We start from the raw sequence: 56,988 nt of genomic DNA, 5'->3' as shown, positions 1-56,988 counted from the left end.
TCGGATTTTCATACTTCTTCATGGGTACGAAAAAGACGACTTTTTTATCCATTTTGATGGGTTATACGCCAATAAAGCGGCTGTTCGCGGTAACAGCACGGCTGGATAAGCGTTTACGGTTTCCGGATTCACGTAAAAGCAGTACAGTGCACTGTAATAAAATTACAACCAGTGTCTGGCAAAAGCACCAGGCACTTAATTGAGGAGAATGACATGGCGGTAACGCAAACAGCCCAGGCATGTGATCTGGTCATTTTCGGCGCGAAGGGCGACCTGGCGCGACGGAAATTGCTGCCTTCCCTGTATCAACTGGAAAAGGCCGGCCAGATTAACCCGGATACCCGCATTATTGGGGTTGGGCGTGCCGACTGGGACAAAGCAGCCTATACCAAGGTTGTGCGCGAAGCGCTCGAAACCTTCATGAAAGAAAAAATTGATGAAAGTTTGTGGGAAACCCTCAGCGGTCGTCTTGAGTTTTGTAACCTGGACGTCAACGACACCGCCGCGTTTAAGCGTCTGGGCAAAATGCTGGATCAAAAATCGCGTACCACCATCAACTATTTCGCAATGCCGCCGAGCACCTTTGGCGCGATCTGCAAAGGTCTGGGTGAAGCAAAGCTGAATGCTAAGCCTGCCCGCGTGGTGATGGAAAAACCGCTGGGTACATCACTGGCAACATCCCGTGAAATCAACGATCAGGTTGGCGAGTATTTCGAAGAGTGCCAGGTTTACCGCATCGACCACTATCTCGGCAAAGAGACGGTACTGAACCTGTTGGCACTGCGTTTTGCCAACTCCCTGTTTGTGAATAACTGGGATAACCGCACTATCGACCACGTAGAAATTACCGTGGCGGAAGAAGTGGGCATTGAAGGGCGCTGGGGCTACTTTGACCAGGCCGGTCAAATGCGCGACATGATCCAGAACCACCTGCTGCAGATCCTGTGCATGATCGCGATGTCTCCGCCGTCCGATCTGAGCGCCGACAGCATCCGTGATGAAAAAGTGAAAGTACTGAAATCACTGCGTCGCATCGATCGTTCGAACGTACGTGAAAAGACAGTTCGTGGTCAGTACACCGCCGGTTTTGCCCAGGGCAAAAAAGTTCCGGGATACCTGGAAGAAGAAGGCGCGAACAAGAGCAGCAACACGGAAACGTTTGTGGCGATCCGTGTGGATATCGATAACTGGCGCTGGGCGGGCGTACCGTTCTACCTGCGTACCGGTAAGCGTTTACCGACCAAGTGCTCTGAAGTGGTGGTTTACTTCAAAACGCCTGAGCTGAACCTGTTCAGAGAATCCTGGCAGGACCTGCCGCAGAACAAGCTGACTATCCGTTTGCAGCCTGATGAAGGTGTCGATATCCAGGTACTGAACAAAGTGCCGGGACTGGATCACAAGCATAACCTGCAAATTACCAAACTTGACCTGAGCTACTCCGAAACCTTCAACCAAACGCATCTGGCCGACGCTTATGAGCGCCTGCTGCTTGAAACTATGCGCGGCATTCAGGCGCTGTTTGTGCGTCGAGATGAAGTTGAAGAAGCATGGAAGTGGGTCGATTCTATTACCGAAGCCTGGGCAATGGACAACGACGCACCGAAGCCGTATCAGGCCGGCACCTGGGGACCGGTTGCCTCTGTGGCCATGATTACCCGTGATGGTCGTTCATGGAACGAATTCGAGTAAAATATCATCTAGCCCATAGGTGTTATTTTACCGGTAACATGATCTAACACAGATTGTAGAATAATTTTTGCACTTTTAAGCTCCGCGTGGATTCACCCGCGGGGCTTTTTTTATTACACTGCCTGAAACGATTTTGCCCCTGAGCTACGGCTAACAAGCGATTCAGCTGCTTTTAACCCAACTGAAACACATTGTTGATCCAACGCTCTGACAGATAAATTTTAGGAGCCTCTATGAATCCGAATTTGTTACGCGTAACAAAACGAATTGTCGAACGTTCTCGCGACACGCGTTCCGCCTACCTTGCCCGTATTGAACAAGCGAAATCGACTACCGTTCATCGTTCACAACTGGCGTGCGGTAACCTGGCGCATGGTTTTGCTGCCTGCCAGCCGGATGACAAGGCCTCGCTGAAAAGCATGCTGCGTAACAATATCGCGATCATTACCTCCTATAACGACATGCTTTCCGCGCATCAGCCGTACGAACATTATCCGGACATCATTCGTAAAGCGCTGCATGAAGCCAATGCGGTAGGCCAAGTCGCTGGCGGTGTTCCTGCGATGTGCGACGGTGTGACCCAGGGACAGGATGGGATGGAGCTTTCGTTGCTGAGTCGCGAAGTGATTGCGATGTCGGCTGCTGTCGGCCTCTCACACAATATGTTCGACGGCGCATTATTCCTTGGCGTGTGCGACAAAATTGTCCCGGGTCTGGTGATGGCGGCACTGTCATTTGGTCATCTGCCTTCGATCTTTATTCCCTCCGGCCCGATGGCGAGTGGTCTGGCGAACAAAGAAAAAGTGCGTATCCGTCAGCTGTATGCTGAAGGCAAAGTCGATCGCATGGCGCTGCTTGAATCCGAAGCGGCGTCTTATCACGCACCGGGGACCTGTACGTTCTATGGCACGGCAAACACCAACCAAATGGTGGTGGAGTTTATGGGGATGCAACTGCCAGGGTCCTCATTCGTACACCCGGATGCCCCGCTGCGCGAAGCGTTGACCGCCGCGGCTGCTCGTCAGGTAACGCGTCTGACCGGCAACGGCAATGAATGGATGCCGATCGGTAAAATGATCGATGAAAAAGTAGTGGTGAACGGTATTGTCGCGCTGCTGGCGACCGGGGGGTCAACCAACCATACAATGCACCTGGTTGCGATGGCGCGCGCAGCCGGGATTATGATTAACTGGGACGACTTCTCCGATCTGTCCGATATCGTGCCGTTGATGGCGCGTCTGTATCCGAATGGTCCGGCAGATATTAACCACTTCCAGGCAGCGGGTGGCGTGCCGGTGTTAATGCGCGAACTGCTGAACGCGGGTCTGCTGCATGAAGATGTGAACACCGTTGCCGGGTTTGGTTTGTCGCGTTACACCATGGAACCCTGGCTCAACGATGGTGAGCTGGACTGGCGCGAAGGGGCAGCGAAGTCTCTGGACAGCAATGTGATTGCTACCATCGATAAGCCATTCTCCCACCACGGCGGTACCAAAGTGCTGAGCGGTAACCTCGGGCGTGCTGTGATGAAAACGTCGGCGGTTCCGGTAGAAAATCAGGTAATTGAAGCGCCCGCGGTTGTTTTTGAAAGTCAGCATGATGTATTGCCGGCCTTCGATGCGGGACTGCTCGACCGTGATTGCGTAGTCGTTGTGCGCCATCAGGGACCAAAAGCAAACGGAATGCCAGAATTACATAAACTCATGCCGCCACTTGGTGTATTATTGGACCGTTGTTTCAAAATTGCGTTAGTTACCGATGGACGACTTTCAGGTGCTTCAGGTAAAGTGCCTTCAGCAATCCATGTAACCCCAGAAGCCTACGATGGCGGGCTGCTGGCAAAAGTACGCGATGGCGACATCATTCGTGTGAATGGACAGACAGGTGAATTGACGCTGCTGGTTGATGAAGAGGAACTTGCTTCTCGTCAGCCTCACATTCCTGACCTCAGCGCATCGCGCGTGGGCACAGGCCGTGAAATGTTCAGCGCGTTGCGTGAAAAGCTGTCCGGTGCGGAACAGGGCGCAACCTGTATCACTTTTTAAGACTTATTTTGTAATCAGGCGAGAGAAAACTCTGATGAAAAACTGGAAGACAAGTGCAGAAGCAATCCTGACCACTGGCCCGGTTGTACCGGTTATCGTGGTTAATAAACTGGAACACGCAGTGCCGATGGCAAAAGCGCTGGTTGCAGGCGGCGTGCGCGTTCTGGAAGTGACCTTACGTACCGCATGTGCGATGGATGCCATTCGCGCGATCGCAAAAGAAGTTCCGGACGCTATCGTTGGCGCAGGTACTGTACTGAATCCGCAACAGCTGGCTGAAGTGACCGAAGCCGGTGCGCAGTTTGCTATCAGCCCGGGCCTGACCGAGCCGCTGCTGAAAGCCGCAACGGAAGGCACTATTCCGCTGATCCCTGGTATCAGCACCGTGTCTGAACTGATGCTGGGTATGGACTACGGTTTGAAAGAGTTCAAATTCTTCCCTGCTGAAGCAAATGGTGGTACCAAAGCGCTGCAGGCAATTGCGGGTCCGTTCTCTCAAGTGCGTTTCTGCCCAACCGGCGGTATCTCTCCGGCGAACTACCGTGACTACCTGGCACTGAAAAGCGTGCTGTGCATCGGTGGTTCCTGGCTGGTTCCGGCGGATGCGCTGGAAGCGGGTGATTACGATCGTATTACCAAGCTGGCTCGTGAAGCAGTAGAAGGCGCGAAGCAGTAAGCCGTTAATGCGTAAACCGTAGGTCGGATACGGCATCAATGCTTTATCCGGCCTACGGGTCTGGTTTTTATCCTGCGACTTTCACCTGTGCGGCTGCGTCTTTCGCGCGTATCACCGCATCTTCAATGCTCTGTGCTGTGGCCAGCACAACGCCCAGACGACGGCTCCCGTCGATTTCCGGCTTACCAAAGAAACGCACTTGCATACCCGCACCTACAGCGGCTTGCACGTTATCAAACGTGATATTCTGGCTGGTAAGTTGCGGCAGAATAACGGCGGAAGCAGAAGGTCCATACTGGCGGATTTCGCCAACGGGCAGACCGAGAAATGCACGTACGTGCAGGGCAAACTCAGACAGATCCTGCGAAATTAAGGTCACCATACCCGTGTCGTGAGGGCGAGGGGAGACTTCGCTGAAAATCACCTCATCACCGCAGACAAACAGCTCCACGCCAAACAGTCCGTGACCGCCCAGCGCCAGTACCACCTTGCGGGCAATCTCCTGCGCGCGCGCCAGCGCCAGGTCACTCATCTGCTGCGGCTGCCAGGACTCGCGATAATCGCCATCTTCCTGGCGATGACCTACCGGCGCGCAGAAATGCACACCATCAACGGCGCTGACGGTTAGCAGGGTGATTTCAAAATCAAAATTCACTACGCCTTCGACGATAACGCGTCCGGCGCCTGCCCGGCCTCCCTGTTGAGCATAGTTCCACGCCTCGGTGAGCTGATCGGCTGAACGGATAAAGCTCTGCCCCTTCCCGGAGGAACTCATTACCGGCTTCACAATGCAGGGGTAGCCGATTTCGGCGACGGCCTCACGAAAGCGGGCTTCGCTGTCAGCAAAGCGGTAAGAAGAGGTCGGCAAAGACAATTCTTCGGCGGCGAGGCGACGGATTCCTTCCCTGTTCATGGTCAGTTGCGTCGCCCTAGCACACGGCACGACGCGTTGGCCTTCCTGTTCCAGTGTTACCAGCATATCTGTGGCAATCGCCTCTATTTCGGGCACGATATAATCTGGTTTTTCACGCTCCACGAGCTGGCGTAATGCATCGCCATCCAGCATGTTGATTACGTATGAACGATGGGCAACATGCATAGCTGGCGCGTCGGGGTAACGATCCACGGCAATGACTTCCACACCCAGGCGTTGGCATTCAATCGCCACTTCTTTACCCAGTTCACCTGAACCTAATAACATCACTCGCGTTGCTGCGGGACGCAGCGCTGTGCCTAATAACGTCATAAATTAATCCCCTGTTTTATCTGGGCGCAGTATATACGAAAACGTTTGCGTCTGTCTTTATTACCAGGTTGATTTCAGGGCTTAAAAAGAATATACTGTACATAAATACAGGTAATTTAAGAGGCTGCAAAAATGGCGGTTGAAGTTAAATACGTAGTCATTCGGGAAGGTGAGGAAAAAATGTCGTTTACCAGCAAAAAGGAAGCCGATGCGTATGACAAAATGCTGGATACAGCAGATCTGCTCGACACATGGCTGGAGCAATCGCCGGTAGCGCTCGAAGATGAGCAGCGTGAAGCGCTTTCCCTGTGGCTGGCTGAGCAAAAAGATGTGCTGAGCGCCATTCTGAAAAACGGCAAGCTGCCTTCGCCACAGGCTGTCGAAAACGATGCACATACTGAGGATGATACTCAGGCTGCCTGAAACGACTTGCGCTCCTGACGTTTTGTACCATGCTTTTCCCTGAATCATTGTGCAATCCCTGACGTAATTTCACGTTGCCGCAGGCAACCTGAAGGATGAAGGGGAGATTAAGGAGAAAAGAATGTATAAAAAAAGAGCGTTATTGAGCCTGCTGTTATTGTCTGCCAGCGTATCGGTATTTGCGGCAAATATGGAAAGTAAGAATGTTCAGTTCCCCAAGTGCGAAGGACTGGATGCTGACGGTATTGCGGCAAGCGTGAAACGTGACTATCAGCAAAATCGCATCGCGCGCTGGGCTGACGATCAAAAACTCGTCGGGCAAGCCGACCCTGTCGCCTGGGTCAACACGCCCGATATTACGGGCAAAGACGGGAAATGGTCAGTTCCCCTGACGGTTCGCGGTAAAAGCGCGGATATTCACTATCAGGTAAAAGTCGACTGCAAAGCCGGAACGGCGGAATATCAGCCGCAGTAACTCAGGTATTTGCACATCTTTTGATGACCTGAACACTTCCTGACATCCCCTCGGGTACGCTTTGATGATTATTCGTCTGTACTTGAGGGGCAAAATGGCTAATTGGCTGAATCAACTACAATCTCTTCTTGGGCAAAAAGGATCCTCCACGTCATCTTCTGGCGAGCAAGGGCTGAGTAAACTTCTGGTTCCAGGCGCGTTAGGCGGTCTGGCAGGATTACTGGTTGCCAACAAATCTTCACGTAAATTACTGAGTAAATACGGCACCAGCGCGCTTCTGGTGGGCGGCGGCGCGGTTGCCGGTACCGTATTATGGAACAAATACAAAGATAAAGTTCGCGCTGCGCATCAGGATGAGCCGCAGTTCGGCGTACAAAGCTCACCGCAGGATGAGCGAACCGAGCGTCTGATCCTGGCGCTGGTTTTTGCGGCGAAAAGCGACGGTCATATTGATGCTAAAGAACGAGCGGCCATTGAGCAGCAGCTTCGTGAAGCGGGCGTGGAAGAGCAGGGCCGCGTTCTGATTGAAAGAGCCATTGAACAACCGTTAGATCCCCAGCGCCTGGCGCAAGGGATCCGCAACGAAGAAGAAGCGCTAGAAATTTACTTCCTGAGCTGTGCGGCGATTGATATCGACCACTTTATGGAGCGTAGCTATCTCAATGCGCTGGGCGATGCGTTGAAGATCCCGCAGGATGTTCGTGAAGGCATTGAACAGGATCTCAAAGAACAAAAACAGGCTTTACCGGGTTAATTACTTACCGCTAAGGCGCATGTTTCGCTTGCATCATTGCTGTCTTTTGCCACCCTTATAGGATGTTTAAGCAAAAGAACAATGACATGCTACCAAAAGCTTCTCGTATTCCCCACGCCATGACGCAGCATGGCGATACTCGTGTTGATAATTATTACTGGCTGCGAGATGACAGCCGCTCGCAGCCAGAAGTGCTGGATTATCTGCAACAAGAAAATGCGTATGGCCGCCAGGTTATGGCCTCGCAGCAGGCTTTGCAGGATCGCGTCCTGAAAGAAATTATCGACCGTATCCCGCCTCAGGATGCTTCCGCCCCCTATGTGAAGAATGGTTATCGCTACCGGCATATTTATGAACCGGGGTGCGAATATGCTATTTATCAGCGTCAGTCTGCTTTCAATGAAGAATGGGATGATTGGGATACTCTGTTGGATGGGAACCAGCGCGCGGCACACAGCGAGTTTTATACGCTGGGAGGACTGGCGATATCTCCGGATAACACCATCATGGCGCTGGCGGAAGATTATCTCTCTCGCCGGCAATATGGCGTGCGTTTTCGCAACCTGCAAAGCGGCAACTGGTATCCGGAAGTGCTGGAAAACGTCGAAGCGGATCTGGTCTGGGCGAATGATTCTCAGACTTTCTATTACGTGCGCAAGCACGAAACAACGTTATTGCCGTATCAGGTGTGGCGACATACGATCGGCTCGCCATCGTCACTGGATGAGCTGGTGTATGAAGAAGCCGATGATATGTTTTATGTCAGCCTGCATAAAACCACCTCGCTACACTATGTGGTTATTCATATCGCCAGCGCGACCACCAGTGAGGTTTTACTGCTTGACGCAGAACTGGCGGATGCCGAACCGTTGGTCTTTTTAGCGCGACGCAAAGACCATGAATACAGTCTCGATCACTATCAACACAATTTTTATCTGCGCTCCAACCGTCAGGGGAAAAATTTCGGCCTGTATCGTACCCGCGTTCGTGATGAGCAAGCCTGGGAGACGCTGATCCCTGCGCGCGACAACGTGATGCTGGAGGGCTTTACGCTATTCACTGACTGGCTGGTGGTAGAAGAGCGTCAGCGGGGCTTAACCAGCCTACGACAGATTAATCGTAAAACGCGCGAAGTGGTCGGGATCGCCTTTGACGATCCGGCTTATGTGACCTGGCTTGCCTATAATCCAGAGCCGGAGACATCGCGCCTGTGCTATGGCTATTCCTCCATGACTACCCCGGACACGTTGTTTGAACTGGATATGGACACCGGGGAACGTCGTGTGCTTAAGCAGACGGAGGTCCCCGGATTTGATGCAGCGAATTACCGTAGCGAACACCTATGGATAACCGCGCGTGATGGCACCGAGGTTCCGGTTTCGCTGGTTTATCATCAAAAGTATTTCCTGAAAGGAAAAAATCCGTTACTCGTTTATGGCTATGGCTCATATGGCGCCAGCATGGACGCCGATTTCAGCAGCAGCCGTTTGAGCTTACTGGATCGCGGCTTTGTTTATGCTATTGCGCATGTGCGTGGTGGTGGTGAATTAGGACAACAGTGGTACGAGGACGGTAAGTTTCTGCACAAGAAAAATACTTTTAATGATTACCTCGACGTCTGTGATGCGTTGCTAAAAAGGGGCTATGGCGCGCCTGAGTTATGTTATGGCATGGGCGGAAGCGCCGGAGGCATGTTAATGGGCGTCGCCATTAATGAGCGCCCGGAACGCTTCCATGGTGTTATTGCTCAGGTGCCATTTGTCGATGTGGTAACCACAATGCTCGATGAATCAATTCCCCTGACGACCGGTGAGTTTGAAGAGTGGGGGAATCCGCAGGACGAAGAGTATTACACCTATATGAAAAGCTACAGCCCGTATGACAATGTAACCGCGCAGGCATACCCACATCTGCTGGTCACGACGGGATTACACGATTCCCAGGTGCAATACTGGGAGCCAGCAAAATGGGTGGCAAAACTGCGTGAGCTGAAAACGGACGATCGTTTGCTGCTACTTTGCACGGATATGGATTCCGGACACGGCGGTAAATCCGGGCGTTTTAAATCTTACGAAGGCGTGGCCCTTGAGTACGCTTTTTTGATTGGACTGGCGCAGGGAACGCTGCCTGCTCAGGCGTGATCCAAATAGTGTTTTAGCGTTAATCGCAGTTCCGGGCTCATATTGTCAAGGTTATTAAATAACCAGCGCAGATAGCCCGGATCCCGTTCAGCTACTTCTGATACAGGTTTTCCGCGGTACTTACCAAAAGTGAAAGTAGTGAGTAACGCGGGACGGCCGGTAATATCGACCATTTGATCGGCTGTCCAGCCTGACGTCTGCATGATGTCGATCAGCAGTGCCGCAGTGATGTAGCAATCGTACAGGGCGCGGTGATGGTGGAGACCCGCTGGCGTCTGGACGCTCAGCTTGCGCGATTTATACAGCGCCATGTTGCTGTATTTGATCCCCGGCCACAACCGACGGGAGAGCTTCATGGTGCAAATCCATTCCCCGGGCATATCGGGCAATACGCGGCGGTCAAAGCTGGCATTGTGCGCAACGTACCACTCGCTGCCGTAATACTGCGGGATGACGTCTTCAATCCATGGCTTATCGGCCACCATTGCTTCAGTAATGCGATGGATAGCCATCGCCTGTGGGCTGATGGGGCGGTCAGGGCGTACCAGGTGGCTCATGGGGTTGACTATTTTTCCGTCAACCACGTCGACAGAAGCAATTTCAACAATGCCTCCCTGTAGACCACAGGTTTCTGTATCTATTATGCGCAACATGCCATGCTCCTGACCCAAAACGACTAGCGTAATGGAATGATATCACCTTGCCAACCCCGTGGCGTGCGTTGGCCGGTTAACAGCAACGAACCGCTGTCTGCGCGAACAATCAATCGACCTCGTTCATCCCATAACGCACTGCTACCCCGCGCATTGGCCATTAATACCGCGATGGCGAATTTATGTGAGAAACTTTGTAGACGAGATGTAGAGGAGAGCAGTTCCGGTTCACTGACTGACTGGCAGCTGGTGAACAGCGAATAAGCCGGGTCGATATCAATGCCTTCCGGTTGGCTATCTACAACGCTGATGGCATTTCGCTGTCTGGCAATACAAGCCCCGTGGCTCTGATGGAAGGTTAATGGCGAAGTCATCCAGGGAGAGAAAAGCGCAATGCCTTTCACGAACCGGTTGTTATGTTCTACCGGTAGTCCCGCAATTATCGTCATGCGATAAGTCGCGGCGGCATGTGCGAGAGGTTCTAACAGCGCTTCATCGGGTGGGGCTGGAAGCGCGTCATTCTCATCAACACAACCCAGCAATGAGAGGGAAGGGAAGACCAGCAATTCACATTGGCATTGAGCTGCCGCATGAATGAATTGCAGGTGATGCGCGACATGTTCGGTAACTGAGGTGTGAAGAGGTTCGTATTGTGCTGCTGCGATTTTCCAGTATGACATAATGATTTCCTTTTCATAGTGTCTACAACCATCCTTAATGTGTGGATTAAGAATATGCTTATACTGTAGCAGGCGTCATGTAAGGAATCGTAACGTAATATAAGTTTTATTTAACTTTAGGCTCGTATGGTAAACGTGAAAGCGAAACGGATGCCAGGCGGTGCGCAATGAGTCTTTCGCGGAACCAGTCGCGTAAATGCTCTGGCTGTTCGCGTTCAACAACTTCTGCAACAACGGGCATATTGTATCGCTCCTTAAATGCCACTCCAGCCGCAGCCAGATCGACATTGACCTTATCCATTTCCGCTTGCTCAAGTTTGGCCAGATTGATGTTCATGGGCTTCTCCTTTTCTCTGTCTTTCGGCGCGCAAAGTTACTAAGAGTGTGCGTTAATGGCAAGACAGAAATGATGATTCTCGACTCGACCATTGTAGAAGGTTATTCTCTACAGGTTAGACATAACAAAAAGGAATAGTTGAAATGGCTTCATCTGCATCTATGCTTCGCAACGCGCTCATCGTACTCGCCAGCGTTCTGGCAACACCTGCGGCATTGGCGCATGCCCACCTCACAAAACAAAGTCCGGCGGCTAACGCTGAAGTGGCGGCATCTCCTCAGGCGTTGACGCTGAATTTTTCTGAAGGCGTAGAGCCGGGATTCAGCGGTGCAACGCTGACCGGTCCTAACAAAGAACAGATCAAAACGGGCAAGGCATCGCGCAGTGAGCAGGACAAAACGCAGCTGATTGTTCCGCTTGATCAAACGCTTGAAGCAGGAAAATATACGGTCGACTGGCACGTTGTCTCCGTGGATGGTCACAAGACGAAGGGGCAATATACCTTTAGCGTGAAATAACCAATGCTGGCATTTACCTGGGTTGCGCTACGGTTTATCCATTTTACCGCTTTGATGCTGGTGTTTGGCTGTGCGCTTTACGGCGCATGGCTGGCCCCCGTTTCGGTTCGTCGTTTAATGATGCGTCGTTTTTTACGTCTGCAAAGGCATGCTGCAACGTGGAGCTTTATCAGCGCGACGCTGATGCTGGCGATTCAGGGTGGGTTAATGGGCTCAGGCTGGCGGGATGTTGTCTCTACTGATGTTTGGCTCGCCGTGTTGCAAACGCAATTTGGCGGCGTCTGGTTATGGCAGATTATCCTCGCGTTGGTCACGCTGGTGGTGACCATCATGGTGCCGCGTAGCATGCCGCGACTGCTGTTAATGCTGACAATTGCGCAGTTTATTTTGCTGGCTGGCGTCGGACATGCGACGCTGCACAGCGGTATCCCTGGCGCAATCCAGCAGGTTAACCACGCCTTACATTTGGTATGCGCTGCCGCCTGGTTCGGCGGTTTGCTGCCCGTACTTTACTGTATGCGAATGGCGCAAGGTCGCTGGCGGAAACAGGCCATCAGTACCATGATGCGCTTCTCACGCTATGGGCATCTTTTCGTTATCGGTGTTTTATTAACCGGTATTATGAATGCGCTGTTTATTGTCGGTTTTTCTGTTCCCTGGCACATGGCTTACGGGCGACTGCTTTTGTTAAAAGGTGCCCTGGTCATGTTAATGGTGGCGATTGCGCTGGTGAATCGGTATGTTCTGGTACCACGCATGCGGCAGGATAACCGTGGCATGACTCTCTATTTTATTTGGATGACCAAGCTGGAATGGGGTATAGGAGCCGTTGTGCTGGCGATTGTCAGCTTGTTTGCAACCCTTGAACCTTTCTGATTGATGGACTGGCGAAACGCATGAAAAAAATCATTATCTCTTTATTACTCCTGGCAAGCTCCGGAGCCGCGCTGGCTGCGCCGCAGGTCATTACCGTCAGCCGTTTTGAGGTTGGCAAAGATAAGTGGGCGTTTAATCGGGAAGAGGTGATGCTGACCTGCCGTCCAGGTAACGCGCTGTATGTCATCAATCCCAGTACGCTGGTGCAATACCCGTTGAATGATGTCGCCAGACAGCAGGTGGAGAGCGGAAAAGTCACGGCAAAGCCGATCGAGATTATCCAGATCGATGATCCGGCGAAACCGGGCGAAAAAATGAGCCTGGCACCGTTTGTAGAGCGTGCAGAAAAGCTCTGCTAATTGTCAGATGTAGCGCTCTGATTTCCAATAAAAAACCGCAAGCATCTCGCAGGAGAACTTGCGGTTTTTGCGTTTGGATGCGTAACAAACGTCCTTTTTTTCCGGCCACTTTAGTCGCGGACTGGAAAACCTGGCGCTGTCATCTATTCTTAAATGGCAGGGTAACTTAGCCTGCATTAATGCCAACTTTTAGCGCACGGCTCTCTCCCAAGAGCCATTTCCCTGGACCGAATACAGGAATCGTATTCGGTCTCTTTTTATGTGGCGAATGCGATGCCATCCAGGGCAAAACACGGCGTATCGCATGCTGCATTCTCCATAAACCATACCATACTCCTGCCCACGATCGTCCAGGCTTTTTTGCCATCATTGCTAAAATTATAACCAGGTACCCTTGTATTCTGGAGGCGACATGGGACGACCTGGCAATATCTATCAACGAATCGACGGTACGCAGTGGCGTCACGTCTGGGTGGTTGGGGATATCCACGGATGCTTCTCGATGCTGATGGCTAAACTTCGCCAGTACCGTTTTGATCCCTGGCAGGATTTGCTGGTTTCAGTGGGGGATGTTATCGACCGTGGACCAGACAGTTTGCGTTGTCTGAAACTACTGCGTAAACGCTGGATTGTCGCGGTCAGGGGGAACCATGAACAGATGGCGCTGGACGCGCTGGCGACGGGGGATCAATTCATGTGGTTTATGAATGGAGGCTCGTGGTTCGAGCAGGCGGAGCAACCGGCAGCGAAATTTGCTCTTGAAGCGTGTTGGCAGTTACCCTGGATTCTGGAGCTGCATTGTCAGAACGGTATACACGTTATTGCTCATGCCGATTACCCGGATGATGATTATCAGTGGCTAAAAGAGATCGATTTACAGCGCGTGCTGTGGGACCGCTCGAGGCTGATGCGCAACGGTTGTGGGATTCACGGCGCGGATCACTTCTGGTTTGGTCACACGCCGTTGCGCCATCGGCTGGATCGCGAGAATCTACACTATATTGATACCGGTGCTGTATTCGGCGGCGAGTTAACGCTGGTACAACTGCAATAATCAAAAATCGCTGTATTCCTGGGCCGGATGCCAGAAACTGTCGATGTAGTCGTCCGCAGGTAAACATCCGCCGTTACGAATACGTTGATCGTCCATCGATATCAGGCACTGCTGCTCAGTTTTGTAGACATCAACCACGATATCTTCACAACCGCCATCCAGATAGCACACAAAAAGAACCAGCGTGAACATTCCATCCTCAAATGGTAAAGCCATACCTGTAGTGTAGAAGATGTTGATAGATGAGGGAAATTAACCAAGAAATAACCCGTCTGGCGACGGGTTCTTTTTGAATCAGGCAAGGCGCATGATCCAGGCATCTGACTTACGATCGTAGTGTTCGCGAAATAGTACTGAATGTTCTCCGTTCAACAGGGCCGGGACGCTGGTTTCGGCATCCCAGGCATCCAGTTGCATACATAAATCCGGATCGGATTTACACGGAATGGTTAACGTTCGGTCCCCCGGCGATTCGCCATGTAACTCGGCGTCGTCGATTTCAAAAGCGCCAATGCGCACACTGGTTTTCATCATCGTGCTCTCCGTTAATTTGCTGGTTGTGGTACGACCAGTTAGGGCGTCCATTTTTCAGCGTAGTCAACGTTAGCAAAAGCGCCAGTAAAAACGTGCGTTATCCCGTAAAGAGTTTGCCATCCCGGACAAGATCGCGCGGGTAGCTATTCTTCAGTCGCGATCCAATGCGTTTTGCCAGACCGATCGGCTGATGCTGGAACGTAACCAGTACGTCATCAGTCGTCGGTGCGGTTTGCGGGTAAACATCTCTACCGCGATACCACTCTTCCGCTTCGGCAAGGGTCAGTTCGAATGCATGGCTGTGGTTCGGGTCGGCGAGGGCGATAACGGCCTCATGCTGCCAGCGATACCCTTTATTGTGGGTTTCGGCCAGTTTGATCCCAAGTCGAGAAAAGCGAACCTTGCCAATCAGAGGTTCAATTTCAGTTGGGAACAGCCAGATCTCTTTATCGCGCTGCCACAGGCGCAAATTATCTTCCCACTGCAGTCCACAAGCGCTCGCGGCTTGCGTGACAAGCGCAGACTCGCGCCCTTTAAGCGGGCTAAACGGGAAGTTACCGACTTTGTACTTCGGCGCAGGTAGTGCAGGGATTGCAGCTATTTTGCGCAAACGCGCAACGAAGAAACCTTCGCAATCGTAAATCTGCGGGAATACATGCAGGAATCCTTCCGGCGTCAGGGCGCGTTCGGCCTGCGGAAATAAATCGCCCAGAGGTAAAAACTCGACGGCATCAGGGTAGGTCTCAATCAACCACTGCATGATATTTTCATTTTCGTCACGATTAAGCGTACAGGTCGAGTAAACCAATGTGCCACCGGGACGCAGGGCGTGGAAGGCGCTGTCGAGCAGTTCGCGCTGGGTTGCGGCAATTTCCAGATTACTTTCTACGGACCAGTTTTTTAGCGCATCGGGGTCTTTACGCACCACGCCTTCACCGGAACACGGTGCGTCGAGCAATATGGCATCAAATGATTCCGGCAACGCAGCGCCAAATACGCGTCCGTCAAAATGGGTCAGGGCGACGTTGGCTATCCCGCAACGGCTGATATTGGCATGCAGGACTTTGACGCGACTGGCAGAAAACTCATTCGCCAGAATGGCGCCTCGATTATTCATTTTTGCGGCAATTTGCGTGGTTTTGGAGCCGGGGGCTGCCGCAACATCCATTACGCGTTCCGGGGTATTGCCTTCGGCGAACAGTGCTGCGACTGGCAGCATTGAACTGGCTTCCTGAATATAAAACAGGCCGCTTAAATGTTCTGCGGTGCTGCCGAGCGGCACTGACTCTTCATCATCACGCTCAATCCAAAAGCCTTCAGCACACCAGGGAACCGGAGTGAGAGACCAGTTGTAAGGTGCTGTCAGCGCGAGGAAATCGGCAACGGAGATTTTCAGCGTATTGACGCGAATGCTGCGGCGCAACGGGCGCTGACAGGCAGCGAGAAATTCATCGAATGAGAGCGTGGAAGGCATTGCTTCACGCATTTGAGTCAGAAAGGCGTCGGGAAAATAAGCCACTTGGTACCACCGGCAAAAAAACAGGTGCGCAGTGTAGCATAACTGCTCCGGCGTACGTACTCGCGCCGGAGCAGTGGATACATTAACGTGGCAGGGCGGTTCCCCATTCACGCCACTCTTTCGGTTCGCTTTCCAGCAACAGGAAGTGTTTACCTGCCTGTGCTTTCGGAGCCAGCGGTGTACCCGGTGGAGTCGCGAAGGCGATGCCGCCGCGGATGAACTGATTGAAGGTACCGGTCTTCACGACACCGCCGGTCAGGCCGAAGTCGAGATTGTAGCCGGATGCCAGCCAGAACACGGAGTTGTTGCGTACCAGATGCTGATAGCGTTGGCTAATGCGCATGGCAACCATCACACGATCGGAAAGCGAGCCCAGCGTCAGCCCGGTGACAGTCCCAACTTCGATACCTCTGAACAAAACCGGGGTTCCGATATTCAGCGAACCTGCTTCTGGTGCTTCAACCACAATACTCAGACCATCGAGGTAACGAGAGTCGGTAATGGTGGCTTCCTGCAGTTCAAAATCACGGCGCGGATTACCGCGTCCTGGTTCAACGTTGATATACGGCTGCAGGATTGTATCCAGATGCTCCACGCCCGCCGCCGAAATTTGCGGGGTGATTACGGAGAAACGGGTACCGCTTCGCGCAAAGGTTTGTACGTATTCCGGGTACAGAACCGCTTTTGCCTGAACTTCGTTACGGGCGGTGATCAGCTCAAGCGTCTGGATCTGTCCGATATCGATTCCCAGGTAGCGAATTGGCATGCCAGCAGCGAGTTTACCGGCATCGAACGCATGCAGCGTTATCTGGCCGCCGACCGCACGCGCGGCGGTTTCCGAAGCATACAGAATACGCTTGTCGCCTTTACGTTGACTGGCGCTGGCACCGCTTAAATTATCGAAGCTAATCGCCCCTTTAAGCGCGCGTGAAAGGGGAGATGCCTGTACGGTTAATCCGCTGCCGTTAAGCTGAACTTTTGCTCCGCCTTCGGCCCAGAACACGCTGTTGCTGGTCAACAGGTTGCGATATTCCGGTTTGATATGCAGATCGATATCAAATGCATCGGCGCGAGGACGAACGCTAATCACTTCACCGACCTCGAATTTGCGGTAAAGCACCACCGAGCCGGCCTGCACATCAGGCAGCGTTTCGGCGCTCAGGCTGACCGTGGTGGTTGGCAGATCGCTCAGACTGTTTTCAATGGCTTTCTCCAGGTTAGCGTAAAGCGGGTAGCTTTTTTTCATTTCACCCTTAGTACCGGGCAAAATACGAATGCCGCCGCTGAGCCACTCACTGGCGCTTGCGCCAAGGAACTCCACGCCATCAAGTCCGACTTTGACATCCACGCGGCTGTTCACCACGAACTTACTGTCACCCTGCACCAGGTCACGATGCTGTGGTTCAACAGCAACGGTAAATGAGACGCCTTTGCTGGAAAGCGTACGCTCAATCACCTGACCGACCTGTACGCCGTGAAGAATTAGCGGCTGGCCAGCATCAATACCGTAACTCTCCGGCGCGGTCAGCGTAAACGTCATGACGCCTGGGTCGTGTAACAACGACTTCTCAGCGGGGATAACGACAAACTGGTTACGCGGCTCGCCTTCGCCAGGTACCAGCTCGAAAGTTTTACCTGTCAGCAGCGAACTGAGATTCACATCGCTTAACGATAATTTAGGGCTGTGTAACTCAATGCGTGTGTTGTCACGCAGCAGCGTTACGACGCTGGGATCGACCGTCATTTCGCCGGTGACTTTACCGCCTGGGTTTAAATCCAGTTTTGTGAGCTGACCGACTTCTAATCCTTGATACATCAGCGATGTTGAGCCTGCTTTGAGTCCATCTCCGCTGGGTAAATCAAGCTTGACGATTACTCCACGCTGGCTGTGCGCGAGATCCTGATATAGACCAAACGTGTCGTCTGCCGCAGCAGGTTTTGAGTCTTCGGGTGAATCAAAAGCAATGGCACCGTTGACCAGCGCCGCCAGACTCTCCAGTTTTACCTTCGCACCGCTAAGGCTGACATCCGCATTTACACCGGAGACGTTCCAGAAGCGGCTGCCTTTTTTCACCAGATTGGTGAAGCGACGTTCAATCAATACATCGATGGTTACGCCCTGATTGTTCGGGTTGATGGTGTAGTCATAGACCCTGCCCACCGGAATCTTACGGAAATAAACCAGTGAACCGCTATTAAGCGATCCGAGATCAGGGGCGCGCAGATGCAGCATTAAATCGCCATTATCCAGACGATACTTGGGCTGGGTGTCGAGGGCGACGAAATGATCCTCGGCCTCGCCAGTACCGGGCATCATGCCGATATAGTTGCCGCCAACCAACGCATCCAGACCAGAAACCCCAGCCAGCGACGCCTTCGGCGTGACCAGCCAGAACTGGGTATCTTTGCGCAGAGCATCTTTCATGCTCGATTTGATGCTGACGCGGACTTCAATTTTGCGCAGATCTTTGCTGAGGTTGATATCCTGCACCGTGCCCACTTCAACGCCCTGATAACGAACGGGAGTACGGCCTGGCACAATGCCGTCCGCAGACATAAAGTCAATGGTCACGGTATTGCCGCGATCTTCATAGCTTCCCCAGATAAGCCATCCTGCGATCATCAGCGCGATGAACGGCAGCAGCCAGAACGGGGAGATACGGCGTTTTGTTTTAATCTGCGCTTCAGTCTGCGAAGCGGGCGTTTCCTGACTCATGTGCATCCCAAAGTAAGCGGCTGTCCAGCCATTCCACAGCAAGAATAGTCAATATTACCGCTGCGCCGAAATAAAACGCAGCCGGTCCCATAGTAAAAGCAAGTATCTGATCGCGATTTATCAGCGACATGGTTAACGCGATAACAAAGAGATCCAGCATCGACCAGCGGCCAATCCAGGTCACCATACGCAGTAGTTTTATACGGGTGCGCAACCCTTGTTCACAATTAAAGTGGATGCTGAATAGCAACGTAAACATCACAATCACTTTGGTGAATGGCACTAATATACTGGCGATAAACACGATCGCCGCTACGCCGACATTACTGTTTGCCAAAGACATTATGCCTGACAGGATTGTGTCTTCCTGTCGGCCGCCGTTGACATAAATTATCGAGATGGGCAGCAGGTTAGCGGGCAAAAGCAGGACAATCGAGGCCAGCAGTGCCGCCCAACACTTTTGGATACTTTGATTTCTGCGCCAGCGCAACGGGATATGGCAGCGAGGGCAGCGACCGCGGGCGTCCGGATAACCTGTAAAATGGCAGCCGAGGCAGACGCGGAGCTTATCATCGGGCCGACGAGCCGGTCTTTGCGGGTAGAAACGGTCCCAAAGCTGCTCAACGTTAAGGTGCGACAGCGTCAAAATACTCAGGATCACCAGCGCAATAAAAGCAAACAGCCCCACGCCAGGCTGCAAAAAAGCATAGTCCTGAACCTTGATTGATGCGACGCCGATACCCACCAGGTAAATATCGAGCATCACCCACTCTTTGAGCCTTTCCAGCATCAGCAGCACCGGGCGCAGGTTCATCCCGAGAATATTACCAAACCACAGATAAGCGATTGAGGTCACGAGAATTAGTGGCGCACCAGCGACGCAAAAAAGCACGAAGGAGGCGGTGAGGGGATCACCTTGTCGGGTCATTTGCCAGATGCCTTGCATCACATTGGCATCAATGCGCACACCTAATAAATAGATGTGCAGGAGTGGCTCTCCCCAGGCAAAGGGCATCAGCAGCAACATGGTGAAAGCCATTGCCGCCAGTCGCGTTAACGACCAGTCGCGTCCGTCACGAATTTTTGCCTGGCAGCGTGGGCAAAAGGCACTTTGGTGCGAACACATTTTAGGCAAGCTAAATATCAGGTCACATTCAGGGCAGCGATGATAATGTGCACGAGGTAGTGCCTCACCGATGGACCTGATGGCTATTTTTTTAGTTGGCGTGATGCGTGGTGTCGTTAAGGCCATGTATCGCGAATCAAATTGTTGAAGTAATGTTATCTTAACTCATGACGGGAATGATCTTGAGCATTAACGCATTTAATGTTTATTTTAGTAGGCTGCAGTTTTAAGTAAGACAACTAAGTGATTATATAATGAACAAAATAGAGCTATACACGGATCTGAACCGTGATTTTCAGGCATTGATGGCAGGTGAAACCAGTTTTCTGGCAACGCTGGCGAATACCAGCGCATTGTTGTACGAGCGTCTTGCAGAAGTGAATTGGGCCGGTTTTTACCTGCTTGAGGACGATACGCTGGTGCTTGGTCCCTTCCAGGGCAAAATTGCCTGCGTGCGGATCCCGGTAGGGCGCGGTGTGTGCGGTACCGCAGTGGCGCAGAACCAGGTTCAGCGTATTGAGGACGTACATGCTTTTGATGGGCACATCGCCTGTGATGCCGCTAGCAACGCTGAAATCGTCCTGCCGATTGCTGTCGACAATCAGATAATCGGCGTGCTGGATATTGATAGCACGGCATTTGGCCGCTTTACTGAAGAAGATGAACAAGGTCTGCGTACGCTTGTGGCACAGCTTGAAACCGTGCTTGCAACGACGGATTACAAAAAATTCTTTGCGCGCGTCGCAGGATAATCAACGGATAACGTAGCAATTACTGATGACGTCATTATAATGTCGCCTGTTCATGCCTGCGCTTGTTGGCTACGTCCGTTGTAATCAGGAAATTTCATGGAAAATCAACCTAAGTTGAATAGCAGTAAAGAAGTCATCGCGTTTCTGGCCGAACGCTTCCCGCAGTGTTTTAGTGCGGAAGGCGAAGCGCGCCCACTGAAAATTGGCATTTTTCAGGATCTGGTAGAGCGTGTTGAGGGTGAAATGAACCTCAGCAAGACGCAGCTCCGTTCTGCCTTACGTCTCTATACTTCAAGCTGGCGCTATCTGTATGGCGTTAAATTGGGCGCAACGCGTGTTGATCTCGACGGCAACCCTTGTGGTGAGCTGGATGAACAACATGTTGAACATGCTCGCAAACAGCTGGAAGAAGCTAAAGCCCGTGTTCAGGCGCAACGCGCAGAGCAACAGGCGAAAAAACGCGAAGCGGCCGCTGCTGCCGGTGAAAAAGAAGACGCCCCGCGTCGCGAGCGTAAGCCGCGTCCTGCACCGCGTCGTAAAGAAGGTGCTGAGCGTAAACCTCGCGCTGAAAAACCAGCAGCAAAAGCACCGCGTGCTCCTCGCGAAGAACAGCATACCCCGGTATCTGATATTTCAGTACTGACGGTAGGGCAGTCTCTGAAGGTGAAAGCAGGAAATAATGCGATGGATGCCACCGTATTAGAAATCACCAAAGATGGCGTCCGTGTACAGCTGAATTCGGGTATGTCTTTGATTGTACGCGCAGAACACCTGGTGTTCTGAAACGGAGGCCAGGCCTGGCATGAACACTTTTTTTAGGCTTACTGCGTTAGCTGGTCTGCTTGCATTAGCAGGCCAGGCACTTGCTGTGGAAGACATCACGCGTGCCGATCAAATCCCCGTTTTAAAGGAAGAAACCCAGCATGCGACGGTAAGCGAACGTGTGACGTCGCGTTTTACGCGATCACACTATCGCCAGTTCGATCTGGATCAGGCGTTTTCGGCAAAAATTTTTGACCGCTATTTGAATTTGCTCGACTACAGCCACAACGTGCTGCTGGCTAGCGATATCGAACAGTATGCAAAAAAGAAAACGGTCCTCGGCGATGAACTGCGCACCGGCAAGCTGGATGTCTTTTACGATCTCTATAATCTGGCGCAAAAACGCCGATTTGAACGTTATCAGTACGCATTAAGCGTACTGGCACGTCCAATGGATTTCACCGGTAACGACACCTTTAACCTCGACCGAAGTAAAGCGCCGTGGCCGAAGAGCGAAGCAGAGCTTAATGCGCTGTGGGACGGCAAGGTTAAATTTGACGAACTCAGCCTGAAGCTGACCGGTAAAACCGATGCGGAAATCCGCGAAACGCTGACGCGCCGTTACAAATTTGCGATTCGCCGTCTGGCGCAGACCAACAGCGAAGATGTGTTCTCACTGGCGATGACAGCGTTCGCCCGTGAAATCGACCCGCATACTAACTATCTCTCTCCGCGCAATACCGAGCAGTTCAATACTGAAATGAGCTTGTCTTTGGAAGGTATTGGCGCGGTTCTGCAGATGGATGATGACTACACCGTCATTAACTCCATGGTGGCAGGTGGTCCGGCAGCCAAGAGCAAAGCGATCAGCGTTGGCGATCGTATTGTCGGCGTCGGGCAGACGGGCAAGGGCATGGTCGATGTGATTGGCTGGCGTCTGGATGATGTCGTAGCACTGATCAAAGGACCTAAAGGCAGCAAGGTGCGCCTTGAAATTCTGCCTGCCGGTAAAGGTACCAAGACGCGCACCGTGACGCTAACGCGTGAACGTATCCGTCTCGAAGACCGTGCCGTTAAAATGTCCGTGAAAACCGTTGGCAAAGAAAAAGTCGGCGTACTGGATATTCCTGGTTTCTATGTTGGCCTGACTGATGATGTCAAAGTCCAGCTGCAGAAACTGGAAAAACAGAACGTCAGCAGCATCATCATCGATCTGCGTACCAACGGCGGTGGAGCGCTGACCGAAGCGGTTTCGCTTTCCGGTCTGTTCATTCCTTCCGGCCCGGTGGTTCAGGTTCGTGACAATAACGGTAAAGTGCGTGAAGACAGCGATACCGACGGCGTTGTGTACTACAAAGGCCCGCTGGTGGTATTGGTCGATCGCTTCAGCGCCTCAGCATCAGAGATTTTCGCTGCGGCAATGCAGGATTATGGCCGAGCGCTGATCGTTGGTGAACCAACCTTCGGCAAAGGCACCGTCCAGCAGTATCGCTCTCTGAACCGTATTTACGATCAGATGCTGCGTCCGGAATGGCCAGCGCTGGGTTCTGTTCAGTACACGATCCAGAAATTCTACCGCGTAAACGGTGGCAGCACGCAGCGTAAGGGTGTTACGCCGGATATCATCATGCCGACAGGTAATGAAGAAACTGAAACCGGCGAGAAGTTTGAAGATAACGCGCTGCCGTGGGACAGCATTGATGCTGCGACCTACACCAAGTCAGATAATCTGACGCCGTTCGGACCTGAATTGCTGAAAGAGCACAATGCACGTATTGCGAACGATCCTGAGTTCCAGTACATCATGAAGGACATTGCGCGTTTCAATGCGATGAAGGATAAGCGCAACATCGCTTCTCTGAATTACGCTCAGCGTGAAAAAGAGAACAACGAAGATGACGCAATGCGTCTGGCGCGTATTAACGATCGGTTCAAGCGTGAAGGCAAACCGCTGCTGAAGAAACTGGACGATCTACCGAAGGATTACCAGGAACCGGATCCGTACCTGGATGAAACGGTAAAAATCGCGCTCGACCTGGCGCATCTTGAAAAAGAAAAGCCAGCGGAACAACCTGCAACCAGTCAATAACCTCGAACAGGCACAAGAAATTGTGCCTGTTTTTTTAACAAGTGCATGAGGACGTCAGTCTGATACGATAAAATGTAAAGTTGTGTCTTTCTGGTGACTTAGCACCTATGGATGCTTGAAAATAGTCATAAGACCCATACGATATGGGTAATCGCATAGTGCGTTTTGTTAAATTGAGGTTAAAAGAAAATTATGATGCGAATCGCGCTCTTCCTGCTGACGAACCTGGCTGTGATGGTCGTTTTCGGGCTGGTATTGAGCCTGACAGGGATTCAGTCAAGCAGCGTTCAAGGCTTGTTGATCATGGCACTGCTGTTTGGTTTTGGTGGTTCCTTCATTTCGCTGCTGATGTCCAAATGGATGGCGTTAAAGTCCGTTGGCGGGGAAGTGATCGAACAGCCTCGCAATGAAAGAGAACGCTGGCTGATGAATACAGTCGCGAACCAGGCCCGCCAGGCCGGGATCGCTATGCCGCAGGTTGCAATCTACCATGCGCCAGATATTAACGCGTTTGCTACCGGTGCGCGCCGGGATGCCTCGCTGGTGGCTGTAAGTACTGGCCTGTTGCAAAACATGAGTCCGGATGAAGCCGAAGCGGTTATCGCGCATGAGATCAGCCACATTGCTAATGGCGATATGGTTACCATGACGTTAATTCAGGGTGTGGTGAACACTTTCGTTATCTTTATCTCACGTATTCTGGCGCAGATTGCCGCTGGGTTTATGGGCGGCAACCGCGATGAGGGAGAGGGTAGCAACGGTAACCCGTTAATCTACTTTGCGGTAGCAACGGTACTGGAGCTGGTATTTGGTATTCTGGCGAGCATTATTACGATGTGGTTCTCACGTCATCGTGAATTCCATGCGGATGCAGGCTCAGCGAAACTGGTGGGTCGTGAAAAAATGATCGCCGCGCTACAGCGCCTGAAAACCAGCTATGAGCCGCAGGAAGCGACCAGCATGATGGCGTTCTGCATCAACGGTAAATCCAAATCGTTGAGTGAGCTGTTTATGACTCACCCGCCGTTGGACAAACGTATTGAAGCGCTGCGCAGCGGTGAATACCTGAAATAATTGGCAGCAGACTTAAAATAAAAAGCGCGTCGACAGACGCGCTTTTTTTATGCCTGAACTCGCGGTTGTGTGATACGTAAGCCACTCACGATTGCGGCTAGCGAAGCCAGAATACCCGCTGTTATCAGCGAAACGTGTGTTCCGCTGTCGCCAAACTGATTTAGCATCAGCGCAACCAGTGCGGCCCCGGTACTCTGGCCCAGTAAACGCGCCGTTCCAAGCATACCGCTCGCGCCTCCGCTACGATCACGCGGTGCGGAGGTGATGATGGTGTGATTATTCGGTGACTGGAACAAGCCAAAACCCGCACCGCACAAAATCATTGGCCAGATGATATTAAAATCAGAAGGTGATGCGGGCAGCAACACCAGAGAAAACAGCCCACACGCCATTACTGCCATGCCCAGCGCGCCCAGCAGACCCGCATGAACACGTTCAATCAAATATCCCGCCAGTGGGGCCATCACCATGGTTGCCAGCGGCCACGGCGTCAGCAGCAGGCCCGTTTCAACCTCGCTGCGCCCGAGAACCGTTTGCATGAAAAAGGGCAGGGAAACCATTGCCAGCATTTGCGCGCTGAATGAACAGATTGAGGTACAAATAGAGAGTGAAAACAGCGGAATGCGTAGCAGATCAACCGGTAATAACGGCACTGGCAATGCGAGTTGGCGGCGGATAAAGAAAAACCCTACCACAAGAAGACCCACAAGTTCAGCACCAATCAGTTTTAGCGACTGTCCCTGTGCAAATCCGCTGAGTGCCGTGATTAACAAACCGAATGTTAAGGCGTTCATCACTGCGCTGGGCAGATCGAAGCGCGGTTTATTGCCACGTGATGAATTGGGTGGCAAAAAACGCATAGCCAGTAGCAGGGCGATGATCCCCAGTGGAACGTTAATCAGGAATAGCCATTTCCACGAGGCAATAGAAAGAATAGCCGCCGCAATAGTCGGACCCGCTGCCGAGGATACAGCCACGATAAAGGAGTTAATACCCATTCCGCGGCCAAGCTGGCGCTGAGGATAAATGAGTCGGATCAATGCCGTATTAACGCTCATCAGCGCCGCGCCGCCAAGCCCCTGAGCCACGCGCGCTAACGTCAGCATATGCAGCGAGTCTGATAATGCACAAAACAGCGACGCCAACAGAAACACGACCAGACCACATTTATAAATGCGTCGGTAGCCAAACATATCACCTAAAAAAGAGAGCGATAACAGCGAAACAACGATCGCAATTTGGTAGGCGTTCACAATCCAGATTGAGCTGGCGGGTGAGGCCTGAAGATCGGTGGCGATAGTGGGGAGGGCAACGTTCGCTATTGCGCCGTCGAGTACTGCCATAGAGATGCCAATAACAATGGTTAAAATTGCGCCGTATCGCTGAGGCAATGGCAGACCATCGGTCTGAGTTTTTTCCATAGGAAGTCAATATTGTCGGAATTTATGATGAGAATAATAATTTTAGCATTGATATTCAGGCGTTAGGTCGCAGATTTGTAACTAAGTAAGCAAAGAGCGATTGCGAGGGCTGATACGTGAAATTATAATAAAAACCGGTTCTGATTTTTATAAAACACTCGAAAGGGGTGATAAATGGCAATCGCAGATCTGGATAAACAACCCGATTCTGTATCTTCCGTGCTGAAGGTTTTTGGCATCCTGCAGGCGCTGGGTGAAGAGCGCGAAATTGGTATTACCGAGTTGTCGCAACGCGTCATGATGTCGAAAAGCACCGTTTATCGCTTTTTGCAGACCATGAAAACGCTGGGCTATGTGGCACAAGAAGGGGAGTCTGAGAAATACTCACTGACCCTGAAACTATTCGAGCTGGGTGCTCGCGCGTTACAAAACGTCGATCTTATCCGTAGCGCTGATATTCAGATGCGCGAACTTTCGCGCCTGACCAAAGAAACAGTACACCTTGGCGCACTGGATGAAGACAGCATCGTCTACATTCATAAAATCGATTCCATGTACAATCTGCGCATGTATTCTCGCGTAGGTCGCCGTAATCCACTGTACAGCACGGCTATCGGTAAAGTTCTGCTGGCATGGCGTGACCGCGATGAAGTGAAGCAAATTCTGGACGGTATTGAGTACAAACGCAGCACCGACCGTACTATTACCAATACTGATGAGCTGCTGGTACTGCTGGATAAAGTCCGTGAGCAGGGCTACGGTGAAGATAACGAAGAACAGGAAGAAGGTCTGCGCTGCATCGGTGTGCCGGTGTTTGACCGTTTCGGTGTGGTGATTGCAGGCTTGAGTATTTCATTCCCGACGCTGCGTTTCTCAGAGGAACGTTTGCACGAGTATGTGGCGATGCTGCATACGGCTGCGCGTAAAATTTCAGAACAAATGGGTTATAACGATTATCCGTTCTAATCTGGCGTAATAGCGTCAACTTAAAAACCCCAGATATTTTTGTATCTGGGGTTTTTTATGAACAGTCATAACGTTAGTTGGTGCAAATAACGTAGCGTATGTATTGTTGCTATATTAACCGTTATCAATAATGACCGTACTTTTTCTTAACAAAGGGCAATCCGACAGGCCAATGATACCGCTGTTTGTGTGGACGTATTGTGCGGTGCTGGTTCCGCGGGCGGTCAGATATTGGCATTGCAAGCCCAGACCCGCTGCATTCTCCTTACTTCCAATCAAAATTCCGTAGCCGCTCAGTAATAAACCGATCCAAACCAGAGCTAACAACACAATAGCGCGGATTATCAGACGCATTACAACCTCTTATCTTTTCTCGTTATTATTAGATTAGCCTGTACATGGGATGAAACAAGTGAATCATTCCTAAAAAGATTGAATGCCGATACAGTTAACGCTGGGTTTAGGTAACGCATGATAATTTATAGGCATAAGATGTAGATTCGAAGAGTGGAGCTGGAGTGAAAAAAATTCGCTGGGTAGTGCTGATAGTTGTCGTGCTGGTATGCATACTGATGTGGGCGCAAGTGTTCAACATCATGTGCGATCAGGATGTACAATTTTTCAGCGGTATTTGTGCCATCAATAAATTTATTCCCTGGTAAGCGCATTTTTGCCACAGTTGATTACCTTCTTGTGCGGCAGTGGTAAACTACGCTGTCTACATTGAGGTGGTGAAATGAACGAAGTTTTGAATTCTGGCGCGTTGAGTTTGGCGTCTTTGGCTGTATCGGTGGTGATTCTGGTTGTCGGGCTTGTACTGTGGTTTTTCGTCAATCGGGCAAGTTCGCGTACTAATGAGCAGATTGAGCTGCTTGAAGCATTGTTAGATCAGCAAAAAAGACAGAACGCATTGCTCCGTCGCCTTTGCGAAGCTAACGAACCTGAAAAAGCAGCAGAGCCTGCTGCGGTCACAGCGAAGGATGAAGATGATGACATCATCCGCCTGGTAGCTGAGCGGTAAAAACGGTATGACAGGGTGAGGATCTGTTGCTTTTGTTCTCAGATGTTTCATCCTGTCACCAACGTGCCAGATTATTTTCTTCTGTATATGTCGTGTAATTAGCACTCTGATACGCGTGTAAACTCAGTATTTTCAGATGCTCCAACCAATTAATATCTTATCCCCGGTCTGATATAAATATAATTTCCCATACGATAAAAATATGATTATGTCATTTTTGTGATAGCGATCGTTTTATTAACAGCGAAACGTTTCTCTTACTTTTTTTGTGCATTGTCATCATTCTTTCATTATTTTGGTGCAAAAGCAGAAGGCGGATCTCATTTTTACGCTTGTGACATTTTATGCATTACTAAGCATAAAAAATGATATCCGGCACACCCTGTAACAGCTAATCTGGAACAACCGAAGCTATTGAGCTATGGTAGAAATGTCCCGGCTATGGTGCAAGCCAGGCGGGGGATGGGGCGAGCGGCGGGAATATAACACTACTCGGTGTGGCGCATAACTGTGCAGTTGCTGTTTGATGAACGACGGGATTTGTGCGACCGATCGAGACACGTTTAAAAATGGCTTGCCATTATTAACGTTGTATGTGATAACACGTTTTGGGTTAAACGAGGTACAGTTCTGTTTATGTGTGGCATTTTCAGTAAAGAAGTCCTGAGTAAACACGTTGACGTTGAATACCGCTTCTCTGCCGAACCTTATATTAGTGCCTCAAGCAGTAATGTCTCAGTTTTATCTATGTTATGCCTGCGGGCGAAGAAAATACTCTAAGGAATTTTGCAAATGGCAAAGATTAAAGGTCAAGTTAAGTGGTTCAACGAGTCTAAAGGTTTTGGTTTCATTACTCCGGCTGATGGCAGCAAAGACGTGTTCGTACACTTCTCCGCTATCCAGGGTAACGGCTTCAAAACTCTGGCTGAAGGCCAGAACGTTGAGTTCGAAATTCAGGACGGCCAGAAAGGTCCGGCTGCTGTTAACGTAACAGCTATCTGATCGACACCACTGATTTGAAGCGCATATGCGCAACCATCTCAGATATAAAGCCTCGCCTATGCGGGGCTTTTTAATTCAAAATACGTCTAAATATTTCTAAATGCCCTTCCATTAGCGCTTTGTTGCAAAGGCGTGATGTTCGTAGCATAGTTTTCCCCGCTTTCTTACGACATTTCTCGTTAAATCAGACACCTGAAAAACTATCTTGCTGGAGACCAGGTGAAAAAGAAAAACGACGGCGACGCGCGCAATTTTACTCCCGTACGTTTTGCCCTGCTTTGTGTGGCAATATTATTGAGTCTGGGATTGCTGCTGGGTCGGGTTGCGTGGCTGCAAATTGTCACGCCGACGAGTCTGGTGAAACAGGAAGACATGCGTTCGTTACGTGAGGTAACTATTGCCTCGCCGCGCGGGATGATTACCGACAGAGAAGGGCGACCGCTGGCGGTAAGTGTTCCGGTTAACGCCGTATGGGCCGATCCTAAGACCATCATCAGCAAGGGAGGCGTGGGTTACAACGAACGCTGGCAGGCTCTGGCAAGGACTCTGCATTTGTCACTGAGTACGCTGGCGGAACGCGTTAACAGTAATCCTGGCGGACGTTTTATTTATCTGGCACGACAAATTTCCCCTCAGCAGGCTGAGTGGGTAGATGATCTTAATCTCCCGGGCATCAACCTGCGCGAGGAATCCCGCCGGTTCTATCCCGCAGGCCACGTAGCGGCGAATCTCATTGGTTTTACCAACATTGATGGACAAGGCATTGAAGGGCTGGAAAAGAGCTTTAATAACCAGCTGATGGGTAAACCTGGCTCCCGTCTGGTACGTAAAGACAAATTTGGCCATGTCATCGAAAATATCACCGAAGTTACGCCTGTACCTGCACACGAATTACAGCTCAGCATCGACGAGCGTCTGCAGACGGTCACCGAAGATGCGTTGGACAATGCCGTTACGTGGAATAAAGCAGAATCAGGAGCCGCAGTGCTGGTCAACATTGCTACCGGTGAAATACTGTCCATGGCGAGCTTTCCTGACTTCAACCCCAATAATCGTGATGGCGCGGTACTGGATGATTTTCGTAACCGTGCAATTAGCGATACGTTTGAACCCGGTTCAACCGTTAAACCGCTGGTGATCATGACTGCACTCCAGCAGGGGATAGTACAACCCGACAGCGTGATTGATACCCATCCTTTTTTCCTTGATGGACATCGCATTCGCGACGTCGGATTTTACCCGGAACTGTCGCTGACCGGGATTTTACAGAAATCGAGCGATACCGGCGTGTCGCACCTTTCATTGGCTATGCCTGTCCAAAAATTGCTGGATACCTATAAAAGCTTTGGTTTTGGCGATCCAACCGGACTGGGATTAACCGGTGAAAGCAGCGGTTTGATGCCTCAGCGCCGCTACTGGAGCGATTTGGATCGCGCGACCTTTGCATTTGGTTATGGGTTAATGGTAACGCCGCTGCAGTTGGCGCACGTATATGCAACCATTGGTAGTTTTGGTATCTATCGGCCCCTTTCGATTACCCGTATTGACCCGCCGGTAATCGGTACCCGAGTGATGCCGGAGGCGCTGGTTCACCAGGTTGAACATATGATGGAAAGCGTTGCGTTACCTGGTGGTGGGGGAACTAAAGCCGCGGTCAGGGATTATCGCGTGGCGGTTAAAACAGGAACGGCAAAGAAAATTGGTGATGACGGTAAGTATGTCGATAAATACGTGGCCTACACGGCAGGCGTTGCGCCAGCGAGCGACCCGAAATTTGCACTGGTGGTCGTCATCAATAATCCGCAAAACGGTGCTTATTATGGTGGGGCTGTCTCTGCGCCTGTCTTCAGCCAGATAATGGGTGATGTCCTGCGTCTGGAGAACGTTAAACCGGATGGCATGCCTGCTGACTCCGATCATCTGCTGGTGATGCACGGCAGCAACGTATCCTCGCCGTCGTTGTAAGTTATTTTCCCAGGGCGCAATTCGCGTTACACTTGCGCCCTTAAGTCACCTGCCGGAGTTGTCATGTCGTTTTCCTGTCCTCTTTGCCACCAGCCTCTTACTCAAGCGAATAACAGTTTTGTCTGCCCCGGGCGGCACCAGTTTGACGTGGCGAAAGAAGGGTATGTCAACTTACTGCCGGTTCAGCATAAACGATCGCGCGATCCGGGTGACAGCGCTGAGATGATGCAGGCGCGACGGGCATTTCTTGATGCCGGGCACTATCAACCGTTGCGTGATGCGATTGTGAATGTGCTGAAAGAGAAGTCGACTTCAGAAGATGCAGCAATCCTGGATATTGGCTGTGGGGAAGGGTATTACACCCATGCGTTTGCCGACGCGCTGACGGGTTGTACAACCTTTGGTCTTGACGTCTCCAAAGTGGCAATTAAAGCTGCAGCCAGACGCTATCCGCAGGTGACCTTTTGCGTTGCCTCCAGCCATCGTCTGCCGTTCGCAGATGAGTCAATGGATGCCATCATCAGGATATACGCGCCCTGTAAAGCGCAAGAGCTGGCACGCGTGGTTAAACCGGGGGGATGGGTTATCACCGCCACGCCGGGACCGCGTCATTTAATGGAACTGAAAGGGCTTATTTATGATGAGGTGCGTTTGCATGCGCCGCACACAGAGCAACTGGACGGTTTTGTTCTGCAACAGAGTATTGCGCTGGGGTATCAGATGCAGCTTCAGGGCAGCGAGGCCGTTGCGTTACTGCAAATGACGCCGTTCGCCTGGCGGGCAAAGCCGGAGGTGTGGGAAACGTTAGCGGAGAAAACGACGTTTGACTGCCAGACCGACTTTAGTATTCATGTCTGGCAGCGTCTGAATTAACCGTGGAAGTGTGCCCAGAGGATCTGGGCACCGATACCAATCAGCACCACCCCACCCAAAATTTCTGCTCGTTTGCCCAGCATCGGGCCAATGAAACGACCAATCATCATGCCGAGCGTGGACATAATCAATGTGGCGCAGCCGATGGCCAGCGCAGTGGCAATAATATTGACCTGCAGGAAAGCCAGACCCACCCCGACGGCCATTGCGTCGAGACTGGTGGCAATGGCGGTGGTAACCAGCAGCCAGAAACCATGACGGCGCTGCGGTTCTTCATCCTCATCACCGTTATCGCGAAAACCTTCGATTATCATTCGCCCGCCTAAAAAGATCAGCAGAATGAAGGCGATCCAATGATTCCACTCCAGCACGAATTTGCTGGCCAACATACCCATGCCCCAGCCAATCAGCGGCGTAAGTGTTTCAACTGCGCCGAATATCAGACCTGTGCGCAATGCTTCAGAAAATTTGGGTTTATGCAGTGTGGCGCCTTTGCCAATTGATGCAGCGAAAGCATCCATCGACATGCCGAAAGCGAGAAGAACGGTAGCGGTGAGATTCATAACAGCGTCCTGACCGGGGTATCCATAAAACACATCACTGCCCCCAGTAACCATGCATACAGGCCGGAATCACTGTAAATACAGCGCCATTCAGATATGCATTGCAGTTGATGTGCCTATGGTCTCGCCTGACTGAACCTGTAAATTCAGTCCGTACGCGCCACGTTTTTCAACGAGTATGTTGACACGTACATTTCCGGAGTCTGGAAATCGGCTACTCCCCAACGACGGGCGCAACCTTAACATATTCTGAGAATATAAAACAAGAAACGCAGAAATAATATTTGACTTCTAATTGAAAGCGATTTTCATTTAGATTTATTTATAAATAAAACGTTAAAATAAATAACATTGTGGACAGTTAAATATAGCCTTGGCTATGTTTGTTTTTATACTGATATATAAAAAACATAGTTCAGGCTATGTTTGTAACCTATTGATTTGAAATTAAAAGTTTATATATCTTCTCAAGATCGTCTATATTTCGTACGCGGATCAACAATCTTCGATGTTCTAATTGCATCACTAATACACCGTCTTCAGATAAATTCATCTCTTTAATGCGGTTATATTCAATCCAGACGTTGGCGAAGAAAAAACCTTTCTGCTTGAAGATGATTTTTGGCGTACGGATCCAGAACAGATACAACCCCATCAATACCAGTGCACATAATAACCATGTGGTAAATTGCGCGCCGTGGCTGGTGATGTTGTTGTAGATAAGAATAGCTACCAAGCCAAGGAAGATAACGCTGTCGACTCTGCTGCGGGGAAGCAGGGCGACAGTAAGCAGAGTAGGGCCATTACGGCGGGGCATGATGAACTGATCGTAAATGGCATACGCCAGCAGCGAAAAGATAAATAGAACCAGCACCAGGTCCGTGATAGTCATGAATCCTCAACCCTCTAAATAGAAAAACCGGGGGCAAGCCCCCGGTGATGTACAACAGTCTTACAGGCCGAGCAGTCCGACAGCGTAGCCCGCGATACCGATGACGAAGAAGCCAACGATGATCCACAGCGGGTTCACTTTCTTACGCAGCAGCCACATACAGGCGAATGTCAGCAGCAGAGGAACCAGACCCGGCATCAGCTGGTCAAGGATAGTCTGCACGGTGGTAACACGAGTCTGACCATCCTGACCGGTGATAGTGGAAACCACCAGCGGGATGTTTACGTGCGTCCACTTGTTAACCAATGCCCCCATGACAAACAGGCCGAGGATTGACGCCCCCTCGGTCAGCTTCTGCAGGAAGCCGCCGCCCATATCTTTAACGATATCGACACCTTTACGGTAGCCATATGCCACACCGTAATAACGGGTTGCCAGACGAACCAGGTTAAACAGGATGAAGAACAGCAGTGGCCCCAGCAGGCTGCCGCTCATCGCGATACCTGCGCCGAGTGCGGCGAAGACCGGACGTACGGTACCCCAGAAGATCGGGTCACCGACGCCTGCCAGCGGACCCATCAGACCAACTTTGATACCGTTGATGGCACCATCGTCAATCTCTGCGCCGTTTGCACGCTGTTCTTCCATTGCCAGCGTAACGCCCAGTACTGGAGCCGCTACGTACGGATGGGTGTTAAAGAATTCCAGGTGACGCTTAATCGCTTGCTTACGTGCATCGTTGTTTTCCGGGTACAAGCGGCGGATAGCCGGTACCATGGAGAAACAGAAACCCAGCGCCTGCATACGTTCGAAGTTCCATGAACCCTGAAACAGGTTAGAACGAATGAACACGCCACGAATGTCACTCGGAGTGAGTTTTTTCTCGGTGGTAGTTTTAGTCATATCAACCATTTCGCTCACCTGCTAGTCCAGTTCGTTATCGAGATCGTTATTGCCAGCCGCCGCAGCAGGTGCACCGGCTACGCGGTTATATTTCGGGCTCAGCTGAATGTAGAGGATGGCCATGACTGCGCCAATCACACCCAGAGCAACCAGGTTGAAGTTAGTAAATGCCGCGGTGACGAAGCCGAGGTAGAAGAATGGCATCAGATAGCCTGCGCGCATCATGTTGATGACCATCGCATAACCAACCACTACGATCATACCGCCTGCGATGTTCAGACCGCCGGTTACGACTTCCGGAATGGCGTTAAGCATGCTCTGAACTTCACTGGTACCAACAGAAATCGCAACGATTACCGCCGGGATAGCGATACGCATAGCCTGCAGGAACAGCGAGGATACGTGCAGCCAGGAGAGCGCAGTCAGGTTACCGTTTTCGGCTGCCTTATCCGCTGCGTGCTGGAATGCTACGGTGATTGTACGAACGATAATGGTCAGTACCTGGCCTGCTGCTGCCAGTGGGATAGCCAGCGCGATACCGGCACCAATGCTTTGGTGACCCGCGATAACCAGAACGGTAGAGATAATTGAGGCCAGTGCAGCATCTGGTGCAACCGCAGCACCGATGTTCATCCAACCCAGGGCGATCATTTCCAGGGTACCACCGATGATGATACCGGTTTTCATATCCCCGAGAACGGCACCAATCAGCGTACAGGCCACCAACGGACGGTGGAACTGAAATTCATCGAGTACCGACTCCATACCCGCGATACATGCGACGATGAACACCAGCACAATCTGAAGAGTGGTAATCTCCATTGTACTTCTCCTATTGCTATACAGACTTAAGTGTGAAAACTAAGTAAATGCCAGGGAATTATTTCACCTTGGCAATCAAATCCATCATTTTCAGTTTCTGATCGGTAGAAACCTTACGGGCCTCAAGCTCAATACCGCGTTCGTTGAGTTTCTTGAAGGCTTCGATGTCTTTGTCATCGACAGAAATTGCGTTGTTTACCTGCGTTTTACCCTGACGGAAAGCCATACCGCCAATGTTCACGGAGGTAATCTTCACACCACCTTCAACGATACGTTCTACGTCGGTTGGGTTGGTGAACAACAGCATCACACGCTCACCTGCATATTTCGGGTTGTTGTAGACGCGGATCATTTTCGCGACATCAACCACATGCGCCGTCACACCCGGAGGTGCTACCTGAGTCAGCAGCGTTTTACGCACGGTATCGGCGGCAACTTCATCACTGACGACGATAATGCGCGTTACGTTGGTTTCTTTGGTCCAGCGAGTTGCCACCTGACCATGGATTAAGCGGTCATCAATACGCGCCAGGCCGATCTGCATATAATCGTTCGGCCCCATCGGTTTCGCGGGTGTTGCTGCTTTAGGTGCCGCGACGGGGGCAGGAGCGGCTTTTTCCACCGGTTTTGCTTTCAGCGCTTTCACGCCTTCGCTGCCGGTTTCAACGGCCAGTGCCACTAATTCATCAAAGCTTGGGTTGTCATCACGCGCCATGAAGGTCTCAACCAGCATGGGAATGTTCACACCGGCGATTACTTCGTAATGCTCTTTATCGACGACAATGCGGCTCGCAGCGTTAAACGGGCTGCCTCCCCATGTGTCAACGAGAAACAGCACGCCTTTACTGGTATCGAGTTTTGCCAACTGAGCGTTGTACTTTTCGATCAGCGTTTCAGCATTTTCGCCTGGAACGAAATCGATCCAGCCGACGTTTTCCTGCTCGCCTAACAGCATCTCTGCCGTCTTAAGTAACTGCTCTGCAGCCCAACCATGTGTGCCTATTACAATAGCAATGGTCACTTGCTACCTCCTTTATTATCGTTAACACATCAACGTGAAGATGTATTTGAATCGTCGTCCGCAATCGAATCGATTCAGATAAGGGTTACAAAGAAAAACCTATGATTTTCGTGAATTATTTTAGATATCGAAAAAAATATTTTATGTGATGAAGATCCGTAATTTAACTTCCGATTAAAAGAAATTTCGAAGGGTAAAATATCTCCGAAACAACTTATTGCAAAGGAAGGTAAATCTTTGCTAAAAACAGCTTCTCTCTGTTATGTTTAGCATCTGTTTAATTACTCAGGAGTATAGGGCAGTAGCCCACCATATGGATCGTCACCGACGTCATTTCACCTTCAGGCCGTATCAAGCCTGTCAGATTGGCACTTTTTGCCACAAATTTTCTCTGCATATCGCTTTAACGCCTGAGATCCTCAGCGCGCAGTTTGGTCATTCCTTAAGCAGGAGCTTGTCATGGAATTATTAATGGACCCGCAGATTTGGGTGGGTTTGCTCACGCTTGTCGTTCTCGAAATTGTTCTGGGTATTGATAACCTGGTCTTCATTGCGATCCTGGCTGATAAGCTGCCGCCGAAACAGCGTGATAAAGCGCGTTTAATCGGTTTGTCACTGGCACTGATTATGCGTCTGGGCTTGTTGTCCGTGATTTCGTGGATGGTGACGCTGACAAAGCCGCTGTTCACGGTAATGGACTATGCGTTCTCGGGGCGCGATCTGATTATGCTGCTGGGGGGTATTTTCCTCTTGTTCAAGGCTACGACAGAGCTGCATGAGCGGCTGGAAAACCGTGAACATGATACCGGCCAGACGAAAGGGTATGCGAGCTTTTGGGTTGTCGTAACGCAGATTGTCATCCTCGATGCGGTGTTCTCGCTGGATGCCGTGATTACGGCGGTCGGCATGGTCAACCATCTGCCAGTGATGATGGCGGCAGTAGTGATTGCCATGGCCGTGATGCTGCTGGCCTCTAAGCCGCTGACACGATTTGTGAACCAACACCCGACGGTGGTGGTGCTATGTCTGAGCTTCCTGTTGATGATTGGTCTGAGCCTGGTTGCCGAAGGGTTTGGCTTCCATATTCCGAAAGGTTATCTGTATGCGGCGATTGGTTTCTCGATCATCATCGAGTTGTTTAACCAGATTGCCCGTCGTAACTTTATTCGCCACCAGTCGACGCTGCCGCTGCGTGCACGTACTGCCGATGCAATCCTGCGTCTGATGGGCGGTAAACGTCAGGCCAGCGTGCAGATGGAATCCGATAACCCGGTGCCTGTTCCTGTCCCGGAAGGCGCGTTTGTGGAAGAAGAACGCTATATGATCAACGGCGTCCTCTCCCTGGCGTCGCGTTCGTTACGCGGGATTATGACGCCTCGTGGTGAAATCAGCTGGGTTGATGCCGACCTGAGCGTGGCAGAAATTCGCGAGCAGTTGCTCTCTTCACCTCACAGCCTGTTCCCGGTGTGTCGTGGCGAACTGGATGAAATCATCGGTATCGTGCGTGCTAAAGAGCTGCTGGTGGCGCTGGAAGACGGTGTGGATGTGGCGGCGATTGCCTCTGCTTCTCCGGCTATTGTTGTTCCGGAGACGCTGGATCCGATCAATCTGTTAGGCGTACTGCGTCGTGCCCGCGGTAGCTTCGTTATCGTCACTAACGAGTTTGGCGTAGTACAGGGTCTGGTCACGCCGCTGGACGTATTAGAAGCCATTGCCGGTGAATTCCCGGATGCCGATGAAACACCTGAAATTATTGCTGATGCAGGTGGTTGGTTGGTCAAAGGCGGTACCGATCTGCATGCGTTGCAACAGGCGCTGGACGTGGATACGTTAGTGAATGAAGACGAAGACATCGCCACGGTAGCAGGTTTAGTCATTGCGGCTAACGGCCATATTCCACGTGTCGGTGATGTTATCGAAGTTGCACCGCTGAGCATTACGATTGTCGAAGCGAATGACTATCGTGTGGATTTAGTTCGCATTGTTAAAGAACAACCCGCTCACGACGAAGACGAGTAATCGGGTTTAGCGAAACGGCATGACGGGCATACTGTGTCGCCCGTTATGTCGGGTGGGCGGCGGCGTGCTGCCCGCCAGCCATTTTGGGAAATCACGCAGCGGCATTGGCTTTGCGTACAAAAAACCTTGCAACAAATGTACGCCGTGTCGGCGCAAATGCTGAGCCTGCGCCTGGGTCTCAACGCCTTCCGCCACCAGTTCTATATTCAATTTTTTCCCCAAAGCGATAATGATGTCTGTGACGGTTGAGTTCACGGCGTCTGTTCCTATTGCCGAAGTAAATGATTTATCGATCTTCAGCACATCCGGGCGGAGTTTTTCCAGCCAGGAGAGCGAGCTGTTACCGGTACCGAAATCATCAATTGCCAGTTTTACGCCAAGACGATTTAATTCGCGTACGACCCGATAATCCACATCCAGTAACGCATCTCGTTCGGTCAGTTCGATAACCAACTGCTGGATTGGGTGCTGGCTGAACCAGTACTGATTAAGATCTTTTAGCAGCGTGCCGTTACGAAAATGGCTGGCGGCGACATTAATCCCAATATGAAACTGACTGCTCATCGGGAAAACGTGTCTTTGCTGAATGGTTTCTGCGATGACATGACGGGTTAGCGGCACAATCAGGTTGTGCTCCTCAGCGATGGGAATAAACACTTCCGGAGAGATCCAACCCTGGCGTGGGTTATTCCAGCGTAGAAGAATCTCCACGCCCATGCATTGCTGGGTTTGCGCATTAAGCAGCGGCTGGCAAAATAGCTCGAATTCCCGAGCAGCAAGGGCCAGATTAATCTCCCAGGAAAAACTCATTCTGCTGGCGGTCGCCAGCCATGCCAGGTAACCCACTAATAAACTTAGGATCACCGCCAGCGGCAGCTGTGTTGGCAGATGTTTAATCGCCAGTTCACTGGGACCGGGGCCGGTGACGCTAATGGTAAACGGGAAATGTTGAGATGACAGCTGGTAGCGTTTTTCATCATTTAGCTTAGGCAGAGTATCGACCACACCTTGATCATACAGTAGATGCCGATTACCAACGGTTAAGCTGGCATCGGTGATCTGCGGCGGCTGGGGTTCAAGCAACATAGACGACAATAAATCAATATTGACGATTTCCAGCACGCCATCTTCACCATCGGCAGAGGATGGATACCATTGCGTCAGAATCGGGCTGCCTTTTATCAGCGAATGGTCAGTAGACAGCAGCAGTTGCGGTTCCCTGCTGGGTAATTCGGGCTGTAGTTGACGAATGGGGACATTGCGATACCCAAAAATGCTGGAGCAATAGAGGATCCCGCTTTGAATCAGATTAATAGAACGCACCGTTTGCAGTCTTGCGGCATGTTTGCTTAACGGTAAACGTGCCACTGAGCAGGGGAGGCCAATTAACGGCAGCAATACATCACGTCCGGTCTGCAAGGGTAAAAGTACGTCATCCAGTTCTTCTACAGCATGGTTGGCAAAGGTGACGATATTTCGGTGATTTAAATTACGCTCCGAAATAAATCGAACAGTTAATGTGAGGATGAGCGTCAGTAGTGCACATACTGTGCAAACGATTAAGCGATTCCGGCGATAATTTTTAATGATCCGTTGTGCTGTTTGCATGCGGGCCGCCCGATAAGCCGTTGGTCACAGAAGCCAACAGCAACAGAGCAAGTGTAGTGGGGAAAATTACAGTAGACGAGGGAGAGGGGGCAAATTCGCCCATCCGTCGCAGATGGGCGAAAATTAAGTATTAGTCACATTGAACTTTGATTGCCAGGCCACCGCGTGACGTTTCGCGGTATTTGGCGTTCATGTCTTTACCTGTTTCGTACATGGTCTCAATGACTTTATCCAGCGAGACGCGCGGCGCGCTGGTACGGCGCATTGCCATACGCGCAGCGTTGATCGCCTTCACTGAAGCAATGGCGTTACGCTCAATGCACGGAACCTGTACCTGACCGGCAACCGGATCGCAGGTTAAGCCGAGGTTATGTTCCATGCCGATTTCGGCAGCAACACACACCTGCTCAGGGCTCGCGCCCAACAGTTCAGCCAGACCAGCGGCAGCCATGGAGCAGGCTACGCCCACTTCACCCTGACAACCTACTTCTGCACCAGAGATTGAGGCGTTCATTTTGTACAACGCGCCAATTGCACCGGCCGCCAGGAAATAGCGGGTATAGATATCGGGGCTGACGGACTCGATGAAATGATCGTAATAGGCCAATACCGCAGGCACGATACCGCAGGCACCGTTGGTTGGCGCTGTCACCACGCGACCGCCCGCGGCGTTTTCTTCGTTAACGGCCAGCGCGAACATGTTCACCCAGTCGATCACGTTCATCGGATCGTTGGACAGCTTATCGCTGGAAACCAGCATACGACGCAGAGCTGAAGCACGACGAGGAACGCGCAGCGGACCCGGCAACACACCTTCGGTGTTCATGCCACGATCGATACAGGCCTGCATGGTTTGCCAGACGTGGCCAAAGTACTCTTCAATCTCTTTTTTGCTGTGCAGAGCAAGTTCGTTCTGCATCGCCATGCCAGAGAGAGACAGGCCGGTGCTATTGCAGTACTCCAGCATTTCAGTCGCGGATTTGAACGGATAAGGCACGCTGACCTCGCCCGCGGCATCCTGACCAAAATGTTCTTCATCAACGATGAATCCACCGCCGATTGAGTAGTAGGTTTTGCTATAAATGACGGTTTCGCCATTGTACGCATGGATCTGCATTCCGTTTTCATGCAGCGGCAGGTTGCCGTTGTGAAAACGCATCCCGTCATTCTGCGGGAAATCCACTTCGTGCTGACCCTGTGCAAGCAGCAGGCGTCCACGCGTTTCTACGTCGCGGATAAATCCGGGGATGCTATCTATATCCACGGTAGCAGGCTCATTGCCCGCCAGACCCATAATAATGGCGATATCGGTGTGGTGACCTTTACCCGTGAGCGACAGTGAACCATACACGTCGACGGCGACACGAGTAACGCTGTCCAGTAATCCTTTTTCGACCAGGTCATCGACGAACTGTTTACCCGCCTTCATAGGCCCTACGGTATGGGAAGATGAGGGACCAATCCCCACCTTAAACATGTCGAATAGACTAATCACGATAATACTCCTACAGGGCGACTGGGCTTTCCAGTAACGATGTTATAACTGCGCATAGTGTAAGAGGGAACGCGGCGATCGGCTTAACTATTCACATGAATTAAACTAATAGATAACCGCGGTTTTACTAATGTTGTGACCTGAGTTTCAAGTTGTCTATGGAGTGCGTAAAGATAAGTATAGTCAGGGCTTGACGCCAATTTGCAGCGCCAGCTCACGAATTATTCCGGCGGTCATTCCCCAGACGAAATATTGCTCATACCAGGAAAGCCATACACGATGTGAATCGCCGCGGCGGTAGATATCCAACGGGTGATAACGACCTAAATGCAGGGCCTGCGCCAGCGGCATTTCGAACACGGCGGAAACTTCGTCTTCACTTGCGCGATACGGCAAATTTGGCGGGATAATCCCTACCACCGGTGTGACCTGGAAGCCGGTCACGCTGTCGACCGGTGGCAGAACGCCAATCACCTCAACGCAAGAAGGGGGGATCGCCACTTCTTCCTGCGCTTCGCGAAGGGCGGCGGCAATCAACGAGGCGTCGCTGCTATCCACCGCGCCGCCGGGAAAGGCGACCTGTCCGGCGTGCTTGCGCAGATGAACGGATCGCTGGGTTAACAGCAACCCAGGCTGTGGACGACGCACGACGGGGATCAGTACGGCGGCCTGGCGCTGGTTTAACGCGGCATGGTTGACCTGCGGGCGCAGGAGTTGGAAGCGCGATAAAAAATCATCAAGCGTCAGGCTGCTGTATTCCACGTCTCAGTTCTCCAGTTGGTGCAAAATACGATTCACTTTATCAAACGTTTCCTGATATTCAGCGTCTTCCTGACTGTCCGCCACTATGCCGCCACCTGCGGAACAATAAATTTGTCCGTTTGTGGCTGTCAGCGTGCGAATGGTGATGCTGGTATCCATATTGCCGCAGAAACTCAGATAACCGATGCTGCCGCACCAGGCATTACGTCTTTGTGGCTCCAGTTCGTCAATAATTTCCATCGCCCGCACTTTCGGCGCACCGGTAATAGAGCCGCCAGGGAAGGCGGCGCGCAGCAGGTCGGTGGCGTGTAATGACTCTGGCAGACGCGCGATAATGGTGCTGACCAAATGATGAACAGCAGGGAACGGTTCGACCACAAACAGCTCCGGAACCTGTACCGAACCCGGTACGGCAACGCGGCCAATATCATTACGCATCAAATCGACGATCATCAGGTTCTCCGCACGATCCTTCGGCGAATTCGCCAGCCGCCGGGCCTGCTCACGATCGGCATCGGCATCTTCAAGCCTGGGCAACGTACCTTTAATAGGACGGGTCTGGATATGCTGGTTCTCCAGCAGAATAAAACGTTCTGGCGAAAGGCTGAGGATAACGCCTTCCTCAAGACGAATAAACGCGCTGAACGGGGCGCGGTTAGCGTGATTGAGTTTGACAAATGCCTGCCACTCATCCCCCTCGTAATGCGCTTGAAAACGCTGCGCGAGGTTGACCTGGTAACAATCGCCGCTGTGCAGATAGCCCTGTACCTGGCGGAATTTTTCGCCATACCGGGCGCGGCTCATATTGGACTGCCACGCCGAGGTCAATGTAAACGGCTCACGCGTTGGCGGTTGTTGCGCGTCGAGCCATTTCAGGCGAGCCTCGACATCGGTATGGCTGAGCAGCGATACGGTCTGCAACTTGTGGTCAACAATCAGCGCCCAGTCGTAAATGCCAACGGCCATATCCGGTAGCGTAATATCGCGCTCAGCAATAGTGGGCAGAGATTCAAAGCGTCGGCCAAGGTCGTAGCCAAACAGACCTAACGCGCCGCCCTGAAACGGCAGATCCGGGTGATACTCGGGGTGAATCTTGTGTGCAGCTAGCGCGGAATGTAATACCGTCATTGGATCATCAAGCGAGCGCGTGATTGCGTGCCCGTCCTGCACTACGGTCTCTTCAGCACGTGTAACCAACGTGGTGACGGGATCCGCCACCAGAATATCAAAGCGGTTATGCGGATGGTCGGCTTGACCTGAATGCAGCAGCATCGCCCAGGGCAGATGGCTTAATGTCGAAAAATAGCGTTCAGCGGCGTCCTGACGCCAGGGTAATGTGATTACTGCGGGAGATAACGTCTTCATCAGTCCTGACTCGTTGCTACTCTACTGGCTAACTGCCCGGTAGCATGAAATAATTAGCGCAGACAATTTAGCAGGAGTTAACAATGTTTGCAGGTTTACCTTCACTCAGTCATGAGCAGCAGCAAAAAGCGGTAGAGCGTATTCAGGAGCTGATGTCGCAGGGGATGAGCAGCGGACAAGCCATTGCTCTGGTTGCTGAAGAGTTACGCGCCAGTCATACCGGCGAGCGGATCGTGGCGCGTTTTGAAGATGAAGACGAATAACGCCGCTTAAACTGCAGCGATTATCTTAATCTCAACTTTGTATTTCGGGTTCATCAATCCGGCCTGAACGGTACAACGTACCGGCGCGTGGCCAGCAACGACCCACGCGTCCCAGGCTTTGTTCATGGCGGCAAAATCGTTTTTGTCTGCCAAAAACAGGGTGGCATCAAGAATACGTGACTTGTTACTGCCTTGTTTTTCCAGCACCGCATCAATTTGCGCCAGCGTATTTGCCGTCTGCTCAAAGGCGTCTGCATCCAGATTTTCCGGCACGCCGGTGTAATACAGCGTGTTGTTGTGGATTACCACGTCGGACCAACGCGCTTCGGCATCAATGCGCACAATCGTCATAAATCATTCCTCGTTTACGTTTTTTCATAATAGCTTTGGGTTGCGCCAAGACTGCCATAATGTTGTGCCCACGTCACCTCTTCAACTGGCGAAAGACCCGCTGGCCTGACATAATCCCTGTTCAAATGAACAGGGGGCAGTGTGACGGACGATTTTGCAGCAGACGGTCAGTTGGCTAAAGCGATACCGGGTTTTAAACCGCGAGAACCACAGCGGCAGATGGCCATCGCCGTCAGTCATGCCATCGAAAAATCACAACCGCTGGTGGTAGAAGCCGGAACCGGAACGGGTAAAACCTACGCTTATCTTGCCCCAGCGCTGCGTGCCGGAAAGAAGGTCATTGTCTCCACGGGCTCGAAGGCGTTGCAGGATCAGCTATACAGCCGCGACCTCCCGACCGTCGCGAAAGCACTGAAGTTCACCGGTAAACTGGCGCTGCTGAAAGGGCGTTCAAACTATCTGTGCCTTGAGCGTCTCGAACAGCAGGCGCTGGCGGGTGGCGACTTGCCGGTACAAACGTTAAGCGACGTCATTCTGCTGCGCTCCTGGTCAAATCAAACCCTTGATGGGGACATCAGCACCTGCGTCAGCGTGGCGGAAGACTCTCAGGCCTGGCCGCTGGTGACCAGCACTAATGACAACTGTCTGGGCAGCGACTGCCCGCTGTATAAAGAGTGTTTTGTCGTTAAAGCGCGTAAAAAAGCGATGGATGCGGATGTCGTCGTGGTTAACCATCATCTGTTTCTCGCCGATATGGTGGTAAAAGAGAGCGGGTTTGGCGAACTGATCCCGGAAGCTGATGTGATGATCTTCGATGAAGCGCATCAGTTACCGGATATCGCCAGCCAGTACTTTGGTCAATCGCTCTCCAGTCGCCAGCTGTTAGACCTGGCGAAAGACATCACCATTGCCTATCGCACCGAGCTGAAAGACACTCAGCAGCTGCAAAAGTGCGCCGATCGCCTTGCACAAAGCGCTCAGGACTTCCGCTTGCAGCTTGGTGAGCCGGGCTATCGCGGAAACCTGCGGGAACTGCTGGCCGACCAGCGCGTACAGCGCGCGTTTTTGCTGCTCGATGACACGCTGGAGCTGTGTTATGACGTGGCGAAGCTGTCTCTCGGACGTTCGGCATTGCTGGATGCCGCGTTTGAGCGCGCCACGCTTTATCGTGCGCGTCTGAAGCGCCTGAAAGAGATCAACCAGCCAGGCTTCAGCTACTGGTATGAATGCACCTCCCGCCATTTCACCCTCGCGCTGACGCCGCTTACGGTGGCGGATAAATTCAAAGAAGTGATGGAACAAAAGCCGGGCTGCTGGATTTTTACTTCCGCGACGCTGTCGGTAAACGATGACCTGCATCATTTCACTGCACGACTGGGTATTGAAGATGCCGAGTCGATGCTGCTGCCGAGCCCATTTGATTACACGCGCCAGGCGCTGCTGTGCGTGCCGCGTAATCTCCCGCAAACCAACCAGCCGGGGGCTGCGCGTCAGCTGGCATCCATGCTGCGACCTATTATCGAAGCGAACAACGGTCGCTGTTTTATGCTGTGCACTTCGCACGCGATGATGCGCGATCTGGCGGAACAATTCCGCGCTACTATGACGCTTCCCGTACTGCTGCAGGGCGAAACCAGCAAAGGACAACTGCTACAGCAGTTTGTCAGCGCAGGTAATGCGCTACTGGTTGCCACCAGCAGCTTCTGGGAAGGCGTGGACGTGCGCGGCGATACGCTGTCGCTGGTGATAATCGATAAACTGCCGTTTACCTCGCCGGACGACCCGCTGTTAAAAGCCCGAATGGAGGATTGTCGACTGCGCGGCGGCGATCCGTTCGAAGACGTCCAGTTGCCGGATGCGGTAATCACCCTGAAGCAGGGTGTAGGGCGTCTGATACGTGATGCTGACGATCGCGGCGTGCTGGTGATTTGCGACAATCGTCTGGTTATGCGGCCATACGGCGCCACCTTCCTGGCGAGTCTTCCTCCTGCGCCGCGGACGCGTGACATCGCTCGCGCGGTTCGCTTTCTTGCCATACCAACGACTGAGTAATTTGTTACGGAGTGTGGTAAGATGCGCGCCAAATTTATTGATCTGATCACAAACACCCATGCGAATTCTGGCTATCGATACCGCCACAGAGGCGTGCTCTGTTGCCCTGTGGAATGACGGTACTATCAAGGCTCACTTTGAGCTTTGCCCACGAGAACACACCCAACGAATTTTACCGATGGTTCAGGAAATCCTGGCCGCTGGCGATCTCACGTTAACCGATATCGACGCCCTGGCGTTTGGTCGCGGTCCCGGCAGTTTCACCGGCGTGCGTATCGGTATTGGCATTGCTCAGGGGCTGGCGTTAGGCGCAAACTTACCGATGATCGGCGTCTCCACCCTGGCGACCATGGCGCAGGGCGCCTGGCGTAAGTCGGGCGCGACTCGCGTGCTGGCGGCGATTGACGCGCGAATGGGCGAAGTCTACTGGGCCGAATACCAGCGTGATGACAACGGTAACTGGCACGGTGAAGAAACCGAAGCGGTGTTAACCCCCGAGCAGGTACATGAGCGTTTATTGCAGCTGTCTGGCGAGTGGGTGACGGTCGGGACGGGCTGGCCGGCATGGCCAGAGCTTGGTAAAGACAGCGGGCTGACGCTCAGCGATGGTGACGTGCTGCTTCCAGCGGCTGAAGACATGCTGCCCGTCGCCACGCAAATGCTGGCTGCGGGTGAGACCGTAGCGGTCGAACACGCTGAACCGGTTTATTTACGTAACACCGTGGCGTGGAAGAAACTTCCCGGTAAAGAATGAATCTTAGTAGTAGAACCCCGGCTAAGACGTACAGTCGTCAGTGCACAGCATTGTGAACAGGCCGGGGCAGAAGCTAAGAAAAGGGAGTCACAATATGGCGGTGCAAAAGCAGTTATTGAAAGGTGTGTTGGCGGGGGCCTTAGCGTTAATGCTTAGCGGCTGCGTCACCATCCCGGATGCGATTAAAGGTTCGAGCCCGATGCCGCAGCAGGATCTGGTGCGGGTGATGAATGCGCCGCAGCTGTATGTCGGACAGGAAGCGCGTTTCGGCGGCAAAGTGGTGGATATTCAGAACCAGCAGGGAAAATCCCGTCTGGAAATTGCCACCGTTCCGCTCGATAGCGGTGCACGCCCCGTGCTGGGTGAAGCCTCTCGTGGGCGGATATATGCTGATGTAAATGGCTTCCTTGACCCGGTGGACTTTCGCGGGCAACTGGTCACCGTCGTCGGCCCGATAAGCGATACGGTGGACGGAAAAATCGGTAATACGCCGTATAAATTCATGCTGATGCAGGTAACTGGTTATAAACGCTGGCATATTACTCAGCAGATTGTCATGCCGCCTCAGCCTATCGACCCCTGGTTCTACGGTGCGCGTGGCTGGCCTTACGGTGGCTACGGCGGATGGGGCTGGTACAATCCCGGCCCGGCACAGGTTCAGACCATAGTAACAGAGTAACTCTTTGTTTTAATGGTAAAAGAAACAGCGGCTCGTCCGCTGTTTCTGCATTAACGTGGATATAAGAAAAATAAATAGTGACGTGCTTCGCAACCTTGTCGTTGTGTAATAAACAAACTGGTACGCTGAGTTAATATTATGTTAACAGTTTGTTTATTGCCTGGGGTTGTGATGACGACGAATACGCATTTTAGAGGTGATGTATTGAAAAAGGTTTGGCTTAACCGTTATCCCGCTGGTGTTCCTGCGGAGATCAATCCTGACCGTTATCAATCCCTGGTGGAACTCTTTGAACACTCAGTAAGACGCTATGCCGATCAGCCCGCGTTTGTAAACATGGGGGAGGTGATGACCTTCCGCAAGCTTGAAGAGCGTAGCCGTGCGTTTGCCGCATATTTGCAACAGGGGCTCGGGCTGAAAAAGGGCGATCGCGTCGCGCTGATGATGCCGAATCTGCTGCAATATCCGGTCGCACTGTTTGGGATTTTACGTGCCGGCATGATCGTCGTGAACGTGAACCCGTTGTATACGCCTCGCGAGCTGGAACATCAGCTCAACGACAGCGGCGCGTCGGCGATTGTCATCGTATCTAACTTTGCTCATACGCTGGAAAAGGTGGTCGACAAAACGTCGGTGCAACACGTGATCCTGACGCGTATGGGCGATCAGCTGTCTACCGCCAAAGGAACGCTGGTTAACTTTGTCGTGAAGTACATCAAGCGCCTGGTGCCGAAGTATCACCTGCCGGATGCCATCTCATTTCGCAGTGCGCTGCAAAACGGCTATCGCATGCAGTATGTGAAGCCCGAAGTGGTGTCGGAAGATTTGGCGTTTCTGCAATATACCGGCGGGACAACCGGCGTGGCGAAAGGCGCGATGCTCACGCACCGCAACATGCTGGCTAACCTGGAGCAGGTTAACGCCACCTACGGCCCATTGTTGCATCCGGGCAAAGAACTGGTGGTAACGGCTCTACCGCTGTATCACATTTTTGCGCTGACGATGAACTGCCTGCTGTTTATTGAGTTGGGTGGTCAAAACCTGCTGATTACTAACCCGCGTGATATCCCAGGACTGGTCAAAGAGCTGGCGAAGTATCCGTTTACCGCGATGACCGGCGTCAATACGCTGTTTAACGCGCTGCTAAATAACAAAGAGTTTCAGCAACTGGACTTCTCGTCACTGCACCTTTCAGCAGGTGGCGGAATGCCGGTTCAACAGGCGGTAGCTGAACGTTGGGTGAAGCTGACGGGGCAGTATCTGCTGGAAGGCTATGGTCTGACGGAGTGCGCCCCGCTGGTGAGTGTCAACCCTCACGATATTGACTACCACAGCGGAAGTATCGGTTTACCGGTTCCCTCCACTGAGGTCAAGCTGGTGGACGACGACGACAACGAAGTGCCGCCGGGAGAACCGGGTGAGCTGTGTGTGAAAGGTCCACAGGTGATGCTGGGCTACTGGCAGCGACCAGACGCCACTGACGAAATCATCAAAGACGGCTGGCTGCACACCGGCGATATTGCGGTGATGGATGATGAAGGCTTCCTGCGTATTGTCGATCGTAAGAAAGATATGATCCTGGTGTCCGGCTTTAACGTCTACCCTAATGAAATTGAAGACGTGGTTATGCAACACCCTGGCGTGCAGGAAGTGGCTGCTGTTGGGGTTCCGTCCGGCAGCAGCGGTGAAGCGGTGAAAATTTTCGTGGTGAAGAAAGATGCCTCGTTAACCGATGACGCGCTGGTCACTTTCTGTCGTCGTCACCTGACGGGCTATAAAGTACCAAAGCTGGTGGAGTTTCGCGATGAGTTGCCGAAATCTAACGTTGGTAAAATTTTGCGACGAGAATTACGTGACGAAGCGCGTGCCAAAGTGGACAATAAAGGCTGAGCGTTAAGTCAGCCAGTAGAAAACGCCGGGAAACCCGGCGTTTTTTTTGGCGCAAACCTAAGAGAGCACGATTTGAATTATCAAATGATCACCACGGACGACGCGTTGGCCACGCTGTGCGAAGCCGTCCGTGAATTTCCGGCGATAGCCCTGGATACAGAATTTGTTCGCACGCGTACCTATTATCCGCAGTTGGGGCTGATCCAGCTGTTTGATGGCAAACACGTTGCTCTGATTGATCCGCAGGGGATCACCGACTGGTCGCCGCTGCGCGATATTCTGCGTGATACTGCCATCACCAAATTCCTGCATGCAGGTAGCGAAGATCTGGAAGTGTTTCTCAACGCTTTTGGCGAACTGCCGCAGCCGTTGATTGATACACAAATTCTGGCTGCTTTTTGTGGTCGTCCGCTGTCGTGGGGGTTTGCCGCGATGGTGGAAGAGTTTACGGGGGTGGCGCTGGACAAAAGCGAATCCCGCACCGACTGGCTGGCCAGACCGCTGACCGAGCGTCAGTGTGAGTACGCGGCGGCTGATGTCTGGTATCTATTACCGATCACCACAAAACTGATGGTTGAAACTGAAGCCAGCGGCTGGCTGCCAGCCGCACTGGACGAATGTCGCTTAATGCAGCAGCGTCGCCAGGAGGTTCTGGCGCCTGAAGACGCATGGCGCGATATCACTAACGCCTGGCAGTTGCGTACTCGTCAGTTGGCCTGCCTGCAACTGCTTGCCGACTGGCGACTGCGTAAAGCGCGTGAGCGCGATCTGGCGGTGAACTTTGTGGTGCGTGAAGAACACCTGTGGGCGGTCGCTCGTTATATGCCAGGGAGTCTGGGTGAGCTGGACAGCCTCGGCCTTTCCGGTAGTGAAATTCGCTTCCACGGCAAAACGCTGATTTCTCTGGTAGAAAAAGCGCAGGCTTTACCGGAAGAATCACTGCCACAGCCGCTGCTGAATTTGATGGATATGCCTGGATACCGCAAAGCGTTTAAAGCTATTAAGGCGCTGGTTGCCGAGGTGAGTACTGAGCATAATCTTAGCGTCGAACTGCTGGCTTCACGCCGTCAAATCAACCAGCTACTCAACTGGCACTGGAAATTAAAGCCGCAGCAGACCCTGCCGGAGTTGGTTTCCGGTTGGCGTGGCGAACTGATGTCCGATCGTCTCAACGCGCTGCTGCAGGAATATCCGCAGTAAGTCACCAGGCTCGCCGGGTTGCGCCATTGCTAACCCGGCCTGCGCAACGCTACAAATCAAGCACCAGGCGCTTACCTTTGGCGCGTGAGCAGCAAATAAGCATGCTTTGCTGGCTGGCTTTTTCGTCGTCGCTGAAATACTGATCGCGGTGATCCGCTTCCCCTTCAAGAATCGTCGTTTCACAGGTGCCGCAAACACCTTCCCGGCACAGGCACTCAACGCGCGCGGCTTTGTTATTTTCGATAACCTGCAAAATGGTCATCTCTTCCGGGACCACAAACTCGCGTCCGGAACGCGCCAGAATCAGGGTAAAGGCATCACCGCTTTTATCTTCCAGCGCAAATTGTTCGAAATGTAGCGTATTGCTGTCCAGTCTATGGAGGGAAGCCGCTTCTCTGACGGCATCGTTGAGCACTGCTGGCCCGCAGGTGTAAATATGTGTGCCGGGTTCGACATCGGCCAGCAGGCGAGATAAATCAAGGCGGGTCCCTGCTCTTGACAGATGCAGATGAATACGATCGACGCTGGGGTGCTGCAGGAGTTCGTCATAAAACGCGCAGTTGTCCTGACTGGGAGAGCAATAATGCAGTTGCCATTGCGCCTTAGAATGTTCCAGCTCCGGGATATGCGATAAAAACGGTGTGATGCCGATACCTCCAGCAATCAACAGATGTTGTTGTGCCTGAGGAGCGAGGGCGAACAGATTGTTTGGTGTGGAGATCGTGAGCGTGTCGCCGGGTTTCACGTTTTGATGCAGATATCGTGAGCCGCCTTTGGATGCTTCCTCCAGTCGTACGGCGATTTGCCAGGCGCTCGTATCAAAGGGTGAACTCATCAGCGAGTATGCATTGCTGTACAGATTCTCGCCATCGCGCATCTGCACGATAATATGGCTGCCACCCTGAAACGCGGGCAACGGCTCGCCTGATGTCGCCGTTAAAGTAAAGCGTTTTACCTGCGCGGTAATCGTCTCAATCCGGCTGACCCGGACTTCTTGCATTTGATAATCAGACATTGCGGCACTCCCTAAAAAATCTGTCCGGCGCGGCTTAACGATGCGCCGGAACCTGTCGTTACAGCCTCTGGTTATTCCTGAAACACCTGAGCGACCAGATTATGGAAATGGGCAATGCCATGTTCGGAGATACCGCTGCCGCTGGTGTCGGCCATAATGCGGCCCTGACCGCGATACCCGCGCGATTTCAACCCTTTTTGGACACTTTCAACCAGACGTAAATCTTCAGGGCGGAAGACGTTGCGATACCATTCGATCAATTGTTTCTGCTCTTCGGTCAGATCTTCGTTGGTGAAGTAGATGTCATAGTTTTGCAGCGTGGTTTCTGCATCCACTGGAAATTCGTAGATAACGGTCATCATGCCTTTGATTGGCGTAACGTTGAGCATGGTGCACGGCCACAGCCAGAAACCGTGGAAGGCGGCATCAACACCTTCTTCGAACTTAAATGACTGCTCTGACGGTTTGGCGAAACCGTATTGTAGCGTCCAGTTGCCGTGCATAGTATGCCAGTAACGATCAACCTGAACCGAGTCGGAAAAACCAGGGTGAGCCGGGCCGCAGTGGTAGCACTCCAGATAGTTATCGACAATATTCTTCCAGTTGGCTGGAGTTCGGGTCGTAAAGCGCGCCGCCAGCTTCAGGTCATGCACATCAGGGCAGGCTTCGATAACTTTGTCTGCAAGACCTGGGAGTTGCTCTTCCACGCTGCCCGCGTTCGGATCCATGTTGATAAACACGAATCCGGCATATTCTTCCAGCCGTACCGGGGTGAGATGTGCTTTCTCACTGTCGAAGTTGGCAACGTTTTCGCAGTTACGTGCATGCGCCAGGTTACCGTCAAGCTTGAATGCCCAGGCGTGGTAAGGGCAGGTAATCACATTTTTCGCTTTCCCTTCGCCGCTCAACAGCTGATGACCACGATGCGGGCAAACGTTGTAGAACGCGCGCAGCACGTTATCGCGACCACGTACCAGCACGATGTTCTCGCCAATCACTTCCCGGGTTACATAGTCATTGGGTTTCGCCAGTTCGCTACTGTGGGCGACGCAAATCCAGCTCTTAGCGAACACTTTCTCCTGCTCGTGCTCGAAGGCCTGATGGTCGGTATAGAACCGGGCAGGGATAGTCCAGGCGTCCTGTGGGTTGGCACAGAAATTTTGCGGCAGAATAAACTCAGGGCTCAGATTGCTCATTGGAATACCTTTAATTTGTGAGTAAGAGGATTTTTTACTGGCGCTTAATTGTCGCCTTTGAGTAATGTCGCGGCCGGTGGTGCGACGGGGACGTCCACTGGCGTTTCGGGGAGATGACCTTCAATTTGATGTGCAGGAACGTGGGCATAGTCCTGCCGTACCCAACGAAGAAAACCGCCAACCTTCACCAACAGAATGGCGAGGAAGGGAAGTGCGGTCAGAACCACCGTGGTCTTCATGGTTTCCAGGGACGCGCCGGTGAACAAAATCGATAATGGGATCAGGGTGATGACCACGCACCAGAACAGACGTAAGCTACGTTGCGGATCTTCCCCTTCCTGCAGGTTACGCGTGCTGGTGGCCGCCATGGTGTAGGCGACGGCATCCATATGCGAGGCGAGAAAAATAATCATGATTGCCAGATACGCCACCAGGAACAGTTTCCCGGCAGGCAACGACATCAACACTTGCTGTACGGCTGTTTCGCCGCCTAACGTGGCCATAACCTGCGGTACGTCGATCACACCGTTCACAAATTGGTGAATGGAGTAGCTTTCCATCACGCCAAAGAAGAACCAGCAGCCAACGGTACTACCCAGGATTAACGCCCAGATAACCTCTTTGATTTTGCGACCACGGGATACGCGAGTGACAAACATTGCCACGCCAGGGGTGTAGGAGATCCACCACAGCCAATAGAACACCGTCCAGTTGCGGGTGAACTCACCGTTGCCGAGCGGGTCGGTGAACAGACTCATCTGCAAAAAGTTTTGTGTCGTCAGACCGATGGCGTTAATGATGTTGTTGGTGATGAACTCGGTCGGGCCGACAATCAGCACCAACAGCGGCAGTAAAAACGCCCCCCAGCCGACCATTTTGCTCAGACGTTGCAAGCCGTTGTTGATGCCAATCCAGGAGCTCAGACAGAAAATGCCGCCAGAGAACAGGATAACAAACGCCTGTACGGTGAAGTTATCCGGTAAACCCGTGAGAGCAGATAAACCACGGGTAAAGGTGGCGGCGGTGACAACCAGAGAGATGGTTAACGCGCCAACTGTGGCGATCAGGAACATCAAATCAACCAGCCGGCCCCAGACGCCCTGCGGATGCACGCCGGTGATAGCGGCGATTATTCCGGACAGGCTCAGCCCTTTGTTTTTCCGCACATGAAAGTGGTAGGCCATGGTTAATGAAGCCAGCGTATAGGTCGCCCAGGCGCTGATTCCCCAATGGAAAAAAGAGTAGGGTAAGCTGTATTCCAGCGCTTTTTGCGAGTGCGGAGCGATATTCAGACCCGGGGTCTGGTAATAATAGGCCCACTCAGCAACGCCCCAGTAGAGCGTGGAGGATCCTAGTCCGGCACAAATAAACATAAACAGCCAGGACAGCGTGCTGTATTCCGCTTTTCCTTCTCCCAGACGAATGTTGCCGTATTTGCTGGTGGCCAGCCAGACGACCAGACCCATCGCCATCAGAACGAGGATCTGCACGGCGGAACCCAGCATCCGGGTAACGCCGTTAAAAAGGGTATTTGCGACTTGTGCAGACTGCTGAGGGAAGAGACTAAGTGTGGCGGCGATGAAAAGAATAGCCACCAGACTGATGGCTATCAGCGGCATGTCTTTTTTCTTAACGTTGCTCAACATGGGATCTCCTGGGCACAGTTGCCCGCGTATGGCATTAGCCTGTCGTTGTTATCATGCTGTAGGGAATCAGTGACTTTGTATTTAACAATTTTATTATTTGTTCTTTACATGAATTAAACAATTGCTCGATGCGTGAAGCAATAAAACACGGAACGGAAATAATAAAAGGTGAATTGGCGCAGGTTATTGGCGCCATAAAAAGCATAAAAAAGCCGCGTCAGTGACGCGGCTCATATTCCGTGGTTTGACCTCTAACGCAATGCCCGAGAGATGGCCTCACCAACCTGTTGGGTGGTGGCAGTGCCTTTCATATCCGGTGTTTTCGGGCCGCTGGCAATAACCTGCTCAATTGCCGCCAGAATACCGTCGTGGGCGGCTTTATAGTTAGCATCACCGTTGCCAAGGAAGTCGAGCATCATGGCGCCAGCCCAGATAGTCGCTATAGGGTTGGCGATGTTCTTGCCGTAGATATCGGGGGCCGAACCGTGTACTGGCTCGAACAGAGACGGGAAGGTGCGTTCCGGGTTTAAGTTGGCTGAAGGCGCAATGCCAATCGTTCCGGTACAGGCTGGACCGAGATCGGAGAGGATGTCGCCAAACAGGTTGGAGGCAACCACCACGTCAAAACGCTCCGGCTGTATCACAAAGCGGGCGCAAAGTATATCAATATGCTGTTTATCCCAACGGATCTCGGGATAGTGAGCCGCCATTGCTTCCACGCGCTCGTCCCAGTACGGCATGCTGATGGCCAGGCCGTTGGATTTGGTCGCCGAGGTCAGGGTTTTGCGCGGGCGATGTTGTGCCAGCTCGAAAGCGTAACGCAATATACGATCGACGCCGCGACGGGTGAAGACCGACTCCTGGATAACCACTTCGTGTTCTGTACCTTCGCTTACGCGTCCGCCGAGTGAAGAGTATTCTCCCTCGGTGTTCTCGCGCACCACATAGAAATCAATGTCGCCTGGCTGCTTGCCTGCCAGCGGGCAAGGTACGCCTGGAAACAGACGTACCGGGCGCAGGTTGACATACTGGTCGAATTCGCGGCGAAACTTAAGCAGCGAGCCCCATAATGAGATGTGGTCCGGCACGGTGTCCGGCCAGCCAACGGCACCAAAATAGATAGCATCGAAGGATTGTAACTGCTCGTGCCAGTCATCCGGCATCATCTTCCCGTGATGGGCGTAGTACTCGCAGCTGGCCCATTCCATTTGCTCAAAGCTGAGTGACAACCCCCAACGCTCGGCGGCTGCCTGCAACACCTGAATGCCTTCAGGCAGGACTTCTTTACCAATGCCATCTCCGGGGATAGCGGCAATACGACAGGTTTTCTTCATAGCAGCTCTCACTTGTACGCCATCAAAATTGACTTTCCCCGTATCCTATAATTGACTGATTAATAGTTAATCCCCCTAACTGGTGAAACATAAAACACAGATCATGAATAATCTGCCGCTGCTAAATGATTTACGCGTCTTTATGCTGGTTGCCCGTCGTGCGGGATTTGCCGCCGTTGCCGAAGAGCTGGGCGTATCTCCGGCTTTTATCAGTAAGCGCGTTGCCCTGTTGGAGCAAACGCTGAACGTGGTGCTGTTGCACCGAACAACGCGGCGCGTAACCATCACGGAAGAGGGAGAGCGGATCTACGAATGGGCACAGCGGATCCTGCAGGATGTCGATCAGATGATGGACGAGCTGTCCGATGCCAGGCAGATCCCGCAGGGGATGCTACGAATTATCAGTAGCTTTGGTTTTGGCCGCCGGGTGGTCGCTCCGGCGCTGTCTGCGCTGGCAAAAGAGTACCCGCAGTTAGAACTGAGGTTCGATGTTGAAGACCGTCTGGTCGATATGGTCAATGAGGGCGTCGATCTCGATATTCGTATCGGGGATGATATCGCGCCGAACCTGATTGCCCGCAAGCTGGCGACTAACTATCGTATTCTGTGCGCCTCGCCGGAATTTGTGGCGCGGCATGGAGTGCCGAAACAACTGAACGATCTTTCTACTTTCCCCTGCCTGGTTATTAAAGAACGTGACCATCCGTTTGGTATCTGGCAAATGCGTAATAAAGAGGGCGCACACTCAATAAAGGTTACGGGGCCGCTGTCGTCTAACCATGGCGAAGTGGTACATCAATGGTGTCTGGATGGGCAGGGAATTGCTTTGCGTTCGTGGTGGGACGTTTGCGACAACATTGCCAGCGGACATCTGGTGCATATATTGCCTGAGTATTATCAACCCGCCAATATATGGGCGGTTTATGTCTCCCGGCTGGCGACGTCGGCAAAAATCCGTATTACGGTTGAGTATTTACGCCGCTATTTTGCCGAAAACTACCCAAAGTTTACTTTGGAATAAATGCTCGATAGGTTAGTCAGAGACAGAAAATAAAAAAGGCAGAATAATCTGCCTTTTTCGTAACCATGATTTAGCGACAAAAGAGCTTATTTAGACTCTTCCGCTTCAGGTAATGTCACGTTAAGTTCGAGGATCGAAATATCGCCGTCTTTTTGTTCAAGTTGTACTGTGACCATTTCGGGATCAATTTGTACATACTTGCAGATAACGTCGAGAATATCTTTGCGCAGCTGCGGTAAATAATGTGGCTCGGCGTCACTACGACGACGTTCCGCAACAATAATCTGCAGTCGCTCTTTAGCGATGTTCGCTGTGCTCTTTTTCCGCGAGAGAAAAAAATCCAGTAATGCCATAACTTATCCTCCGAACAGGCGTTTGAGGAAACCTTTCT

General features: G+C 52.0%; 58 protein-coding genes (1 of these 58 running past the window's edge). 31 read left to right on the top strand and 27 right to left on the bottom strand.

Annotated elements, in window-relative coordinates:
* Window positions 1-213 precede the first annotated feature (213 nt).
* From zwf to kdgA, 3 genes are all read left to right on the top strand, one after another.
* Window positions 214-1,689: a glucose-6-phosphate dehydrogenase gene (zwf, locus tag OGY10_RS13760; protein ID WP_003833817.1), complete on the top strand. Its 1,476-nt coding sequence runs from the start codon at window positions 214-216 to the stop codon at window positions 1,687-1,689.
* A 233-nt stretch (window positions 1,690-1,922) separates the two neighbouring features.
* Window positions 1,923-3,734 carry a phosphogluconate dehydratase gene (edd, locus tag OGY10_RS13755; RefSeq protein WP_286576904.1) on the top strand — a complete coding sequence of 604 codons (1,812 nt, stop codon included), beginning with the start codon at window positions 1,923-1,925 and terminating at the stop codon, window positions 3,732-3,734.
* A 34-nt stretch (window positions 3,735-3,768) separates the two neighbouring features.
* Window positions 3,769-4,410, top strand: a complete 642-nt coding sequence (kdgA, locus tag OGY10_RS13750) for a bifunctional 4-hydroxy-2-oxoglutarate aldolase/2-dehydro-3-deoxy-phosphogluconate aldolase (protein ID WP_003034901.1) — start codon at window positions 3,769-3,771, stop codon at window positions 4,408-4,410.
* A gap of 67 nt (window positions 4,411-4,477) precedes the next feature.
* Here the strand turns inward: kdgA and purT are convergent, their stop codons facing one another.
* Window positions 4,478-5,656, bottom strand: a complete 1,179-nt coding sequence (gene purT, locus OGY10_RS13745; protein ID WP_100272272.1) for a formate-dependent phosphoribosylglycinamide formyltransferase — start codon at window positions 5,654-5,656, stop codon at window positions 4,478-4,480.
* Window positions 5,657-5,788: 132 nt separating this feature from the next.
* On the opposite strand from purT, the gene yebG reads away from it, so the two are divergent.
* The 4 genes from yebG to ptrB all read left to right on the top strand — a co-directional run bounded on the left by yebG (window position 5,789) and on the right by ptrB (window position 9,449).
* Complete coding sequence (yebG, locus tag OGY10_RS13740; protein ID WP_032943780.1) at window positions 5,789-6,079, top strand: DNA damage-inducible protein YebG; 291 nt, start codon at window positions 5,789-5,791, stop codon at window positions 6,077-6,079.
* Between the two features lie 121 nt (window positions 6,080-6,200).
* Window positions 6,201-6,554, top strand: a complete 354-nt coding sequence (gene yebF / locus OGY10_RS13735; RefSeq protein ID WP_020996626.1) for a protein YebF — start codon at window positions 6,201-6,203, stop codon at window positions 6,552-6,554.
* 94 nt (window positions 6,555-6,648) lie between these two features.
* Window positions 6,649-7,308, top strand: coding sequence for a tellurite resistance TerB family protein (locus OGY10_RS13730; RefSeq protein ID WP_286576901.1), 660 nt, complete (start codon window positions 6,649-6,651; stop codon window positions 7,306-7,308).
* An 86-nt stretch (window positions 7,309-7,394) separates the two neighbouring features.
* Window positions 7,395-9,449, top strand: a complete 2,055-nt coding sequence (gene ptrB, locus OGY10_RS13725) for an oligopeptidase B (protein ID WP_286576899.1) — start codon at window positions 7,395-7,397, stop codon at window positions 9,447-9,449.
* On the opposite strand, the gene exoX is transcribed toward ptrB, so the two are convergent.
* From exoX to OGY10_RS13710, 3 genes are all read right to left on the bottom strand, one after another.
* Entirely contained in the window at window positions 9,440-10,102 is a 663-nt protein-coding gene (gene exoX, locus OGY10_RS13720; protein WP_003833802.1) for an exodeoxyribonuclease X, read from the bottom strand. The genes ptrB and exoX overlap by 10 nt on opposite strands.
* A 23-nt stretch (window positions 10,103-10,125) precedes the next feature.
* On the bottom strand, window positions 10,126-10,782 hold the full coding sequence (locus tag OGY10_RS13715; RefSeq protein WP_008785043.1) for a carbon-nitrogen hydrolase family protein: 657 nt from the start codon (window positions 10,780-10,782) through the stop codon (window positions 10,126-10,128).
* Between the two features lie 106 nt (window positions 10,783-10,888).
* Window positions 10,889-11,119 (bottom strand): DNA polymerase III subunit theta, encoded by a 231-nt coding sequence (locus OGY10_RS13710; RefSeq protein ID WP_003034925.1) that lies wholly within the window; start codon window positions 11,117-11,119, stop codon window positions 10,889-10,891.
* 143 nt (window positions 11,120-11,262) lie between these two features.
* Here OGY10_RS13710 and yobA point away from each other — a divergent pair, with 143 nt between their 5' ends.
* The 4 genes from yobA to pphA all read left to right on the top strand — a co-directional run bounded on the left by yobA (window position 11,263) and on the right by pphA (window position 13,926).
* Complete coding sequence (yobA, locus tag OGY10_RS13705) at window positions 11,263-11,637, top strand: CopC domain-containing protein YobA (RefSeq protein WP_003833799.1); 375 nt, start codon at window positions 11,263-11,265, stop codon at window positions 11,635-11,637.
* A 3-nt stretch (window positions 11,638-11,640) separates the two neighbouring features.
* Window positions 11,641-12,513 (top strand): copper homeostasis membrane protein CopD, encoded by an 873-nt coding sequence (gene copD, locus OGY10_RS13700; RefSeq protein WP_267458246.1) that lies wholly within the window; start codon window positions 11,641-11,643, stop codon window positions 12,511-12,513.
* 20 nt (window positions 12,514-12,533) lie between these two features.
* Window positions 12,534-12,872 (top strand): YebY family protein, encoded by a 339-nt coding sequence (locus tag OGY10_RS13695; protein WP_032943770.1) that lies wholly within the window; start codon window positions 12,534-12,536, stop codon window positions 12,870-12,872.
* Window positions 12,873-13,284: 412 nt separating this feature from the next.
* Window positions 13,285-13,926, top strand: coding sequence for a protein-serine/threonine phosphatase (gene pphA / locus OGY10_RS13690; protein WP_111465450.1), 642 nt, complete (start codon window positions 13,285-13,287; stop codon window positions 13,924-13,926).
* Here the strand turns inward: pphA and OGY10_RS13685 are convergent, their stop codons facing one another.
* From OGY10_RS13685 to yebS, 5 genes are all read right to left on the bottom strand, one after another.
* Window positions 13,927-14,118 carry a YdfD/YebW family protein gene (locus OGY10_RS13685; RefSeq protein ID WP_003034941.1) on the bottom strand — a complete coding sequence of 64 codons (192 nt, stop codon included), beginning with the start codon at window positions 14,116-14,118 and terminating at the stop codon, window positions 13,927-13,929.
* A gap of 102 nt (window positions 14,119-14,220) precedes the next feature.
* Window positions 14,221-14,457, bottom strand: a complete 237-nt coding sequence (locus OGY10_RS13680) for a YebV family protein (RefSeq protein ID WP_165612495.1) — start codon at window positions 14,455-14,457, stop codon at window positions 14,221-14,223.
* Between the two features lie 100 nt (window positions 14,458-14,557).
* Window positions 14,558-15,979, bottom strand: a complete 1,422-nt coding sequence (gene rsmF, locus OGY10_RS13675) for a 16S rRNA (cytosine(1407)-C(5))-methyltransferase RsmF (RefSeq protein WP_075551255.1) — start codon at window positions 15,977-15,979, stop codon at window positions 14,558-14,560.
* Window positions 15,980-16,061: 82 nt separating this feature from the next.
* Entirely contained in the window at window positions 16,062-18,695 is a 2,634-nt protein-coding gene (locus tag OGY10_RS13670) for a PqiB family protein (protein ID WP_060683715.1), read from the bottom strand.
* A complete protein-coding gene (gene yebS, locus OGY10_RS13665; protein ID WP_286576895.1) occupies window positions 18,664-19,947 on the bottom strand; it encodes a membrane integrity lipid transport subunit YebS in 1,284 nt (427 codons plus the stop codon). Before yebS ends, OGY10_RS13670 begins: the two co-directional genes overlap by 32 nt.
* Before the next feature lie 128 nt (window positions 19,948-20,075).
* Here yebS and msrC point away from each other — a divergent pair, with 128 nt between their 5' ends.
* The 4 genes from msrC (at window position 20,076) to htpX (ending at window position 24,498) form a co-directional block, all read left to right on the top strand.
* The gene (gene msrC, locus OGY10_RS13660) at window positions 20,076-20,573 is read left to right on the top strand and encodes a free L-methionine (R)-S-oxide reductase MsrC (RefSeq protein ID WP_003833782.1); all 498 of its coding nucleotides are present in this window, start codon (window positions 20,076-20,078) and stop codon (window positions 20,571-20,573) included.
* Between the two features lie 96 nt (window positions 20,574-20,669).
* Window positions 20,670-21,356, top strand: coding sequence for an RNA chaperone ProQ (gene proQ / locus OGY10_RS13655; RefSeq protein ID WP_003833781.1), 687 nt, complete (start codon window positions 20,670-20,672; stop codon window positions 21,354-21,356).
* 19 nt (window positions 21,357-21,375) lie between these two features.
* Complete coding sequence (prc, locus tag OGY10_RS13650) at window positions 21,376-23,424, top strand: carboxy terminal-processing peptidase (RefSeq protein ID WP_048235216.1); 2,049 nt, start codon at window positions 21,376-21,378, stop codon at window positions 23,422-23,424.
* A gap of 192 nt (window positions 23,425-23,616) precedes the next feature.
* Window positions 23,617-24,498: a protease HtpX gene (htpX, locus tag OGY10_RS13645; RefSeq protein WP_003034964.1), complete on the top strand. Its 882-nt coding sequence runs from the start codon at window positions 23,617-23,619 to the stop codon at window positions 24,496-24,498.
* Between the two features lie 47 nt (window positions 24,499-24,545).
* Here htpX and OGY10_RS13640 read toward each other — a convergent pair whose 3' ends face one another.
* Window positions 24,546-25,919, bottom strand: a complete 1,374-nt coding sequence (locus OGY10_RS13640; protein ID WP_191227097.1) for an MFS transporter — start codon at window positions 25,917-25,919, stop codon at window positions 24,546-24,548.
* Between the two features lie 174 nt (window positions 25,920-26,093).
* Between OGY10_RS13640 and kdgR the strand changes: the two genes are divergently transcribed.
* The gene (gene kdgR, locus OGY10_RS13635) at window positions 26,094-26,885 is read left to right on the top strand and encodes a DNA-binding transcriptional regulator KdgR (RefSeq protein ID WP_003833778.1); all 792 of its coding nucleotides are present in this window, start codon (window positions 26,094-26,096) and stop codon (window positions 26,883-26,885) included.
* A 114-nt stretch (window positions 26,886-26,999) separates the two neighbouring features.
* Here the strand turns inward: kdgR and OGY10_RS13630 are convergent, their stop codons facing one another.
* Window positions 27,000-27,239, bottom strand: coding sequence for a YobH family protein (locus OGY10_RS13630; RefSeq protein ID WP_003034975.1), 240 nt, complete (start codon window positions 27,237-27,239; stop codon window positions 27,000-27,002).
* 164 nt (window positions 27,240-27,403) lie between these two features.
* Between OGY10_RS13630 and mgrB the strand changes: the two genes are divergently transcribed.
* The 6 genes from mgrB (at window position 27,404) to rlmA (ending at window position 31,746) form a co-directional block, all read left to right on the top strand.
* On the top strand, window positions 27,404-27,547 hold the full coding sequence (mgrB, locus tag OGY10_RS13625) for a PhoP/PhoQ regulatory lipoprotein MgrB (protein ID WP_003034977.1): 144 nt from the start codon (window positions 27,404-27,406) through the stop codon (window positions 27,545-27,547).
* A 74-nt stretch (window positions 27,548-27,621) separates the two neighbouring features.
* Window positions 27,622-27,906, top strand: a complete 285-nt coding sequence (locus OGY10_RS13620) for a YebO family protein (protein ID WP_003833774.1) — start codon at window positions 27,622-27,624, stop codon at window positions 27,904-27,906.
* Between the two features lie 636 nt (window positions 27,907-28,542).
* Window positions 28,543-28,686, top strand: a complete 144-nt coding sequence (locus tag OGY10_RS13615) for a DUF2627 domain-containing protein (RefSeq protein ID WP_003034983.1) — start codon at window positions 28,543-28,545, stop codon at window positions 28,684-28,686.
* A 12-nt stretch (window positions 28,687-28,698) separates the two neighbouring features.
* The gene (cspE, locus tag OGY10_RS13610; protein WP_001062678.1) at window positions 28,699-28,908 is read left to right on the top strand and encodes a transcription antiterminator/RNA stability regulator CspE; all 210 of its coding nucleotides are present in this window, start codon (window positions 28,699-28,701) and stop codon (window positions 28,906-28,908) included.
* A 219-nt stretch (window positions 28,909-29,127) separates the two neighbouring features.
* On the top strand, window positions 29,128-30,873 hold the full coding sequence (gene ftsI2, locus OGY10_RS13605) for a peptidoglycan DD-transpeptidase FtsI2/PBP3(PARA) (RefSeq protein ID WP_191227098.1): 1,746 nt from the start codon (window positions 29,128-29,130) through the stop codon (window positions 30,871-30,873).
* 63 nt (window positions 30,874-30,936) lie between these two features.
* The gene (rlmA, locus tag OGY10_RS13600) at window positions 30,937-31,746 is read left to right on the top strand and encodes a 23S rRNA (guanine(745)-N(1))-methyltransferase (RefSeq protein WP_048235218.1); all 810 of its coding nucleotides are present in this window, start codon (window positions 30,937-30,939) and stop codon (window positions 31,744-31,746) included.
* Here the strand turns inward: rlmA and mntP are convergent.
* The 5 genes from mntP to manX form a co-directional block, all read right to left on the bottom strand.
* Complete coding sequence (mntP, locus tag OGY10_RS13595) at window positions 31,743-32,309, bottom strand: manganese efflux pump MntP (protein ID WP_020996621.1); 567 nt, start codon at window positions 32,307-32,309, stop codon at window positions 31,743-31,745. The genes rlmA and mntP overlap by 4 nt on opposite strands.
* Window positions 32,310-32,742: 433 nt before the next feature.
* The gene (locus OGY10_RS13590) at window positions 32,743-33,201 is read right to left on the bottom strand and encodes a DUF986 family protein (RefSeq protein WP_048216190.1); all 459 of its coding nucleotides are present in this window, start codon (window positions 33,199-33,201) and stop codon (window positions 32,743-32,745) included.
* A 60-nt stretch (window positions 33,202-33,261) separates the two neighbouring features.
* Window positions 33,262-34,113, bottom strand: a complete 852-nt coding sequence (locus tag OGY10_RS13585) for a PTS mannose transporter subunit IID (RefSeq protein ID WP_003833769.1) — start codon at window positions 34,111-34,113, stop codon at window positions 33,262-33,264.
* 12 nt (window positions 34,114-34,125) lie between these two features.
* Window positions 34,126-34,926 (bottom strand): PTS mannose/fructose/sorbose transporter subunit IIC, encoded by an 801-nt coding sequence (locus OGY10_RS13580; protein WP_003021004.1) that lies wholly within the window; start codon window positions 34,924-34,926, stop codon window positions 34,126-34,128.
* 58 nt (window positions 34,927-34,984) lie between these two features.
* Window positions 34,985-35,947, bottom strand: a complete 963-nt coding sequence (gene manX, locus OGY10_RS13575; protein ID WP_003833768.1) for a PTS mannose transporter subunit IIAB — start codon at window positions 35,945-35,947, stop codon at window positions 34,985-34,987.
* Window positions 35,948-36,209: 262 nt separating this feature from the next.
* On the opposite strand from manX, the gene OGY10_RS23815 reads away from it, so the two are divergent.
* Both OGY10_RS23815 and yoaE read left to right on the top strand, forming a co-directional pair.
* On the top strand, window positions 36,210-36,419 hold the full coding sequence (locus tag OGY10_RS23815) for a protein YoaL (RefSeq protein ID WP_008785027.1): 210 nt from the start codon (window positions 36,210-36,212) through the stop codon (window positions 36,417-36,419).
* Window positions 36,407-37,966 (top strand): CNNM family cation transport protein YoaE, encoded by a 1,560-nt coding sequence (gene yoaE / locus OGY10_RS13570; protein WP_008785026.1) that lies wholly within the window; start codon window positions 36,407-36,409, stop codon window positions 37,964-37,966. Before OGY10_RS23815 ends, yoaE begins: the two co-directional genes overlap by 13 nt.
* A 6-nt stretch (window positions 37,967-37,972) precedes the next feature.
* On the opposite strand, the gene pdeD is transcribed toward yoaE, so the two are convergent.
* From pdeD to pabB, 4 genes are all read right to left on the bottom strand, one after another.
* On the bottom strand, window positions 37,973-39,574 hold the full coding sequence (pdeD, locus tag OGY10_RS13565) for a cyclic di-3',5'-guanosine monophosphate phosphodiesterase PdeD (protein ID WP_008785025.1): 1,602 nt from the start codon (window positions 39,572-39,574) through the stop codon (window positions 37,973-37,975).
* A gap of 130 nt (window positions 39,575-39,704) precedes the next feature.
* Window positions 39,705-41,069, bottom strand: coding sequence for an L-serine ammonia-lyase (gene sdaA / locus OGY10_RS13560; protein ID WP_003833765.1), 1,365 nt, complete (start codon window positions 41,067-41,069; stop codon window positions 39,705-39,707).
* 183 nt (window positions 41,070-41,252) lie between these two features.
* On the bottom strand, window positions 41,253-41,831 hold the full coding sequence (locus OGY10_RS13555; RefSeq protein ID WP_003020991.1) for a CoA pyrophosphatase: 579 nt from the start codon (window positions 41,829-41,831) through the stop codon (window positions 41,253-41,255).
* A 3-nt stretch (window positions 41,832-41,834) separates the two neighbouring features.
* The gene (gene pabB / locus OGY10_RS13550) at window positions 41,835-43,196 is read right to left on the bottom strand and encodes an aminodeoxychorismate synthase component 1 (protein ID WP_048235219.1); all 1,362 of its coding nucleotides are present in this window, start codon (window positions 43,194-43,196) and stop codon (window positions 41,835-41,837) included.
* Window positions 43,197-43,279: 83 nt separating this feature from the next.
* On the opposite strand from pabB, the gene OGY10_RS13545 reads away from it, so the two are divergent.
* The gene (locus OGY10_RS13545; RefSeq protein ID WP_003020986.1) at window positions 43,280-43,459 is read left to right on the top strand and encodes a YoaH family protein; all 180 of its coding nucleotides are present in this window, start codon (window positions 43,280-43,282) and stop codon (window positions 43,457-43,459) included.
* 6 nt (window positions 43,460-43,465) lie between these two features.
* Here the strand turns inward: OGY10_RS13545 and OGY10_RS13540 are convergent, their stop codons facing one another.
* A complete protein-coding gene (locus tag OGY10_RS13540; protein ID WP_003020984.1) occupies window positions 43,466-43,810 on the bottom strand; it encodes a RidA family protein in 345 nt (114 codons plus the stop codon).
* 141 nt (window positions 43,811-43,951) lie between these two features.
* Here OGY10_RS13540 and yoaA point away from each other — a divergent pair, with 141 nt between their 5' ends.
* From yoaA to rnd, 5 genes are all read left to right on the top strand, one after another.
* Window positions 43,952-45,862, top strand: coding sequence for a DNA repair helicase YoaA (gene yoaA / locus OGY10_RS13535; RefSeq protein ID WP_003020980.1), 1,911 nt, complete (start codon window positions 43,952-43,954; stop codon window positions 45,860-45,862).
* 58 nt (window positions 45,863-45,920) lie between these two features.
* Complete coding sequence (gene tsaB / locus OGY10_RS13530) at window positions 45,921-46,616, top strand: tRNA (adenosine(37)-N6)-threonylcarbamoyltransferase complex dimerization subunit type 1 TsaB (protein ID WP_048235220.1); 696 nt, start codon at window positions 45,921-45,923, stop codon at window positions 46,614-46,616.
* 94 nt (window positions 46,617-46,710) lie between these two features.
* Window positions 46,711-47,295, top strand: coding sequence for a Slp family lipoprotein (locus OGY10_RS13525; RefSeq protein ID WP_191227099.1), 585 nt, complete (start codon window positions 46,711-46,713; stop codon window positions 47,293-47,295).
* 204 nt (window positions 47,296-47,499) lie between these two features.
* Entirely contained in the window at window positions 47,500-49,185 is a 1,686-nt protein-coding gene (gene fadD, locus OGY10_RS13520) for a long-chain-fatty-acid--CoA ligase FadD (RefSeq protein WP_125362605.1), read from the top strand.
* A gap of 84 nt (window positions 49,186-49,269) precedes the next feature.
* A complete protein-coding gene (gene rnd / locus OGY10_RS13515) occupies window positions 49,270-50,385 on the top strand; it encodes a ribonuclease D (protein ID WP_057066803.1) in 1,116 nt (371 codons plus the stop codon).
* 49 nt (window positions 50,386-50,434) lie between these two features.
* Here rnd and OGY10_RS13510 read toward each other — a convergent pair whose 3' ends face one another.
* From OGY10_RS13510 to OGY10_RS13495, 4 genes are all read right to left on the bottom strand, one after another.
* Window positions 50,435-51,400, bottom strand: coding sequence for a PDR/VanB family oxidoreductase (locus OGY10_RS13510; protein WP_191227100.1), 966 nt, complete (start codon window positions 51,398-51,400; stop codon window positions 50,435-50,437).
* Between the two features lie 71 nt (window positions 51,401-51,471).
* The gene (gene yeaW, locus OGY10_RS13505) at window positions 51,472-52,596 is read right to left on the bottom strand and encodes a carnitine monooxygenase, oxygenase subunit YeaW (RefSeq protein ID WP_048216199.1); all 1,125 of its coding nucleotides are present in this window, start codon (window positions 52,594-52,596) and stop codon (window positions 51,472-51,474) included.
* Window positions 52,597-52,640: 44 nt separating this feature from the next.
* Window positions 52,641-54,242, bottom strand: a complete 1,602-nt coding sequence (locus tag OGY10_RS13500; protein WP_048216200.1) for a BCCT family transporter — start codon at window positions 54,240-54,242, stop codon at window positions 52,641-52,643.
* A 251-nt stretch (window positions 54,243-54,493) separates the two neighbouring features.
* Window positions 54,494-55,576, bottom strand: a complete 1,083-nt coding sequence (locus OGY10_RS13495) for a tartrate dehydrogenase (protein WP_191227101.1) — start codon at window positions 55,574-55,576, stop codon at window positions 54,494-54,496.
* A 103-nt stretch (window positions 55,577-55,679) separates the two neighbouring features.
* Between OGY10_RS13495 and OGY10_RS13490 the strand changes: the two genes are divergently transcribed.
* Window positions 55,680-56,597 (top strand): LysR family transcriptional regulator, encoded by a 918-nt coding sequence (locus OGY10_RS13490; protein ID WP_020996618.1) that lies wholly within the window; start codon window positions 55,680-55,682, stop codon window positions 56,595-56,597.
* An 86-nt stretch (window positions 56,598-56,683) separates the two neighbouring features.
* On the opposite strand, the gene minE is transcribed toward OGY10_RS13490, so the two are convergent.
* Together minE and minD are read right to left on the bottom strand one after the other, a co-directional pair.
* Window positions 56,684-56,950 (bottom strand): cell division topological specificity factor MinE, encoded by a 267-nt coding sequence (minE, locus tag OGY10_RS13485; protein ID WP_003833739.1) that lies wholly within the window; start codon window positions 56,948-56,950, stop codon window positions 56,684-56,686.
* Window positions 56,951-56,953: 3 nt separating this feature from the next.
* Window positions 56,954-56,988 carry the end of a septum site-determining protein MinD gene (gene minD, locus OGY10_RS13480; protein WP_003020956.1) on the bottom strand. Its footprint extends 778 nt past the window's final position, so the window shows 35 of its 813 coding nt (coding positions 779-813); its start codon lies beyond the right edge, outside the window — the gene reads right to left on this strand; its stop codon occupies window positions 56,954-56,956.

Origin of the sequence: Citrobacter sp. Cpo148 (genome assembly GCF_030332375.1) — a bacterium.
Lineage (GTDB): Bacteria > Pseudomonadota > Gammaproteobacteria > Enterobacterales > Enterobacteriaceae > Citrobacter > Citrobacter portucalensis.
This window is presented reverse-complemented; position numbering and strand designations above follow the sequence as displayed.

Bases quoted from the DNA above. Each gene is read 5' to 3' on its own strand.
- zwf (WP_003833817.1), top strand. From the start codon at position 214: ATGGCGGTAACGCAAACAGCCCAGGCATGTGATCTGGTCATTTTCGGC.
- edd (WP_286576904.1), top strand. From the start codon at position 1,923: ATGAATCCGAATTTGTTACGCGTAACAAAACGAATTGTCGAACGTTCT.
- kdgA (WP_003034901.1), top strand. From the start codon at position 3,769: ATGAAAAACTGGAAGACAAGTGCAGAAGCAATCCTGACCACTGGCCCG.
- purT (WP_100272272.1), bottom strand. From the start codon at position 5,656: ATGACGTTATTAGGCACAGCGCTGCGTCCCGCAGCAACGCGAGTGATG.
- yebG (WP_032943780.1), top strand. From the start codon at position 5,789: ATGGCGGTTGAAGTTAAATACGTAGTCATTCGGGAAGGTGAGGAAAAA.
- yebF (WP_020996626.1), top strand. From the start codon at position 6,201: ATGTATAAAAAAAGAGCGTTATTGAGCCTGCTGTTATTGTCTGCCAGC.
- OGY10_RS13730 (WP_286576901.1), top strand. From the start codon at position 6,649: ATGGCTAATTGGCTGAATCAACTACAATCTCTTCTTGGGCAAAAAGGA.
- ptrB (WP_286576899.1), top strand. From the start codon at position 7,395: ATGCTACCAAAAGCTTCTCGTATTCCCCACGCCATGACGCAGCATGGC.
- exoX (WP_003833802.1), bottom strand. From the start codon at position 10,102: ATGTTGCGCATAATAGATACAGAAACCTGTGGTCTACAGGGAGGCATT.
- OGY10_RS13715 (WP_008785043.1), bottom strand. From the start codon at position 10,782: ATGTCATACTGGAAAATCGCAGCAGCACAATACGAACCTCTTCACACC.
- OGY10_RS13710 (WP_003034925.1), bottom strand. From the start codon at position 11,119: ATGAACATCAATCTGGCCAAACTTGAGCAAGCGGAAATGGATAAGGTC.
- yobA (WP_003833799.1), top strand. From the start codon at position 11,263: ATGGCTTCATCTGCATCTATGCTTCGCAACGCGCTCATCGTACTCGCC.
- copD (WP_267458246.1), top strand. From the start codon at position 11,641: ATGCTGGCATTTACCTGGGTTGCGCTACGGTTTATCCATTTTACCGCT.
- OGY10_RS13695 (WP_032943770.1), top strand. From the start codon at position 12,534: ATGAAAAAAATCATTATCTCTTTATTACTCCTGGCAAGCTCCGGAGCC.
- pphA (WP_111465450.1), top strand. From the start codon at position 13,285: ATGGGACGACCTGGCAATATCTATCAACGAATCGACGGTACGCAGTGG.
- OGY10_RS13685 (WP_003034941.1), bottom strand. From the start codon at position 14,118: ATGTTCACGCTGGTTCTTTTTGTGTGCTATCTGGATGGCGGTTGTGAA.
- OGY10_RS13680 (WP_165612495.1), bottom strand. From the start codon at position 14,457: ATGAAAACCAGTGTGCGCATTGGCGCTTTTGAAATCGACGACGCCGAG.
- OGY10_RS13670 (WP_060683715.1), bottom strand. From the start codon at position 18,695: ATGAGTCAGGAAACGCCCGCTTCGCAGACTGAAGCGCAGATTAAAACA.
- yebS (WP_286576895.1), bottom strand. From the start codon at position 19,947: ATGGCCTTAACGACACCACGCATCACGCCAACTAAAAAAATAGCCATC.
- msrC (WP_003833782.1), top strand. From the start codon at position 20,076: ATGAACAAAATAGAGCTATACACGGATCTGAACCGTGATTTTCAGGCA.
- proQ (WP_003833781.1), top strand. From the start codon at position 20,670: ATGGAAAATCAACCTAAGTTGAATAGCAGTAAAGAAGTCATCGCGTTT.
- prc (WP_048235216.1), top strand. From the start codon at position 21,376: ATGAACACTTTTTTTAGGCTTACTGCGTTAGCTGGTCTGCTTGCATTA.
- htpX (WP_003034964.1), top strand. From the start codon at position 23,617: ATGATGCGAATCGCGCTCTTCCTGCTGACGAACCTGGCTGTGATGGTC.
- OGY10_RS13640 (WP_191227097.1), bottom strand. From the start codon at position 25,919: ATGGAAAAAACTCAGACCGATGGTCTGCCATTGCCTCAGCGATACGGC.
- kdgR (WP_003833778.1), top strand. From the start codon at position 26,094: ATGGCAATCGCAGATCTGGATAAACAACCCGATTCTGTATCTTCCGTG.
- OGY10_RS13630 (WP_003034975.1), bottom strand. From the start codon at position 27,239: ATGCGTCTGATAATCCGCGCTATTGTGTTGTTAGCTCTGGTTTGGATC.
- OGY10_RS13620 (WP_003833774.1), top strand. From the start codon at position 27,622: ATGAACGAAGTTTTGAATTCTGGCGCGTTGAGTTTGGCGTCTTTGGCT.
- OGY10_RS13615 (WP_003034983.1), top strand. From the start codon at position 28,543: ATGTGTGGCATTTTCAGTAAAGAAGTCCTGAGTAAACACGTTGACGTT.
- cspE (WP_001062678.1), top strand. From the start codon at position 28,699: ATGGCAAAGATTAAAGGTCAAGTTAAGTGGTTCAACGAGTCTAAAGGT.
- rlmA (WP_048235218.1), top strand. From the start codon at position 30,937: ATGTCGTTTTCCTGTCCTCTTTGCCACCAGCCTCTTACTCAAGCGAAT.
- mntP (WP_020996621.1), bottom strand. From the start codon at position 32,309: ATGAATCTCACCGCTACCGTTCTTCTCGCTTTCGGCATGTCGATGGAT.
- OGY10_RS13590 (WP_048216190.1), bottom strand. From the start codon at position 33,201: ATGACTATCACGGACCTGGTGCTGGTTCTATTTATCTTTTCGCTGCTG.
- OGY10_RS13585 (WP_003833769.1), bottom strand. From the start codon at position 34,113: ATGGTTGATATGACTAAAACTACCACCGAGAAAAAACTCACTCCGAGT.
- OGY10_RS13580 (WP_003021004.1), bottom strand. From the start codon at position 34,926: ATGGAGATTACCACTCTTCAGATTGTGCTGGTGTTCATCGTCGCATGT.
- OGY10_RS23815 (WP_008785027.1), top strand. From the start codon at position 36,210: ATGTTTAGCATCTGTTTAATTACTCAGGAGTATAGGGCAGTAGCCCAC.
- yoaE (WP_008785026.1), top strand. From the start codon at position 36,407: ATGGAATTATTAATGGACCCGCAGATTTGGGTGGGTTTGCTCACGCTT.
- pdeD (WP_008785025.1), bottom strand. From the start codon at position 39,574: ATGCAAACAGCACAACGGATCATTAAAAATTATCGCCGGAATCGCTTA.
- pabB (WP_048235219.1), bottom strand. From the start codon at position 43,196: ATGAAGACGTTATCTCCCGCAGTAATCACATTACCCTGGCGTCAGGAC.
- OGY10_RS13545 (WP_003020986.1), top strand. From the start codon at position 43,280: ATGTTTGCAGGTTTACCTTCACTCAGTCATGAGCAGCAGCAAAAAGCG.
- OGY10_RS13540 (WP_003020984.1), bottom strand. From the start codon at position 43,810: ATGACGATTGTGCGCATTGATGCCGAAGCGCGTTGGTCCGACGTGGTA.
- tsaB (WP_048235220.1), top strand. From the start codon at position 45,921: ATGCGAATTCTGGCTATCGATACCGCCACAGAGGCGTGCTCTGTTGCC.
- OGY10_RS13525 (WP_191227099.1), top strand. From the start codon at position 46,711: ATGGCGGTGCAAAAGCAGTTATTGAAAGGTGTGTTGGCGGGGGCCTTA.
- rnd (WP_057066803.1), top strand. From the start codon at position 49,270: ATGATCACCACGGACGACGCGTTGGCCACGCTGTGCGAAGCCGTCCGT.
- OGY10_RS13510 (WP_191227100.1), bottom strand. From the start codon at position 51,400: ATGTCTGATTATCAAATGCAAGAAGTCCGGGTCAGCCGGATTGAGACG.
- yeaW (WP_048216199.1), bottom strand. From the start codon at position 52,596: ATGAGCAATCTGAGCCCTGAGTTTATTCTGCCGCAAAATTTCTGTGCC.
- OGY10_RS13500 (WP_048216200.1), bottom strand. From the start codon at position 54,242: ATGTTGAGCAACGTTAAGAAAAAAGACATGCCGCTGATAGCCATCAGT.
- OGY10_RS13495 (WP_191227101.1), bottom strand. From the start codon at position 55,576: ATGAAGAAAACCTGTCGTATTGCCGCTATCCCCGGAGATGGCATTGGT.
- OGY10_RS13490 (WP_020996618.1), top strand. From the start codon at position 55,680: ATGAATAATCTGCCGCTGCTAAATGATTTACGCGTCTTTATGCTGGTT.
- minE (WP_003833739.1), bottom strand. From the start codon at position 56,950: ATGGCATTACTGGATTTTTTTCTCTCGCGGAAAAAGAGCACAGCGAAC.